This is a genomic window from Pseudoalteromonas denitrificans DSM 6059 (genome assembly GCF_900112265.1).
GTDB lineage: Bacteria > Pseudomonadota > Gammaproteobacteria > Enterobacterales > Alteromonadaceae > Pseudoalteromonas > Pseudoalteromonas denitrificans.
This window is the reverse complement of the sequence record NZ_FOLO01000004.1, coordinates 1-57,671: the sequence shown is the minus strand read 5'-3', so window position 1 is coordinate 57,671 and position 57,671 is coordinate 1. Positions and strand designations below refer to the sequence as shown.

52 protein-coding genes (1 of these 52 running past the window's edge) are annotated in these 57,671 nt (G+C 35.3%); 28 read left to right on the top strand and 24 right to left on the bottom strand.

Going from position 1 to position 57,671, the window contains the following annotated elements; all coding sequences use genetic code 11:
• Together BM088_RS03935 and BM088_RS03930 are read left to right on the top strand one after the other, a co-directional pair.
• A protein-coding gene (locus BM088_RS03935) for a TonB-dependent receptor plug domain-containing protein (protein WP_177207944.1) crosses the window boundary here: on the top strand, nt 1–347 show its 3' portion. Its footprint begins 1,858 nt before the window's first position; the window shows 347 of its 2,205 coding nt (coding positions 1,859–2,205); its start codon lies beyond the left edge, outside the window; it ends in the stop codon at nt 345–347.
• Nucleotides 348–592: 245 nt separating this feature from the next.
• Complete coding sequence (locus BM088_RS03930; RefSeq protein ID WP_091980172.1) at nt 593–1,603, top strand: NAD-dependent epimerase/dehydratase family protein; 1,011 nt, start codon at nt 593–595, stop codon at nt 1,601–1,603.
• Between the two features lie 331 nt (nt 1,604–1,934).
• On the opposite strand, the gene BM088_RS03925 is transcribed toward BM088_RS03930, so the two are convergent.
• Both BM088_RS03925 and BM088_RS03920 read right to left on the bottom strand, forming a co-directional pair.
• Entirely contained in the window at nt 1,935–4,814 is a 2,880-nt protein-coding gene (locus tag BM088_RS03925; RefSeq protein WP_091980170.1) for a TolB family protein, read from the bottom strand.
• 159 nt (nt 4,815–4,973) lie between these two features.
• On the bottom strand, nt 4,974–6,065 hold the full coding sequence (locus tag BM088_RS03920; RefSeq protein ID WP_091980168.1) for a branched-chain amino acid aminotransferase: 1,092 nt from the start codon (nt 6,063–6,065) through the stop codon (nt 4,974–4,976).
• Nucleotides 6,066–6,489: 424 nt separating this feature from the next.
• Here BM088_RS03920 and pigA point away from each other — a divergent pair, with 424 nt between their 5' ends.
• From pigA to BM088_RS03845, 15 genes are all read left to right on the top strand, one after another.
• Complete coding sequence (gene pigA / locus BM088_RS03915) at nt 6,490–7,644, top strand: prodigiosin MBC biosynthesis dehydrogenase PigA (protein ID WP_091980166.1); 1,155 nt, start codon at nt 6,490–6,492, stop codon at nt 7,642–7,644.
• 2 nt (nt 7,645–7,646) lie between these two features.
• The gene (pigB, locus tag BM088_RS03910; protein WP_091980164.1) at nt 7,647–9,644 is read left to right on the top strand and encodes a prodigiosin MAP biosynthesis oxidoreductase PigB; all 1,998 of its coding nucleotides are present in this window, start codon (nt 7,647–7,649) and stop codon (nt 9,642–9,644) included.
• Between the two features lie 29 nt (nt 9,645–9,673).
• Entirely contained in the window at nt 9,674–12,334 is a 2,661-nt protein-coding gene (gene pigC / locus BM088_RS03905; protein WP_091980162.1) for a prodigiosin ligase PigC, read from the top strand.
• Nucleotides 12,335–12,357: 23 nt separating this feature from the next.
• Nucleotides 12,358–14,847: a prodigiosin MAP biosynthesis protein PigD gene (gene pigD / locus BM088_RS03900; RefSeq protein WP_091980160.1), complete on the top strand. Its 2,490-nt coding sequence runs from the start codon at nt 12,358–12,360 to the stop codon at nt 14,845–14,847.
• Nucleotides 14,848–14,850: 3 nt separating this feature from the next.
• Nucleotides 14,851–17,388, top strand: a complete 2,538-nt coding sequence (gene pigE, locus BM088_RS03895) for a prodigiosin MAP biosynthesis aminotransferase PigE (RefSeq protein ID WP_091980158.1) — start codon at nt 14,851–14,853, stop codon at nt 17,386–17,388.
• Between the two features lie 38 nt (nt 17,389–17,426).
• Nucleotides 17,427–18,446 carry a methyltransferase gene (locus BM088_RS03890; RefSeq protein ID WP_091980156.1) on the top strand — a complete coding sequence of 340 codons (1,020 nt, stop codon included), beginning with the start codon at nt 17,427–17,429 and terminating at the stop codon, nt 18,444–18,446.
• A 12-nt stretch (nt 18,447–18,458) separates the two neighbouring features.
• Nucleotides 18,459–18,707, top strand: a complete 249-nt coding sequence (locus BM088_RS03885) for a hypothetical protein (protein WP_091980154.1) — start codon at nt 18,459–18,461, stop codon at nt 18,705–18,707.
• The gene (locus BM088_RS03880; RefSeq protein WP_091980152.1) at nt 18,704–20,632 is read left to right on the top strand and encodes an aminotransferase class I/II-fold pyridoxal phosphate-dependent enzyme; all 1,929 of its coding nucleotides are present in this window, start codon (nt 18,704–18,706) and stop codon (nt 20,630–20,632) included. The genes BM088_RS03885 and BM088_RS03880 overlap by 4 nt, the downstream gene beginning before the upstream one ends.
• A gap of 70 nt (nt 20,633–20,702) precedes the next feature.
• Complete coding sequence (locus BM088_RS03875) at nt 20,703–22,202, top strand: AMP-binding protein (RefSeq protein WP_091980150.1); 1,500 nt, start codon at nt 20,703–20,705, stop codon at nt 22,200–22,202.
• Nucleotides 22,199–24,541, top strand: coding sequence for a polyketide synthase (locus BM088_RS03870; RefSeq protein WP_091980148.1), 2,343 nt, complete (start codon nt 22,199–22,201; stop codon nt 24,539–24,541). The genes BM088_RS03875 and BM088_RS03870 overlap by 4 nt, the downstream gene beginning before the upstream one ends.
• A gap of 1 nt (nt 24,542) precedes the next feature.
• Nucleotides 24,543–24,860 carry a RedY gene (locus BM088_RS03865; protein ID WP_091980146.1) on the top strand — a complete coding sequence of 106 codons (318 nt, stop codon included), beginning with the start codon at nt 24,543–24,545 and terminating at the stop codon, nt 24,858–24,860.
• Entirely contained in the window at nt 24,841–25,563 is a 723-nt protein-coding gene (locus BM088_RS03860; protein WP_091980144.1) for a 4'-phosphopantetheinyl transferase family protein, read from the top strand. The genes BM088_RS03865 and BM088_RS03860 overlap by 20 nt, the downstream gene beginning before the upstream one ends.
• Before the next feature lie 14 nt (nt 25,564–25,577).
• Entirely contained in the window at nt 25,578–26,630 is a 1,053-nt protein-coding gene (locus BM088_RS03855) for a hypothetical protein (protein WP_091980142.1), read from the top strand.
• A gap of 25 nt (nt 26,631–26,655) precedes the next feature.
• Nucleotides 26,656–27,930 (top strand): sterol desaturase family protein, encoded by a 1,275-nt coding sequence (locus BM088_RS03850; RefSeq protein ID WP_091980140.1) that lies wholly within the window; start codon nt 26,656–26,658, stop codon nt 27,928–27,930.
• Nucleotides 27,931–27,963: 33 nt separating this feature from the next.
• Nucleotides 27,964–28,689 (top strand): DUF1295 domain-containing protein, encoded by a 726-nt coding sequence (locus BM088_RS03845; RefSeq protein ID WP_091980138.1) that lies wholly within the window; start codon nt 27,964–27,966, stop codon nt 28,687–28,689.
• Between the two features lie 61 nt (nt 28,690–28,750).
• Here BM088_RS03845 and BM088_RS03840 read toward each other — a convergent pair whose 3' ends face one another.
• Nucleotides 28,751–30,223: an FAD-binding protein gene (locus tag BM088_RS03840; protein ID WP_091980136.1), complete on the bottom strand. Its 1,473-nt coding sequence runs from the start codon at nt 30,221–30,223 to the stop codon at nt 28,751–28,753.
• A 136-nt stretch (nt 30,224–30,359) separates the two neighbouring features.
• On the opposite strand from BM088_RS03840, the gene BM088_RS03835 reads away from it, so the two are divergent.
• Entirely contained in the window at nt 30,360–31,952 is a 1,593-nt protein-coding gene (locus BM088_RS03835) for an ABC-F family ATPase (RefSeq protein ID WP_091980134.1), read from the top strand.
• A 233-nt stretch (nt 31,953–32,185) separates the two neighbouring features.
• Here BM088_RS03835 and purE read toward each other — a convergent pair whose 3' ends face one another.
• Nucleotides 32,186–32,695 (bottom strand): 5-(carboxyamino)imidazole ribonucleotide mutase, encoded by a 510-nt coding sequence (gene purE, locus BM088_RS03830; protein ID WP_091980133.1) that lies wholly within the window; start codon nt 32,693–32,695, stop codon nt 32,186–32,188.
• Between the two features lie 241 nt (nt 32,696–32,936).
• On the opposite strand from purE, the gene BM088_RS03825 reads away from it, so the two are divergent.
• The 6 genes from BM088_RS03825 to BM088_RS03800 all read left to right on the top strand — a co-directional run bounded on the left by BM088_RS03825 (nt 32,937) and on the right by BM088_RS03800 (nt 40,258).
• Nucleotides 32,937–33,875: a YeiH family protein gene (locus BM088_RS03825; RefSeq protein WP_091980130.1), complete on the top strand. Its 939-nt coding sequence runs from the start codon at nt 32,937–32,939 to the stop codon at nt 33,873–33,875.
• A gap of 206 nt (nt 33,876–34,081) precedes the next feature.
• Entirely contained in the window at nt 34,082–35,218 is a 1,137-nt protein-coding gene (gene proB, locus BM088_RS03820; RefSeq protein ID WP_091980128.1) for a glutamate 5-kinase, read from the top strand.
• Nucleotides 35,212–36,453 (top strand): glutamate-5-semialdehyde dehydrogenase, encoded by a 1,242-nt coding sequence (locus tag BM088_RS03815; protein WP_091980125.1) that lies wholly within the window; start codon nt 35,212–35,214, stop codon nt 36,451–36,453. The genes proB and BM088_RS03815 overlap by 7 nt, the downstream gene beginning before the upstream one ends.
• 82 nt (nt 36,454–36,535) lie before the next feature.
• Nucleotides 36,536–38,368: a protein kinase domain-containing protein gene (locus BM088_RS03810; RefSeq protein WP_091980123.1), complete on the top strand. Its 1,833-nt coding sequence runs from the start codon at nt 36,536–36,538 to the stop codon at nt 38,366–38,368.
• Nucleotides 38,369–38,667: 299 nt separating this feature from the next.
• Nucleotides 38,668–38,838 (top strand): ribosome modulation factor, encoded by a 171-nt coding sequence (gene rmf / locus BM088_RS03805; protein ID WP_091980121.1) that lies wholly within the window; start codon nt 38,668–38,670, stop codon nt 38,836–38,838.
• Nucleotides 38,839–39,682: 844 nt separating this feature from the next.
• On the top strand, nt 39,683–40,258 hold the full coding sequence (locus tag BM088_RS03800) for a YdeI/OmpD-associated family protein (RefSeq protein WP_091980119.1): 576 nt from the start codon (nt 39,683–39,685) through the stop codon (nt 40,256–40,258).
• A gap of 221 nt (nt 40,259–40,479) precedes the next feature.
• Here the strand turns inward: BM088_RS03800 and fabA are convergent, their stop codons facing one another.
• Nucleotides 40,480–40,995: a bifunctional 3-hydroxydecanoyl-ACP dehydratase/trans-2-decenoyl-ACP isomerase gene (gene fabA, locus BM088_RS03795; RefSeq protein ID WP_091980117.1), complete on the bottom strand. Its 516-nt coding sequence runs from the start codon at nt 40,993–40,995 to the stop codon at nt 40,480–40,482.
• Nucleotides 40,996–41,257: 262 nt separating this feature from the next.
• Between fabA and BM088_RS03790 the strand changes: the two genes are divergently transcribed.
• The 3 genes from BM088_RS03790 to BM088_RS03780 all read left to right on the top strand — a co-directional run bounded on the left by BM088_RS03790 (nt 41,258) and on the right by BM088_RS03780 (nt 43,419).
• Nucleotides 41,258–42,115: a 6-carboxytetrahydropterin synthase gene (locus BM088_RS03790; RefSeq protein WP_091980115.1), complete on the top strand. Its 858-nt coding sequence runs from the start codon at nt 41,258–41,260 to the stop codon at nt 42,113–42,115.
• Nucleotides 42,108–42,929 (top strand): M23 family metallopeptidase, encoded by an 822-nt coding sequence (locus BM088_RS03785; RefSeq protein WP_091980113.1) that lies wholly within the window; start codon nt 42,108–42,110, stop codon nt 42,927–42,929. The genes BM088_RS03790 and BM088_RS03785 overlap by 8 nt, the downstream gene beginning before the upstream one ends.
• A 64-nt stretch (nt 42,930–42,993) precedes the next feature.
• Entirely contained in the window at nt 42,994–43,419 is a 426-nt protein-coding gene (locus BM088_RS03780) for an Mpo1 family 2-hydroxy fatty acid dioxygenase (protein WP_091980111.1), read from the top strand.
• Between the two features lie 24 nt (nt 43,420–43,443).
• On the opposite strand, the gene BM088_RS03775 is transcribed toward BM088_RS03780, so the two are convergent.
• From BM088_RS03775 to BM088_RS03715, 13 genes are all read right to left on the bottom strand, one after another.
• Nucleotides 43,444–45,411, bottom strand: coding sequence for a transglutaminase TgpA family protein (locus BM088_RS03775; protein WP_091980110.1), 1,968 nt, complete (start codon nt 45,409–45,411; stop codon nt 43,444–43,446).
• A gap of 5 nt (nt 45,412–45,416) precedes the next feature.
• Nucleotides 45,417–46,382, bottom strand: coding sequence for a DUF58 domain-containing protein (locus BM088_RS03770; RefSeq protein ID WP_091980108.1), 966 nt, complete (start codon nt 46,380–46,382; stop codon nt 45,417–45,419).
• On the bottom strand, nt 46,383–47,288 hold the full coding sequence (locus tag BM088_RS03765) for an AAA family ATPase (RefSeq protein WP_091980106.1): 906 nt from the start codon (nt 47,286–47,288) through the stop codon (nt 46,383–46,385).
• Nucleotides 47,289–47,829: 541 nt separating this feature from the next.
• Nucleotides 47,830–48,954, bottom strand: coding sequence for a phage head morphogenesis protein (locus tag BM088_RS03760; protein ID WP_091980104.1), 1,125 nt, complete (start codon nt 48,952–48,954; stop codon nt 47,830–47,832).
• A gap of 6 nt (nt 48,955–48,960) precedes the next feature.
• Nucleotides 48,961–49,503, bottom strand: a complete 543-nt coding sequence (locus BM088_RS03755) for a hypothetical protein (protein ID WP_091980102.1) — start codon at nt 49,501–49,503, stop codon at nt 48,961–48,963.
• Nucleotides 49,503–49,925, bottom strand: coding sequence for a hypothetical protein (locus tag BM088_RS03750; RefSeq protein WP_091980100.1), 423 nt, complete (start codon nt 49,923–49,925; stop codon nt 49,503–49,505). The genes BM088_RS03755 and BM088_RS03750 overlap by 1 nt, the downstream gene beginning before the upstream one ends.
• A gap of 9 nt (nt 49,926–49,934) precedes the next feature.
• Nucleotides 49,935–50,558, bottom strand: coding sequence for a DUF3164 family protein (locus BM088_RS03745; RefSeq protein WP_245763749.1), 624 nt, complete (start codon nt 50,556–50,558; stop codon nt 49,935–49,937).
• Nucleotides 50,551–52,122, bottom strand: a complete 1,572-nt coding sequence (locus BM088_RS03740; protein WP_091980098.1) for a phage portal protein family protein — start codon at nt 52,120–52,122, stop codon at nt 50,551–50,553. Before BM088_RS03740 ends, BM088_RS03745 begins: the two co-directional genes overlap by 8 nt.
• Nucleotides 52,115–53,854, bottom strand: a complete 1,740-nt coding sequence (locus BM088_RS03735; RefSeq protein ID WP_091980095.1) for a hypothetical protein — start codon at nt 53,852–53,854, stop codon at nt 52,115–52,117. Before BM088_RS03735 ends, BM088_RS03740 begins: the two co-directional genes overlap by 8 nt.
• Nucleotides 53,854–54,357: a DUF1804 family protein gene (locus BM088_RS03730; protein ID WP_091980093.1), complete on the bottom strand. Its 504-nt coding sequence runs from the start codon at nt 54,355–54,357 to the stop codon at nt 53,854–53,856. The genes BM088_RS03735 and BM088_RS03730 overlap by 1 nt, the downstream gene beginning before the upstream one ends.
• A gap of 1 nt (nt 54,358) precedes the next feature.
• Complete coding sequence (locus BM088_RS03725) at nt 54,359–54,661, bottom strand: hypothetical protein (protein WP_091980091.1); 303 nt, start codon at nt 54,659–54,661, stop codon at nt 54,359–54,361.
• Entirely contained in the window at nt 54,661–55,095 is a 435-nt protein-coding gene (locus BM088_RS03720; protein WP_091980089.1) for a glycoside hydrolase family protein, read from the bottom strand. The genes BM088_RS03725 and BM088_RS03720 overlap by 1 nt, the downstream gene beginning before the upstream one ends.
• Entirely contained in the window at nt 55,061–55,333 is a 273-nt protein-coding gene (locus BM088_RS03715) for a hypothetical protein (protein ID WP_091980087.1), read from the bottom strand. The genes BM088_RS03720 and BM088_RS03715 overlap by 35 nt, the downstream gene beginning before the upstream one ends.
• A gap of 203 nt (nt 55,334–55,536) precedes the next feature.
• Between BM088_RS03715 and BM088_RS03710 the strand changes: the two genes are divergently transcribed.
• Nucleotides 55,537–55,737: a hypothetical protein gene (locus BM088_RS03710; RefSeq protein WP_091980085.1), complete on the top strand. Its 201-nt coding sequence runs from the start codon at nt 55,537–55,539 to the stop codon at nt 55,735–55,737.
• A 55-nt stretch (nt 55,738–55,792) separates the two neighbouring features.
• Here BM088_RS03710 and BM088_RS03705 read toward each other — a convergent pair whose 3' ends face one another.
• The 6 genes from BM088_RS03705 to BM088_RS03680 form a co-directional block, all read right to left on the bottom strand.
• Nucleotides 55,793–55,972 (bottom strand): hypothetical protein, encoded by a 180-nt coding sequence (locus BM088_RS03705; RefSeq protein WP_091980083.1) that lies wholly within the window; start codon nt 55,970–55,972, stop codon nt 55,793–55,795.
• 1 nt (nt 55,973) lies between these two features.
• The gene (locus BM088_RS03700; protein WP_091980081.1) at nt 55,974–56,390 is read right to left on the bottom strand and encodes a hypothetical protein; all 417 of its coding nucleotides are present in this window, start codon (nt 56,388–56,390) and stop codon (nt 55,974–55,976) included.
• Nucleotides 56,383–56,589 (bottom strand): hypothetical protein, encoded by a 207-nt coding sequence (locus tag BM088_RS03695; protein WP_091980079.1) that lies wholly within the window; start codon nt 56,587–56,589, stop codon nt 56,383–56,385. Before BM088_RS03695 ends, BM088_RS03700 begins: the two co-directional genes overlap by 8 nt.
• On the bottom strand, nt 56,582–57,019 hold the full coding sequence (locus tag BM088_RS03690; RefSeq protein ID WP_091980078.1) for a phage protein GemA/Gp16 family protein: 438 nt from the start codon (nt 57,017–57,019) through the stop codon (nt 56,582–56,584). The genes BM088_RS03695 and BM088_RS03690 overlap by 8 nt, the downstream gene beginning before the upstream one ends.
• Nucleotides 57,016–57,294 carry a hypothetical protein gene (locus BM088_RS03685; protein ID WP_091980076.1) on the bottom strand — a complete coding sequence of 93 codons (279 nt, stop codon included), beginning with the start codon at nt 57,292–57,294 and terminating at the stop codon, nt 57,016–57,018. The genes BM088_RS03690 and BM088_RS03685 overlap by 4 nt, the downstream gene beginning before the upstream one ends.
• A 59-nt stretch (nt 57,295–57,353) precedes the next feature.
• A partial coding sequence (locus BM088_RS03680) for a transposase (RefSeq protein ID WP_143085031.1) occupies nt 57,354–57,671 on the bottom strand: 318 nt, incomplete at its 5' end.

Genomic DNA, 57,671 nt, shown 5'->3' with positions numbered 1-57,671 from the left:
TCAACATGCTCATTGATATGCCTTTTTATGATAATTGGCATTTAAATATTAAAGGAAATTATTTACATAGTGCAACTTTGTACTCAAGAAACCCTTTAAATATTCAAAATATAAAAGTGGCCTCCTGCATGATTTTTGATGCTTCTCTTAGTTATAAAATTTCAAGCTGGAATTTTACTTTTAAAGCATTAAATATATTTGACCGTAAGGTATTTTCACCTGGCGTTGGAAAGGCTGACTCTGGTAATGATTTCTCTAAACGTAGTCTAGGCTTTATAAACTCATTAACTGTAGAACCTGGTCGCTCAGTTTGGTTATCTGTTCGTTATCAGTTTGATCTGAAATAAACATTCTCTTCATGGAATATGATTCATAACTGTGAGGGGGTTATCTAATTTTTATAATGCATAACTCAGCTATTTTCACAGTCTTAATAACCAAAGTCAGTCTTCATAAGTTATCCCTGTAATAGCATGTAATATTTTTATTTTTTAATGCCGTTATAATTTACCTATTAATAGAAATTGTTTTCAAAGATTTTTGATCAAATAAATGTATATAAAACAATTATTACTCATTATGGTTATACATTATGAAAAAAATATTGCTTATTGGTGGTACTGGTATTGTAGGTAATGCAATGATAGAAGCCGCTTTAGAGAAAAAATTTCATATTACAGTCATTTCAAATAATGAAAATGCGCTGCTTCCTACTGGCGTTTTACACATCTTCGCAGACAAATACAGTTCAGATTATGATTTGAAACTAAAGGCATTACCTAAGTCTGATTTTGTTTACGATATTATTGAATATGGATTAGATGATGCAAAAAAAACGCATGAAATTTTCAAAGACAAAACACCTCATATTATAGTACTCAGTACCACGCTTATATATGATAGAGAAAATGTCTTCAATGAAGCGATTTCTGAATCTAACCCAAGCATCCCCTCTAAAATGTATGGTGGTTATGTTGACTCAAAATTATTAGTTGAAGATTTTTGGTTAAACCAAACAGATGTGAACGTTACCTTATTAAGGGCCTATCATATTTTAGGAGTTGGCTCATTACTAGGTTGCCTTCCTCTTCACAACCGAGATCCTTTGATAGTAGAGAGAATTGAAAGTGGAGAAACATTACACCTATTTAATGAGGGTAATATCCCTTTGAACTTTATTCATCCCAAAGACTTAGCCAGTGCCGTACTTGGAGTAGCCAATAATCATTTGTGTTTTAATAAAGCCTATAACGCTGTAAACCCTCAAGTGTATTTTATTAAAGATTATTATCATCAACTTGCTGCATTATTGTGTAAAAAGGTGAATATTAAGGGTCTTGATTATGAAGAAGTATACGGGCGAGGTTGGGAGATGACGTTGCTGCCTCATTGCTATGATATTAGCGCTTTGCAGCGAGATTCTGGTTTTAATCCAACAATTGGTTTAGATATTGGGCTTCGTGATGCGCTAACGGGGTATCCGTTTTCGGTGACTGCGACAGATCTGATCCCCGTATTTAAGGCTATGAATAAAGGTGATGATCCTAAAAAGATCTCTTGGTTATCTACTATGCCTGATTTATTTCATGAACAAGCTCTATGATAGGAGTGGTACATTATAGTTAAAACCTCAGGTAATGTTTAGATGCATTCTCCAAGTATGACCCACTTTATATGAAAAACTATGACCTTAAATCTAGTTTTTTATTCACTATTACGCGTAATTCAAAACCTAACAAATAAATGAAAAATACTACGCAAGCGCTTTGGTTTAACATTACAGCAAAAATTAAAGTGAATTATGAAATACCAATACGCTTTTGATGAAGAGTTTATAAAGTTAGCGTTATAAATCTTTTTATTTCAAACAAGATAAATAACGCTCACTATTTTATATCACCTTTTTTAAGGCAAATTACAATTAAGCGTGTGGCTTACCACTTGTGCCATAACCCTAACCACGCTTGTAAGTCAGAAGGACCATTTTCAGGGTTTACTTGTGCTAACCCCATATCAATAGATAAGTTAGTGATACCTGTAAAACCAAAGTCATTTGTAAAATTCCCTTTAATACCGTATACATTTATTTCATCTTGTTCGCCCATTTTATGCCTTGAATAGAAAATACGACCAAATTCAAATGGTGAGAATATTTCATATTTTTTGTATTCATTGGCTGTTGCGTTATAAAAAGCAAGTTCAGGAGCAAAAACTTTATTTTGATGTGCTTTAGGCTGAATTAAAGTTGAACCATACCCACCTAAGCTTAATAAATCACCTGCGTTATTTGAGCGATTGATAGACTCAAATTCAGCGCCTAGACCTATTTTGTTAATATGTGCACTCATAGAGAGTAAAGCGTTATGTCCAGTATAATCTTGACTATCTTGTTCGCCATCTAATAAATAGACTTTAGATTTTTGTTTTATACCCCAAACTTGTTTGTCCCAAGACCAGGTTTGGTCAAAACCTAAAACAACATAGTTATTGTTGTCTTTTATGTTATTGATTTCTGCTTGCTCAAATTTGTATTGCGCAGTACCTGAAAGGTGGAATGTTTTATATTGAATAGGGTAAGTTGCTTCAAGTAATAAACCTGATTCTGAAATTATTGTATTATCCGTAAAAGCCGCTTCTTTTTGTTTGTCTATTTTTAAATCAAATTGATATCCATGGGCTAATAATTTAACAGGCCAACCTTGCCAACGGATGTTACCACTGGCACCTGAAAGCACATTTTTACTTAAGTCATGGCTAATATTCAACTGCCAATCAAAACGACTTAATATATCTCCGCTTTTATACCCTAATTCAAATAAATTATTTGAGGCTGAATAAATGCTTTGGCCCAGTGTGATAGTGCCTTGCTGAGGTCCGGTCCCATAACTTTTATTTTCACCTATGCTTTCATCTACCAACATAGATGCTTTGGCGAGTTTATGTTCTGATCTATCAATATCCATTATATTTATAAAGCCAGACTGGGTTGTTTTACTAATTAATTGTTTATTTTTATTGTTTAGCTTTAAGCTAAATACATCAGGACCTTTTGAATTGATTGATAAATGCAATAGAGAATCATCATTTTGCATAATGGGCCAGGAAATAGGGTGTTTACCTGAAGTAACTGCAAATAAGGCATCCGACTCAAAATGGTACTGATATAATTTTAACTCACCCTTTACACCTGCTACAAAATATAAGGATTTATCATCATTTGACCATTCAGGGTATGAAACAAATTGATACCCTTGAGGTAAAGGAATTATGTGCTCTGAATTAGAATCAAAAGTTTTGATTTTAATTTGCCACTTTTCATTTAGAGCACTTTGTACGTAAGCAAGTTTTGTTGAGTCAGAGTTTAATCTTGGAAAATCATAGATATTTTTTGTTGTTGCTTTATTTATATCTGATACTTTTTTGCCATCAAAGGTATACTTTACGATGCCTGAATAACCATATCTTGATTGTTCAGCAATAATATAGTTCTGATTAATATCGAAACGTCTTAAGTTTTCACCAAAGGTGAGCTGTTTCGTTTTTCCTGTTTTGATATTCCAACTAAATAAATCTTGGTGTTTTTGATTATGCCTATCAGTTGTTGACGCACCATAAATTATTGTTTCATCATCTAACCAACGTGGATCACGTAACCCCTGATGATCTATCTGATTCAATGTGAATTTCACCTCGCGTTTAAATACTTTAGGGGATTTACTGGTAATATCTAACGGGTCATTTTCTAATATTTCTTCATTTTTTTTGTTGAATTTTTTAATTGCTTTTGCGTTTTCTTGTGTACTGTAAACATTCAGTATAATTTTTCTATCTTCATCATCAATAATCGTTTCAACGATAGCCAAATGATGGTTATCTGGACTGATACTGGGGGAATTTACACGACCTTTTAAGTCTAACCATAACTTGGAGTCAGACTTTTCAAATTTACGTTCTTTAGACATCGCTTTATACGTATATTCAGCGACAAATCTTTGATATAAATGCGCTGCGGTATCTTGAAATACACCTTCAAAAGATTGATCAAATGTACGTTGTTTTACGCCACTCCAACGAGTCCAAACGGCATCTAAAGTATTTTCACCATAATTATCTTCTAACCATTTTAAATATCTAACACCAATAAGATAGGCCATCGATCCTGACATAAACCGATTGTCGGCTTTACTAAGTTGTTGATAAGTAGGCAATGCACCTTCTGTGGCAAATTGTTGAATAATAGATTCAACACCATCATGATATAAACGTCCACGACCTGTTAGTTTAGATTCTTGCAAAGTGGCATAGCCTTCAGCCACCCAGCGATCACCATTAATTAAGGATGCGTCATACACATCCCAAACTTTTGCTAATTGATTACGCCAACTACTACGGCTCTTTTGCGCTAAATGCACTAAATGAACATACTCGTGAAGCACTAATAACTGCTGCCAGCTACTTGAGTTTGCAATAATGCTATCTGACTGTGGTGGGGTCGCGTATAAAGCCATATAAGGTTTGCTGCTCAGCGGCATTGCAAACCCATTTGATGCATTAAGAGGGTCAATTATATATGCATCTACTTTTTCATCTAAAACACGACTTTGTTGTTTTTTAATGAGCTTACGGACTATTTCCATTTCTCTGGCACTTGAGAGGGCCCAATCTTTATACTCAGGGGTATAATGTACTCTAAAATTTTCTGTTTCAAAGGTTTGCCAGTTCAGTGCTGAATCGACCAATGCTGCATTTGCATTGCTTGTTAATAAAGAAGCGGCACATACTGAAAGGGCACTTACTATTTTATTTAATTTCACTTTTAAATCCCTGTTTTAAACAATTGGGAGCATGTTAAAAACATTATAGGAATTTTTTTAACAATAGTGATAAACGGTTAATAAAAGAGATAAATGGTGATAAGTAAACGGAAATTTTATGTGTGGTAGCAATTAAATGATTACTACCACAATAGGGTATTATTGTTTTATGCGTTCTACTTTATTAACCCAGCCAGCTGGACCTTGTTGTCGGCCCATTTGAATATCAGTTAATAAGGTATACATGGCTAAAGTATATTTCCCAACATTACCATCACCTACAGTGATCACGCTGTTATCTTCAAAAATATATGAACCAACAGGAGATACAACTGCTGCGGTACCAAAACCGCCAGCTTCAATAATATCACCGGATTTAACACCTTCAACAAAGTCTGAAATCTTGATCGACTCTTGTCTTACTTCACACCCTAATTGCTGGCCTAATTCTAAAATTGACCTAGAAGTAATTGATTTTAAAATTGTATCTGTGAATTTAGGAATGATCACTGTGCCATCTTTAAGTACATGGTAATGGTTCATTGCACCGGCTTCTTCGATATATTCATTTTTTGAATCAAGATATAAAACTTGAGATGCACCATAAGTTTGTGCAGTTTCAGCTGCTTTTAATGACGCACTATAATTACCTGATGCTTTTGCAGACCCAGTTCCACCCGATACAGCTCTGTGGTATTGCTTGCTTACCAATAAACGTATTGCTTTATTATTACCATCTTTGTAATAAGCACCACTGGGACTCATTAAAATACAAAAAGTATAATTCTTTGAACTTCGTACCGAAATGTGATCTTCCGTTGCAAAAACAAAAGGGCGTATATATAAACATGCGCCATCTTGCTCAGGGAACCATAATCTGTCCACATCAAGTAAGGCATGAATGGCTTCTACTTGCATTTGTTCGTCAATTGCAGGCATACATACAACTGCTGCAGAGTGATTTAATCGAGCCGCATTCATGTTTAATCTAAAAGTATGTATCTCACCATCTGTGTGTTTAAAGGCTTTTGCACCTTCAAAAATCGATTGTCCGTAATGCAATGCCATTGCGCCTGGCGGCATCGTTAATGGACCATAAGGGACAATTCTAGGTTCAATCCATTCACCATCCTTGTAATCCATTAAAAACATATGCTCTGTTCTTAAATGTCCAAACCCTATGTCATCTGTAGGCCTAAATTGTTCGCTTCGTCTTTGGTCTGCTGCTTTTAATTGGTAAGATATTTCCATTTTTATTACTACTATCTGCACGGTTATAAAATCTCTATTGCATGCATAATGAAGATCTTGTTAAGTAAATGCAAATACTTCCCCTGATTATTTACAAGTAAGAATAAATAAACTTACATAGTTGTAAAAAGAGAATTAATTAACTAATTACCCGCCTCATTTTCAAATGTTAAGTCTTCATTTTTTTTAAATAAAATGGTCATAAATGCTTGTTAATCTGTGTTTTGTTATACGAGTGCTTTTAAATAAATACAAAATTCACCTGTTAATTTGGTTAATTTAATTTAAATTTATATTCCCTTTTCAGGGACTGGGTGCTAGCATTTGTCCTGCTTTTGGAAACTTGGAGAAAGCAAGGGTTTTTTAATCGAAAAAAGTTAAATAGAAATTTTTTCAGAATAAATTTAATTTGAGCGAGTTATTTATGGATTTTGCATTATCTGATAGTCAACAAGAATTCATTGACTCTACAGTAAAGTTTGCACGAGAAGTATTAGATAAAGATGCTTCAAAGCGTATATCATCTCATCATTTTGATCGGAAAGTTTGGCAGCAAGCTGCAGATTTTGGGATCGCGGGTTTACCTGTCTCAGAATCTTTGGGCGGTATGGGATTATCAGCTTTAGATTGCATGTTAGCAATCGAGGCATTAGGTAAAGGCACAAATGATCTGGGACTGATCTTTTCTTTATCAGCACATGTCTTTGCCAGTGTTGTGCCTGTCTGGCGATTCGGTTCAGAATCAATACATCAAAAGTATTTAGAACCGCTAATTAATGGTCAATATATTGCCGCAAACGCAGTATCAGAGCCTAATGCTGGTTCTGATATCTATAATATGAAAACGACTGCCGAGGCAGTCGAAAATGGTTACATACTAAATGGACAAAAATGTTTTGTAACCAATGCGCCTGTTGCCGACCTTTTTATAGCTTACGCAAAAACTGATCCAAAACTCGGTTTTTTTGGTGTAAGTGCATTTATAGTCCATAAAGATACAGCAGGCCTAAGTGTAGGAAAGAATAGAGAAAAAGATAGCTTATGCACAAGTACATGGTCTGAAGTGTATTTTGATGATGTCTTTGTTCCTAAAGAAGATAGGTTAGGTCAAGTTGGCGCTGGTGGAGCTATTTTTCATGACTCTATGGTGTGGGAAAAAGGATGTTTATTTGCTGCATATGTCGGTGCTATGGATCGTGTATATGAACAATGTTTAGAGCATGTTAAACAACGTATTCAGTTTGCTGGCCCTATCGGAGAAAACCAATCGGTTTCTAATCGCATTATAGATATGAAATTACGCCTGGATAGTGCACGTTTGATGTTATACCGCGCAGGCTGGCTATATGATCAAGGTAAAGATAGTGAATCAGAAATAGCGTTAAGCAAAATAATGATCTCGGAAGCTGCGGTACAAACCGGACTTGATGCGATTCAACTGTTTGGAGCTTCAGCAATTGAAAATGAAATGGGCATATCTCGGTTATTGTTGGATGCTCTGCCATCTCGAATTTTTTCTGGTTCAAATGATATTCAACGAGAAATTATCGCGCGTAAACTCGGTCTAAGGAAAACATAATAATGAAAATACAACGTTTTTTTGGCATTTTATATATATTGGCAGGGATAGCGAAAGCGTTTCCACAATTAGAAGATGTGCCTGCTATTTTACAAAGTGCGGCAACGGCAAATACAGGAACTGGGGTAGAAAACTTGAGCCTTTGGCTTGCGCAATATGGGCAAACAGTCAATATAGTGATAGGGCTTGTTCTTGCGATCTCCGGCATACTTTTATTGATCAATCATAGATTAGTTAAATGGGTGATCTATGGACAAATGGCGATGATGTGTATATTTGTCACAATTTTATTTCGTTCCCAGCCGCAAGTCATTGTCTTAGATTCTGTCTTTTTCCTTGCAGCCATTTATATGTTGCGTTATCACAATCAAGTCCATATTAGTCAATCACCTTTTTTTCAAAGTTCAAAGTTTGAAAACAGAAGAAATCAACAATTAGGGAGTCATACTCAATTTAAAGATTATTATGATGTCGTTGTTGTTGGTGCTGGCGCATCAGGTTTAACAGCTGCATATGAACTGCAAGATAAAAAAGTATTATGTCTTGAAAAATCAGAGTTTTTTGGTGGAAACGCACGATTTGAAACCCAAAATGACGTGAAATACCCAACCGCTGGCGTCTGCTTTCAATTACCATATGAAGGCACTCACATTGCAAACTTACTAAATAAGCTTGGTTTAACAGATAAATGGAAAATATCAGACCAAGATACGATTGTATTTTTTGATACTAAGTTACTGATGTCATGTATTGGTGAAGTACTGATAGCAAATTTGAAACAACCAATGCAATTGTTAAATCCTGCAGTATGGAAACTCACATTTACATTAACAATTAATTGGATCACTGCAAAACGCTATGTCGTTGCGCCTAAAAAATTAGGGGATCCAATATTTGCCGACTTATATACATTTTTAGACCAATTCGGTCGTGATACAGGAAAGTTTCCCCAGATGCCTTGGAACGCTGAGTGTGGCTGGTCACGTCAAGAAATGGAATTATTAGATAGTGTGTCACTTTATGATTTTTTATTTGAACCCGGCAAAATAGAACATATTCCTAACAGACTTAAACCATCAAAGAAATTTGGCCGTTTAGTACAAAGTGCGATTGAAACAACATTACGTGTTGAATGTTTGGAAGTTAAAGATGTATCCGCTTATGTCGGCTTACACTTTTTAATCGGATATTTAAGAGGGTCACTTGTCACTTTGCCTGGCGGCAACGGCTATATCACAAACAAAATAGTAACAGAACTTCAACAGAACCCACATGTCACACTGGCTAACCAATGTGAAGTGCAAAATATAGAGTCATTAGATGAAATAGCCCATATCAGCTTTTCACAAAATGGTCGCAAGCACATTATTCAAGCAGGCAATGTTATTTGGGCTGCACCAAAACATGTAATTGGAAATATCATCCCAGATTTACCACAAATACAGCGTGATACAATAAGTCAAATTGCACACCATGATTATTGTGTTGCGAATGTCACATTATCCAAACCTGCTTTATTAAAACATTTTGGTGGATATGTTATTGAGCCAAATAAACCACAAAGTGAATATGAATGGTGTAAAACTGGGGTATGCATTGTTCCACAATGGATGGATGTTAATAAAGAACATGACACTGGTATTTTAACACTTCTAAAACCTATCGCACCTATAGATGCACAAAATAAAGTTACTTCTGAGCAGTTTGAAGCTATTCAAAATAAAACTTATGCAGAAATAAGTGAATTGTTACTGACCATCAACATAGATAAAAGTCATGTTGAAAATATTAAATTATGGTTTTGGGATAAGAGTCTTGTTGTATCAACAAAAGGACAGCTTAAAAATGATATTTTTGTAAATGCATCAAAAAGTCACAAACTCATTTCTTTTGCTAATCAAGACAGTATCGGTATAGGCAATATTGAAAGTGCTATTAGTGCAGGGAAAGCCGTTGCTGACCAAATTCGCATACAGCTTGATAGAAAAAAAGCTTCATAAAATAAAGTCTCAAATAAGTGGTTTTAAAAATGACAAGTAAAAGTTTAGTGATAGAAGTAACAGGTTGTGATGAAAACGGTGTTAATGAATTAGGAGGTAAAGCATATTCATTGAATCAAATGCTAAAAGCAGGATCACCGGTTCCACGTGCCTTTTGTATTACAGTGCCAGCATATGATTTATTTGTTGATCAAATAGACCTTATAAATGCTCAGGCTAAAGATCATAAGGCCATTAAACAAAAAATACAAAATACACATATTCCTGATTCGATAAAAACATGCATAGAAGAAGCTTACCTTTCTCTAGGAGAGAATAAGTCAGTTGCAATTCGCTCATCTGCAATAGGAGAAGACTCTAAAAGTCAATCGTTTGCGGGCCAATACCAAACATATTTGCATGTGTCTGGTTTAGAAAATGTACTCGATAAAGTAAAAGCTTGCTGGGGTTCATTATGGGATGAAGGTGCTAAAGCCTATAGCAATACAACAGATGTTAATCAAGATGAAAAGCAAGGCATCGCTGTCATTATTCAAGAGATGGTAGATGCTGACTGTGCCGGTGTGCTCTTTACACAAGACCCTGTTAATGCAAAAAACAATACGATGATCATAGATGCATGTTGGGGGTTAGGTGAAGGGGTTGTATCAGGTCAGGTTTTGACCGATACCTTCGAAATCAATAAAAGTGATTTATCAATCAAAAGCTCAGTTATTAGACGAAAAAACAAATACAGTGGCACAGATGAAATCGGTGAAATAAAACTGCTTGATACAGCCGAAACTAAAAAAGAACAGGCTTGTTTGTCAAGTGCACAACTTATGGCTTTATCACTTAAAGCTAAAGAACTTGTTGAACATTATGGTACTCAATTAGATATTGAGTGGGCATTTAAAGATAATGCGCTTTGGCTATTACAGGCGAGACCAATTACTACATTCTCTATGCCCCAACAAAAACTTGTTTATGCGAACCCATGGGATAAAGATGAAAAATGTCAAAAGAATGCGATGTTTTCTCGTATGGATACAGGAGAAATAGTTACTGGGTTAATGACTCCGTTAGGTCTGTCATTTTGTGAATTTTATCAAAAACATATTCATGGTCCAGCAATTAAAACTATGGGTTTATTAGATGAAGGTCACCCTGATAATTATATGGGTTACATACAAGGTCATGTATATCTCAATATCTCTGCATCAGCAAGCCTATTACGCCAATGTCCACCAACACGTGATGAAATGAAGTTTACAAAACGTTATGCGACAAGCGATTTAGACTTCACCGACTACAAAAATCCTTATGGTTCCGGTGTCACTGGATTTAGTTATTTTAAAAGTGCGATGTATTGGCTTAAAGGCCAAGTGGTAAATACATTTACTGCAGAAAAGTTAGTTAAAAAAATGATTGCTTTACGCGAGTGTGAAACAAAACGCTTTGAAGAGATAAACCTCAGCACTTTATCTTTGGCTGAATTGAACACTGAACTTAAACGTATTGATGGCTATTTTTTAGACTCCTGCGCTGTATATATGCCATTCTTTTTGCAATCTTTTGCATTATACGATGCACTAACTGAAACATGTGAACAGTACTTAAGTGAAAAAGGGGCCGGTTTACAAAATAGAATAAAAGCCTCGATGAATAATCTTAGAACAATTGAAGTGACCAGAGGCATAGTTACTTTAGTGACTAAAGTAAAACAACAACCCTTATTACTTGATTTATTTAATCAATACGATGCTAAAACTTTATTAGAAAAACTCCCTATTAATGATGTGAGTAAAGATTTTTGGAATACAGACTTCAAAGGTTTTTTATCTGACTTTGGTTCGAGGGGAAGACAAGAATTTGAGTTAAGTATTCCTCGTTGGAGCGATGATCCAACTTATTTACTGCAAGTCATGAAAATGTATTTGGAAAATGATGTTGATTTAGAACAAAGGTTAACTTCTATTAGTAATCTTCGTGAAAATGATACTGAAGATTTATTAAAAAACTTACCTTTTTCTGCAAAATTTAAAATTCGTTTTTTAACAAAAATTTATGGCGTGATGGCTGAAAGAAGAGAAGCCACAAGACCGACTTTTATAGCTCAAACCTGGTTTTATAGAAGGATTATTGTTGAAGTTTTACAAAGATTGTCTACAAAAAATATTGTAAATGTTGAACATCTGCCATTTATAGATTTTAACGAGTTTAGAGAGTATGTCTCGGGTAAAAAATCTGCTGAAGAGGCATTCAACTCACAATTATTAGAGAAAAACAGACATCAGCATTTGCTAAATTTACATGCCCAAGAACCTCCTATGGCAATTATTGGGGGCTATGAACCTCAAATGAAAGTTGACAACACAAGTGATAATGAAGACTTGTTAAATGGACTTGCTGCGAGTCCTGGCCAGGTCATTGCTAAGGCGCGTGTCATTACAGATTTACAACAACAAGCTGCTGAGTTTAAAAAAGGTGAGATTTTAGTAACAAAATATACAGATGCTTCATGGACCCCACTCTTTATTTTAGCTGCTGGCGTTGTCACTGATATTGGATCTGCATTATCCCATAGTTCAATTGTTGCAAGAGAATTTGGTATTCCTGCAATCGTAAACCTTAAATCTGCAACAGCACAAATCGAAACTGGTGATTTGCTTATCATCGATGGTGATAAAGGCACAGTGCAAATTAAATAATGAAATGATAAAAGGAGTTCATTATGAAAATAACAGTTGGAATAGTTGTTGTTACTAAAAACCCAGACTTTTTTGAAACAGGCCTGAGTGTACTGAGTGATATAAAAGAATATGTTTTTAATCAGGTGAATGTTGATGCTGATATAAACATCGAAGTAAAAAATGCAGTATCTGATCAGTTATATTTAGAAACTAAATTAAAAGCGATAAATTATTTACAAAGTAAAAATAAAACGATAGATATTTCTGTTTTTCAGTCAGAAAGTTTAGAAGGTGCAGCTAAAAAAATCATTCAATCGCAAACTTTAGAGGATGAGGGGGAATGTCATGTTGGCATGGTTTATTATGATCAAGCTTCTATGGGGCACCAAGATGACTCTATTGAAAAGGTAGATTACGATCTATTAACTTTTTATAGAAGCTTGAAAAGTGCTGAAATCCCCGCTTTTTATTCATCTTTTTCAGCAGCTGTTTTTCTTAAAGGTCATCATAAGAGCATTCGTTACTTACCACAGCAATTCATTGAGCAAGTGCGCTCTGAAGACTTAAGTACTTTTCAAACGCAACTTTTGTGTTTGTGGATGGACTTCTTCGAGATGAATTATGCAAATCGCAGAATAAAGCCTTTGGGTGAGGTATTTCATAATAATACTTTAGGAGAGCAATTAATTCGCTTCTTCAATCATGTTTCTCCAAATAAATGGAATATGAGCTATTACACAGGTTCAGTTATTTCAAATTTAATAGGCTACATAGATCGTGAAGCACCAAAAAATGGAGGCTTGGTACTTAGAGGCCCTTGTGAACATGCATTAGCATGTGGTGCAATGGCAAATTGGCAGTTATATAAAACGCCGTTTTTGCTTGTTGTTACAAGTGGTATGGTTGATGAGTTTAAAGGCACTTTAGCCAACCTAAAAGAAGCTGCAGCTAAAGGCTTTATTGTTGTTGCTGAAAATAAACCAAGTCATTGGTATTCTTTTCAAGGAACAATCACGCCAAGTGAAGATACCCGTGCAGTATTAGATGCAAAAAGAATCAATTATGTATATATGGAAGATACAGACCAAATAAATAATGATTTAAATAATGCATTTGAGCTTTATCATAAAGATGAAGGACCAGTAGTATTATTAGTGACACCAAATGTTTTAGATGCATCCAAGCCTGTCAATGAATTAGCCGAAAAAATTGTTTATGAAAAAATGGAAGATCACAGCAAATCAGTTTCTGATGAAGCTGAGCTTGCTAAACAATTAAATGCTGCACTTGAATTAGTAAATAATGGCCCTGAAAAAATAGTATGGCAACTTGGCCCTTTAGATGATGATGAATCTTTGCTTGTGCAAAGTATTGCTCATGAAGCGGGTATAGCATTAGTGGACTCTCTGCCTTATCCTGGTTCTGTTTCTAAATATATTAATGGCAAAAGGAATATTAATTATTTAGGCACTTTATCTATTTATGGGTTCAGTCCTCGCGTTTATAACTATTTATATACACATGATAAGTTAAACCCACCTGAAGAACAGTGTTTGTTTTTCGTAAAAAGTCGTGTTTCTCAAATATGTTCACCTTTTACTGAAGGCCGATTAAATAACAAATTAAATATTGTTCAAGTGACGCATAATCCTATTCATATTGCACCTTTTAGCGATATTGGTTTGCAAATGGATAGCAAAACATTTTTAAAGTTTATTAAAGAAAACCTTAAGGTATCTCCTGAATTAAAAAAGCGCCGCATGAGCTTAATTAACGGGTATTTTGATAGTCAATCAGATGTCATTAGTAAATTACCCAGTACACCCATGTCTCCTAATTATTTTTTCTCTGAGTTTAATCAGGTAATAGAAAAACTGATCATAAAGCAAAATTTTGATTATACGGGGATCTATGATGTAGGGCGTTGTGGTATATCGGCTATTCGAAATGTTGCAACAACACGACGCGGATTTTCTGGCTGGTATGGCCGAGCGCTTATGGGTGACGCATTACTATCATCAATTTTCCTAGCCCATACCTGCCCAACAAATATTATTGCTTTTATTGGGGATGGCGCTAAAGGCATGGTGCCGGATATTTATCCCTCTTTTATTGAAAATTTATTAACTCATCCTGAAAACTTAAATAAAAACATCACAATCATGTTTTTTTGTAATGGTGGTTTATCCGTAATAAATACGTATCAAGAACGTATTTTGATGAATAGAACGTCAAAACAAATGCGATTGATAAATTTACATCAAGATGAGTGGCAAGACACAGTAAATAACTTTGATGTTGTATCTAAAACCATTACAAAATTTGATGCAACAGAAATGGAAGCCGCTTTAACAGCACCAAGAAGACTGAATTTATTTTCTGTTGTTGTTAATCACAATAATGAAGGTGACGGTATCACTTTAGCCACAGCGAAAGGTTGGCAACGTGATCCTGTTTTGACTGAAGAGATCAAAGAACAGTTCCCATGGAATGTTACTGAACCAACCGAACAACCTATAACGGAATCTTAAATTATGAAATTTGGATTTATCGCACATCCAACATCTGTTTTGCTTAAGCGTTATGTAAAAATGCTTGATTTATTTGAACGTACTTCTTCTGATTTTATTGATGGCTATGATCGGGATTTATGGAGTAAAAAAAATACAGTGCCATTTATGAATTTTGAAAAAATAGTTTCTGCTACAGGGGCTGAGTGTGAAGGTGTCGTTAAATACATGCCTTTAACCGCAGAAGAAATGCTTAGTAGTTCAAAAGAAACGTTAGCACGTATTAAGCAAGGTGTAGATGATTTAACTGAGCAAGGCACTGAAATTGTAGGGCTAGGTGGATTTACTTCAATAGTAGGAAAGCGTGGTTTAGAAGTTGCGCAATATGCCAATATCCCCGTCACCAGTGGGAATTCTTTGACGACATTTTCTGCATATAAAGCATTAGAACAAATTTTAGAGTGGCTAGAAGTCGCTCCGCAAAATGAAACAATTTGTATCTTAGGTTATCCAGGATCAATTAGTTTAGCTTTGAGCCATTTATTGTTAAGGCGCGGATTCAAGTTATGCTTGATTCATAGAACTGAAACGACGCCTGCGGAACAATTACTGGCACATTTACCGAGTAAATATCATGGGCAAGTGACTCTTAGTGCAGATATTGAATCCTGTTATCAAAAATATAAAATCTTTGCTGGGGCAACGTCAGCAGGTGGTATTGTTGATCCTGATTTATTGCAATCAGGCTCAATATTTATAGATGTTGCGCTTCCTCGTGATATTTCAGGTGATTATAGACCAAAAAGGCAAGATATTTTGGTCATAGATGGCGGCACCGTCACAGCATCTAGTGATGTAAAATTGGGTGGTGAATCGCTGAATTTTGCAATTAAACAACAAATTAATGGCTGTCTAGCTGAAACTATGGTGCTTGCACTGGAAAACCGCAATGAAACGTTTTCAATTGGCCGCCAACTTGACCCAGATAAAGTAATTGAAATTGGTGAGCTGGCTCAAAAGCATGGCTTTTATAGCTATCCATTTTCATCCTATGGGGAAAGAGTCGAAAAAGACCATATTTTAAGTTTTAAACGGTATTTTGATCAAGATAAACGACAAGAAAACTCTCAACTTGAGTTTATTGATAGTGTTATCTCACAAAGCGTATCAGCTGAAGATACTTTTAATCGCCATCGAGATTATATAAATCCATTAATGGTCGATTTCTTAAAAATGCAACGCTGTGACAGAGTCTTTGTTAAAGGGGAAGGTACAACACTATTTGATGAAAAAAATGAACCATTTTTAGATATGGTTGCAGGTTTTGGCTGTTTAAATTTAGGTCATAGTCCAAAAGAAGTCATAGATTCAGTGACACAATATTTAAATGAACAAAAAACAAATTTTGTTCAATATGTGTCCATAGCACAAGAAACTGCAAAATTAGCCGAAGTTTTAAGCCATATTTCTCCAGGTAAATTACAACGTACATTTTTTAGTAACTCTGGTACTGAAGCGGTTGAAGCTGCAATCAAAATTGCAAAATCTGCTACTGGTAATGCCAAAATTGCTTACCTTAAAAATAGCTATCATGGGAAAACATTAGGTGCCTTATCTATTACTGGGCGTGAAAAACATAGAAAAGATTTTGAGCCCTTATTAGAACATTGCATCGAAGTGCCCTTTGGAGATATTGCTGCATTACGCCTTGTACTAACAGAACAAGATATTGGCGCATTCATTCTTGAGCCTATTCAAGGGGAAGGCGGTGTGATTGTGCCTCCTGATGGTTATTTAACGCAAGTGCAATCTCTTTGTCATCAGACTGATACGCTTTTAATGGTAGATGAAATACAAACGGGTCTTGGTCGAACAGGGCGTTTATTTGCGTGTGAATGGGAAAATATTCAACCCGATGTCTTAATGCTTTCAAAATCACTCAGTGGTGGATTAATGCCAATAGGAGCAACTTTATGTACAACCCAAGTTTGGGAAAAAGCATACGGTAGTTCTGATAAATTTTTGTTACACACGTCAACGTTTGGCGGTGGGAATTTAGCCTCTGTTGCAGCATTGTCCTCTTTACGCAGTTTAATATCTCAAGATTTAACAGCTAAAGCTTTAGAAATGGGTAATTACTTCAAACAAGAACTGCAAAGAGTCACCAAAGATTATGATTTTATTGGTGAGATCCGGGGTAAAGGTTTGATGTTGGGAATTGCATTTTCAAATAGTTTTGAAAATGCAGTTGAAGCATGTGTCAGAGAGTTTGGTACTCGATTACCGGGCGATTGGTTCACGATATACAAGTTTTTACCGGATGAAGTAAAACAACACTTAATCTCAGCAATGACAAGAATGGAAAGTAGTTTATCTGAAATGTTTTGTATGAAATTTGTCACAAAATTAGGGCAAGATCATAATATTTTAACTTTTGTAACGGCGAATAGTTCAACTGTGATCCGTGTTCAACCACCACTTGTGATCAGCAAAGCAGAAGTAGATAGATTTGTTTGTGCTTTTGCTCAAGTGTGTGAAGAAATGTCAACTTTTAATAACTAATAACTAATAACTAATAACTAATAAATATGAGGTGCAGTATGAGTAAAACAATGGAACAAACAGTTGATCACATGATGGGTTTTTTTAAAACCAAAACAATTACAGCAGCATTAGATTTAAAGATTTTTGATTATTTTAATGATCAAGCTCAAACAGTTGAATCATTAGCAACAAAATCATTATTGCCGCCAGCGGCATTAGAGCGACTTTTAATTGCTTTAGTGGCAATGGAGTATTTAAAAAAGGATGGTGAAAACTATATTTTACCACAAGAGCATAAAGACTTTTTAGTCAGCGATAAACCGCAATGGCTAGGATGGTTAGGCAGACATATTGATACTTTTTTATATCCATTATGGTCGAATTTATCGTCTGGCATTCAGCAAGACAGTCATCAAAGAGTCGCCGCTTTTGGTGATAATAGAAGCTGGTTTGACATGTTATATCACAACTTAGACGATGTGGCTGATTTTCAAGAGTTCTTAGGGAAGTTTGCACAGCCCTTTATTGATGGGTTCACATCAGAATATGATTTTTCAAAGCATAAACGATTCTTAGATATCGGGAGCGGGATTGGTACTCTACCCATCGCTGTTGCTGATAAGTTTACTGATATAGAGTTGGCGATATGTGAATTACCACAAGCAAAAAGCTTCTTGTTAGATAAATTAGGTGAACAAGGTTACGGTAATCGTATAGATGTCATTGAAGGCAATGTAATCACCGGTGAGCTGCCAGATATTGAATATGATTTAGTACATTTGGGTTGGATGCTTCATGATTATTCCCATGAAACTCAAATGGTTATTTTAAATAACATTTTTCAAGCTATGCCTGTAGGGGGACGATTCATTGCATCAGAAACGCCACTTAACGATGACAATACAGGCCCTGAATTCACTTCTTTATTATCACTTAATATGCTGGTTTCAACTGATGGTGGAATAGAAAGCGACATAAAAACCTATATTAAGCGTTTTGAAGATGCAGGGTTTTCGAATGTCAGAATTTTAGATATTCCAGGACCAAGAACGCTATTTGTAGGTGAAAAAATTTAAGGGAAGTAAATTATGTTTATAGATAATCTAAGAAAATATATTGTTGATAGTTATTTAGACGGGCAAAGCGACATGCTTTCGAACGATACGCAATTATTAGCATTAAATATTGTTGATTCAGCATCTATTTTTGATTTGGTTGATTTTATAAAAGAACAAACAGGCGTAATTGTTTCAATGATGGAAATAAACCCGATTAATTTTTCATCTATCAATGAGGTCAACGCTTTAGTGTGTCGTTTACAGGAGAAAGGAGCATGAGTGAAACAGAACAAGTAATCAACGACTTAGATTTATTATCCGTTATTTTCAATCATGTTGCACAGTTAACACAATATGACATAAAAGAGCTTGATGGCTCAAGTCATTTAGAATACGACTTAGGTGTCGACTCTATTACTTTAGCCGAAGTTTTAACTTACGTTTATGAACAAATAGGTATTTCAACTTCAGGTACTGATGCATCAATTAATGGTGATGGTGTGGAGACTATCAATGATATTTATTTTAGAGTTGAGAAACTGATTAAGAAGCAAGGTATTAACTTTTCATCTCAAAAAGAAAGTGTAGATGAATCGCCATCAAGAACTGCGATCCTTAATTATATACGTCAAATCATTTCTTCTCACAGTGGTTATTCAGTTTCTGAATTGTCTTTATCAGCAGACTTAGAAACAGAACTAGGTATAGATAGTGCAGCAAAACTTTTTGCTCTTAAGGACATTTGCAATAATTTTTTACTGGATACAGTCGAAAATGACCATACCCTTGATTCGATCGAACAAATTTTAAACTACATTTGTGAAAGCTTAGGGGATAAACTTAATGATGAGAAGTGGGTTTTAACACATGCCATTTCTGAGCTTACAAACTCAAGTGAAGTGGAAGAAGAATCGACTATTTCACAAAGCGAAGATGAGTTTGATTCTCGTACCATGATGGACTTTTCATCTATTCAAAATGATGACCTTTTTCATAAGACGCGTGAATTTTCAAAATTTTATAAGAAAAAAGAGCAAGAAGGGCATTATTGGTACGGTATGCCGCTAGAGTCAACCTGTACTAATAAAGCCATCATTTATGATGAAGTGGCCGGTAAAAGCCGTGAATTTCTCATGTTTGGCTCTAATAGCTACTTAGGTTTGTCAGCGCATCCACAAGTGATCAGCGCAATTCAAGATGCTGCAGGGCGCTATGGTGCAACAAACACTGGTTGTCGTATTATTGCTGGTAGTAATGTATTGCACTTGGAGTTAGAGCGAAAGTTAGCAAAGCTCAAAGGTAGAGAGTCATGTATTGTGTATCCTTCAGGTTATTCAGCTAACTTAGGTGCCATTTCAGCATTAGTGGGTCGAAATGATCTGGTCTTTACAGATAATATTAACCATATGAGTATTCAGGATGGCTGTAAATTATCTGGCGCATCAAGAAAACTATACGCTCATTCTCTTTCAAGTTTAGAAAAATCTTTGGCTAAGTATGCTGATCAACCTGGTGGAAAACTCATTGTGACTGATGGTGTATTTAGTATGCATGGTGACATTGTTGACTTGCCTAGACTCGTTAAATTAGCAGACCAATATGGCGCTCGAGTTTTAGTGGATGATGCGCATTCAACGGGTGTGCTCGGTGCTACAGGTTCAGGTACAACCGAGCACTTTAATATGAAAGGTCAGGTCGACCTTGAAATGGGAACTTTAAGTAAATCTCTCAGTGGCTTAGGGGGGTTTATTTGTGCTGATGAAGAGGTCGTTGAATATTTACGTTTCTACTCGAACTCTTATGTTTTTGCTGCAACCATTCCAGCTCCTGTCGCAGCGGGTGTTATTGCGTCAATTGATGTCATGATTAATGAACCGCAAAGATTAAAGCAACTGTGGCATAACATACGTTATATCCGTTCTAAATTGCTTAACCTTGGTTTTGATCTAGAAAACTCTGATAGTGCCATTATTCCAATTGTTGTTGGTAATGATCGCATTACCTTAGACTTTGGTCGAGCGGTTCGTGCGAGAGGCTTATTCTGTCAAACGGTTGTTTTTCCTGGTGTTGCTGTTGGGGATGCACGTTTAAGAATGAGTATTACCAGTGAACATACACAGGAAAACCTAGATAAAGCGTGTGAAATTCTTACTGATGCTGCTTTAGAAGTTGGTGTTAAGTTCGCACAATCGTCGTTAATTTAATTTATGCAGTGCTTTGGGAAATTTTTAGTTATTTCCCAAAGCACTTTTGTATTAATAAGGATATAGATTAATGACAGAATTTAATTCCATTATGTCTGGATTTGAGCGAAGTTGTAAGCAATTTCCTGAAAATATTGCAGTGCATTGTCTTGATGAATCTGTGAGTTATGAAACGCTAGAACAAACCGTTTTGCAATGGTCAAATGCTTTTTTAAATGAGGATCTTAAGGGTAAACGTATCCTGATCCATCTGGATAAAGGCATTGAATATGTAAAAAGTATTTATGCCTGTTTAGCTGCTGGCGCTATTTATGTACCTGTGGATGCATCTCAACCTATAGAACGTATTTTATCTATTATTTCACAAGCTCAGCCAGACTTGATTATTACAGATGAAAGCAAATGCAAAATGTTAAATGACGTTTTAGTTTCAAGATTTGTTTTAAGCCAAGAAAGTTGTTATTTCTTAAATAAAGATCAAAAACAGGTTTTTCTTGATGAGCGTCTGGACAAGAAAGCTATATTTCACAAAGCAAAACCGGATGAAGTTGCGGCAATCTTATTTACATCAGGATCGACGGGGGTGCCTAAAGGTGTTCAAATTAGTCATAAAAACCTTGCTTATTTCATTAATTGGGCGGTGGATTCATTAAATCTAACGCAAAAAGACGTCTTAAGTAATCATGCTTCATTTTCATTTGATTTAAGTACTTTTGATCTTTTTGCTGCATCCCAGGTGGGTGCCGCAACATGGGTAATAACGACCCAACAGCAAAAATTTGTGGCTGAGCTGGTAAATGGCATCAAAAAATACAATGTGAGTATCTGGTATAGCGTGCCATCAGTTTTATCTATGATGGTTGCAACAAATGCGCTAGATAAAAATACTACATCAAGACTTCGACATGTCATATTTGCGGGTGAGGTTTATCCTATTGGTGCATTGCGAACGCTTAACACTTGCCTTGCTGATACGTGTTCCTTACATAATTGGTATGGACCAACAGAAACCAATGTCTGTTTATACCATAAGATCACAAATGAAGATTTAACTAAAGATCACCCTGTACCTATAGGTAAACCACTTGCTGGTTCCGATGCTGTTATTGATTGTGATACTGGTGAACTTATTATTTATGGTCCGTCAGTTACACCTGGATATTCTAATGTTATAGATGGGCGAAATGCTAAATTGCATGAACAGTTTGGTCACGCCACAGGTGATTTAGTACGTTTTGAAAATGGTGTCTATTACTATCAAGATAGAATAGATGACATGGTTAAAATTAACGGGCATAGAATTGAGTTGGGTGAGATAAACGCATGTTTATCCACTATGCCTGAGATATATGAAGTTGTAGTACAGTGTATTACAACAGATTTTCAACAGAAGTTGATAGCATATATAGTACCGAATACCGAAGCTAAGATTAATACTTTAGCTGTAAAACAGTTTGCTAGCGAAAAGCTACCTCGATACATGGTACCCAATAATGTGAAATGCCTTTCACAGCTCCCAAGAAATGCCAATGGAAAAGTCGATTATAAAATTTTAAGGAGTTTAGCATGAGTGATATTTGTATTATCGCTATAGGAACCTGCTTGCCCTATGCTGAAAAATACGCTCAATTTAAAACTTTGCCTGAGCATATTGCGCCAGAATTTAGTCCGTTCAGATTCTCAAATTGCCAAACCGACTTTTTGGGGCATCAATTTAGAGAAATTGAAATAGACTTTAAAAAATTTGGCATTCCGCCACTTTTTAGAAAAGCAATTGCAAGTGAAACATATTTGGCTTTGAAATCAGCAGAAGATGCGATGTCCTCAATAGATCAAAACTCATGGGAAAGAGACAAAGTAGATGTTTATTGCGGTACAAGCTTAGGCTTTGATGTGACCTATGATAATGCAACTAAAGTTTCTGCGGTTAAATCATGTGCCCAGTTAGTTGATAGTGCTCCACAAGCGCCTGCATTTGTTGATAGTTACAAAGATGAGATCAAAAAGAAGTTCGGTTGTACGTCACATGATCGTGTTGGTGAAATGGCCAGTAGTGTACCTGCTCGTATTGCGCATTTTTTAAAAGTCAGAGGTAAATGCCAGACAATTGAGGCATTAGATTTAACCGGTTTGCATTTATTACAACTAGCACAAGATGTACTTTGCCAACCAGATACGGATGTTGCAATATTAACAACTGTTCAAAGGTTTAATGATGAACTCATTTGTCAGCTCGTCAATCAAAAATATGATGTAAACAAAGATGAAGTAAACCTTTGTGAGGGGGCAATTACTTTAGTTGTAAAACGTTATGAAGATGCATGTCGAGATAAAGACCCGATCCTTGCAGTATTATCAGATATTACATTAGAACCAACAAAAAAAATAATTGCGCCAGAAAAGAGACCTTCACTGAATGCAAAAAAAATACTCTGTCAGGGGCAGTTAGGCTTTGGTTTATCAAATCATGTATTTTTAACATTAGTGAATCAAATTGCAAAACAAGAACTTGATGTTTGCATCACAGATCAGTGCATACATAATCAAAACTGGTCTTTGCAGTGTGATCGTAAAGGGTCACATCAAAAAATAAATATTAAAGAAAACCAAGATATTGCGATTATCAGTTATTCCCCTTTTGCAGGAAGCTGTTCAGATAAAGTAAATTTTTGGCATAAATTATCCCATGGTGAAGACGATATTTGTACCTTACCAAATTCAAGATTAAATCATTATGCTTTTGTAAGAACGGGTGCAGCACAAAAGCTAAGTACTTATGCCACTCAAGGAAGTTATTTACGAGACTTAGATAAGTTAGATGATTTAATGCCCATTCCCATTATGCCAATTCGTCTGCGTCAAATGGATAATATCCAAAAAATGTCAGTGATTTGTGCATCTAAGGTATTAGAAAATATAAAACCGGGCGCTAAGAATGGGGTTATTTTGGCAAGTAACTTATGTTTATCGCAAGAAAGAAACTTAATTAGCCAATCACGTTTTAGCCATATTAAAGCAATTAACACAGATATTCCTGAGCCTAAAAAAGCAGTATTAACTAACCATACATTAAATGGGTTAACAGCCAGCGGTAGTGCTGAGTTAATCTCTAAAACATTTGGATTAAATGCTCAATGTTATGCTGTTGAAGCTGCCTGTGCATCGTCTTTAGCTGCGATACATAATGGGGTGAGGGCACTGCAATCTAATCGACTTGATACAGTATTAGTGGGTGGTTTTGAATTACCGACCAACGAAAGAGATATGGTTTTATGTAGTGCTCAAATGATGTTATCGAAAAATAAAATATCTCCTTTTAGTCAAGATGCGGATGGATTTTCTCCAGGAGATGGCGGTGCACTGTTTGTATTAAAGCGTTTAAAAGATGCTGAAAAAGAAAATGATAAAGTATTTGGTGTTATTAGATCTGTATCAGGTTCGTGCGATGCTAAATCTATGACAGCACCTGATAAAGATGGTCAAGCACTTGCTATGAATAAAGCTTTATCTCTTTGTGAAGTGAATAGTGAAGACATCCAAGTTGTTGAAGCGCATGGTACAGGCACAACAGTAGGTGATGTCATTGAAATTGAATCAATCAAGCAAATTTATCAAACAACAGCACGTCAAAGGCCTTTGCAAATTGGTTCAGTAAAGTTCAATTTTGGTCATTGCTTTGCCGGTTCAGGATCATTAGGTTTAAGCAAACTGTTGTTAAGTCTTGAACATAAACAAATTCCTCCTACACCACTGCGTGGTGAAATAAATAATAAACTCTTAATTGAGGCAATTCCTGCACAGATCACACAAGCTAATACACCTTGGCTTGAACACAATCAGTTTGCTGCACTTAATTCATTTGGTACCGGTGGTCTTAATTACCACCTCATTTTACAAAAGGAAAATTAATATGAAAATTATGATCCACAAAATCAAATTAAAAGAAATCAAATCGCTGTCAGATTTTAGAGACTGGGTTTTAACAACAGATTATTTAGCATGTCACGACTTACCGAGTGTGCTGCAATTTGATGTTATTGAAGTATCTACTGATAAAAATGCGGATTTTCATTTTATTGAAGTGATCCGTTTAAGCTCTCTTGCTGAGTTTGAAAAAGATATGAATTCACCATTATTTAACTCACTTGAAAGTCGCTTTAATGAAATGGCACAAGTTGTCGAAGAAAATGAAGGTGATTTAATTGGAAATGGGTACTCAAGTTTTTAATTTATTAACAGGAAAGTCGCTAGAATTTGAGGGCATATCTTATTGTTTGAATGAACAATGTAATATGCCAATTATTCTAATTGATTTAGAGCAATACAGATCTCAATTAACGACGATGCTTTGGTCAAATTTATTGTCTTTGACAGAAATAAACGACTTAACACATACAACAGATGGCGTTGTTCAGATTTCAATTGAACGGTTAACGGGCAGATTAGCGGCCAAACTGGCTTTGGCTGTGTTAACGGGAAAGTCGATTAAACAAAGTGAAATTTTAATCACGAAATCAATTGAAAACTTTGGGCAACCATATTCAGCATGTGGCAGGTATATTTCTATAAGTCATAGCGGTAGATATGTTATCGCTGCGGCTTCTGACTTTGCGATTGGTGTTGATATCCAAAAAAAAAGGACTTTCTCTAATACCGCTTTAAATATGGCATTTAACGCAAAAGAAGTTTCAAATAAAAGTATAGGTTCGCAGACGTTAATTTGGACAATTAAAGAGTCTTTTTTGAAAGCGCTAGGTTTAGGGATTTTTCCTTACATAAAATATGTTGAGTTAAAAAAAGATGCGCAAAATTATCTTATTGAAACATCTTCAACTTATATAAATAACGCAATAGCACTACTGGGCGATAATACTCAAATTATGACCGGCACATTATCGCAGTATTGCTACTCCATAACCAAAATAGAATAAAGGATAACAGTGCTTTGAATAAAAATGAAAAATTTAATCATGATTTAAAAATGGCACTTGATATAGCGCGCCATGCGCCTTCATCACATAACTGCCAACCATGGTGCGTTAATGTAACCGATTCTGTACCAAATATTGATAGCATAAAAACAACTCAAAATAGCCGTTTTGTAACTGTGTCATTTGATGAGTCTCGTATGCTAACAAGCTTGCCCTCTTTAACAGGTGAGATGTATACCAGCTGCGGAATATTTACTGAATTATTAACTCAAGCACTTGTATTCAAAGGTTATCAGTGTGAAGAGCATTGGATTGATAATGAAGGCATCATATTAATATTACACCTATTGCCTACTGAAACAGTAAGCAATCATGCTTTTGAGCAACTTCAGGCAACAACACTGATGCGTTTTACAAATAGAGGTCCTTATGAGCAAACTAAGGTAGATACTAGGGAATATGAATCTCTTATAGAAAACCTAAATACAAAAGCTATACATAGCCAATTAATAAATAACCCAACCTTAATATCAAGTATTGCAAACTTAATTGAAGACTATGCAGGTTTAGATTTTTCAAACAAAAAAGTATGGCAAGAAACTTATAGTTTTATCAGGTTTAATGACAATGAAACTGCTGAAGACGGCTTTTATATGCGAAATTTATTTGGTCCTGTTTCGTGGGCTTTTAAACAAGCATTCAAATTTATATCCCATCCAAAAAATCATATGTTATCAAAAATAGTTGGCTTACCTAACTATATGGCTAAAGGCCTAGCTGAACTGGTTGATTCAACACCTCAGTTGATTGTTTTTACGGCAAAAAACAAGTCCAATTCATCATATTGGCATTTAGGTAAAGACCTATCGAAAGTTTGGCAAAAAGCACAAATACAAGGTTTGTCATTTCATCCGTTAAGCGTATTACTGCAAAATGAAACTCCTAGAAAAAAACTAAAAAATATATTAGGAAATAAAGAGGAAACGCTATTTATAGCTCGGCTTGGTACCGCACAGTCTCCCGCAACAAGAGCGCCGAGAAGACAAGTGGCATCAATTTTAAATTAAAACTTACAGACAACAGGGTAATCAAATGGATTTAAACTTTACAGAAGAAATAATGTATACACTGCCTTTTTATTTAGGGCCATTATTTCTATTAGCAAGTATTAACTTTTTTCGAAAACAAAAAAACTACAGACTAAATGACACATTAACTAATGCATCAATCGCTCTAGGAAATTTAGGATTATCCTTTATTTTTCTTTTAGCTGTTGTTGCTGTGTATTCACTTGTATATAGCGAATATAAATTTTTTGATCTTGACCAGTCAGATCCTTTAACTTATGTGTTAGCTTTTTTATTATATGATTTTTTATATTACTGGAATCATAGATTTCATCACATGATTGGTTTATTTTGGGCGGACCATCTTGTTCATCATACAGCAGAAAACTTCAATTTTGGCGTTTCTATTCGGATCAGTTATTTTACAGAGCTAACTATGTGGATGACATTTATTCCAATGGCTTTCCTAGGTATTTCCTTAGAAGTTTTTTTAATTGCCAGTTATGCACAAATTGTTTGGGCTTTTTGCATACATACTAAGTGGTTTAAAAGTACGCCTATCGCTGACAAGTTGTTAAATACACCATCTTTGCACAGGGTACATCATGCTAGAAATACCAAATATATAGATAAAAACTTTGGGGGTATTTTTATTATTTGGGATAGATTATTTGGTACCTATCAAACTGAACTTAATGATAACCCCGTTACTTTTGGTGTGAGAGAATCTTTTCCAAGCTTTAGCCCCTTAATCATAAATTCTTATTATTTAAAAACAATTGCCAAGAAAATCAGACTATCAAGTTCTCTTTTCGAAGTGGTATGTTCAATTTTTGGACCACCTGTTTGGCTACCTAAAAAGGCAAATAAATCTACTTTTTATTCTAAAACGTGCAAAATTGATTCTAAAAACTTTAAAGCTAAAGATCCTTATTTATCAACAAAAACAAAATGGACCTGCTTTAACCGATTTATATGTATCATTGTCGTTTTTTGTTACTTAATGATGAATTTTGGTGCCTTACCTGTATTACCATTAATTATATTATCTGTTTTGTTTTTTTGGTTATGTCATTACAACGGTATTGTATTTGACGGCTTTAAAATAGGTTGGACAACAGAAATTATTACGCAAATTCTATTCATATCATTTTTATCCTGGGCAATTACATCTAAGCAACCAGAATACTTAATATTAAGTACTGGCATTTTGGCCTGTTTATCGCTCGTAAATTATCTTATTTATAGTAATAAGAAATCTCAATATGAAGAAAATAACCTAGATATACAGCAGCAGTAATCACATTAAATTTTATATATATAAGGAATTAAAATGGAAAAAGTGAAATCAAATACGGGTGGCGTCAATCGAGAATATGGGCGTTCTGTACCTCAAAAATGGGCTTTTGTACTACTACATTTAGGCATAGTAGTATTTTGTGCTTGGCTTACATTTTTTGATGGTTGGTCAGTAATTGGTAATTTATTTGGTTTTAACTGGGCTTTTGCTGATCAAGATAGAGCTAATGTTTTATTTGCCTGTGTTGTACTTTATTGGATAAGACATACAATTACTGTGTTTTACTTACTGGCTCGTAGAGTTGACTGGGGAGAGGTGTTTGGTTTGATCAGTTTCATGGCCTTGTTTGAAATCGGCTTACTGCTAGTAGGAGGTGGAGCATTTAGAGACTATACAATCGATCTAGGCTGGCTTGATATTGTTGCACTAAGCTTGTTAGCTTTTGGATCATACCTAAATAGTTACTCTGAAATTCAGCGAAAATGGTGGAAAAGAGATAGTAGCAATAAAGGTCAGTGTTATACCGAGGGATTATTTCACTATTCCATGCATATAAATTACTTTGGTGATTTTGTTTTATTTACTGGCTGGTGTTTATTTACTTATAATTTCTGGACTTTATTACTGCCTTTATCCATGGCTTATTCTTTTATTTATTTCCATATTCCAGCTTTAGATCTTCATTTAGCTGAGCGTTATGGTGAAAAATTTAAAGATTATTCAATCGCAACAAAACGTTTTATTCCTTTTGTTTATTAACCAATAATTAAAATGAACTTTCATAATTTAAACTTACGATGAAAGTTCATTTTAATTTACTTTATCGGTTGAAAATCCCTCTCATTGGACCTAATACATGCTTAGGATCAAACCAACTTTTAAGTATTTTCATTAAAAACCATTTATTGTGATAATGTTTTTTCCAGTCTGTTCTATCCATTGGAATCGCACCCACAGGGTATTGATAACCACCAATATCTCGCGCATTTTCATAAACAGTTCTATTTGATGCTGTAAGTTCTTCAATTCGTTCCGGTGTTGGCGGAATTGCAGTTCGCATTAATGAAAAGTAAACAAAGTTTTCTTCATCTGGCAAACTTAAGAACATGCTTTTAAATGCACTTCTTTTTTGCATTGACATTAAAATGGGCCCAGCAACATCATTTGGGTTGGTATTTGCTAATGTTTCTTCAATAAATATTTTTGCTTTAGATGCAGGTATAAATAGTGGACACCAAGGATGAGGTAGTGACCAAAGACCCGCTGCTTTTAATTGTTCAATGACAGGAGTCAAACGATTTAAAAATGTAAAATAGGGCATGTCTTGTGCTGTATCACCACCTGAATTAAAATTAAGGCCATTAAGTAGCTCAGAATCAATAGGTGGAGCATCTGATTCAAAATATTTTGCCAGTTGTAATATATAGCGCCAACCACCTTCAGGAGAGGGTTCAGCCCCCCCTTGAACACCATCTAATACTGACTCATCTAACAAACGTTTACTGTCATTTAAAAAAGATTCTAAATCGTTATAAATAAGTTGATATGCTCTGACTTGAGTGGGTGCTGTTTCAAGCTTCATACTCGATTCAACGATAATACCAAATTGTCCCAATCCAGCTTTCATAGAATGGAATAACAATGGATTTTGATGCAAAGAACACGCTACTAAGCATCCATCTCCAGTAATCACTTTAAGCTGAACAATGTTATCAGCCATACATCCATGCTTATAAGATTGCGCACCAAAACCACCCACTGCAATTGAGCCTCCTATACTAAGCTCTAGAAAATCGGTCACGATAGGTAACCCTAAATTTTGTGGTACAGTTTGTTCTAATACATCAATCCAACGCGCACCTGCTTGTGCAGATACTTGAGCGTCATTTATTTCAAAAACTTCAGATAATGAAGCCATATCAATAACAACACCAGCTTGCGTTTGAGTTTCACCATTGGTTGAAAACCCTTGACCTTTGACTGCTATTTTCAAATCATAATTATTGGCAAATTTGACCATTTTTATAATATCTTGGTAAGTCGCCGGTTTTAAAATTGCCTGAGAGATATATTGGTGGATATGTCCAAAATCATCGGCTTCTTGGGTGAGTTGTGTTATATCAGTGATGAGTTCGCCTTCAAAATCTGGAAAATCTTCTGCAAAAGTATTAGATGAATAATTTTCTAAATCTTGTGTTGTTGCCCAGCTTTTGTTTTGTAGATTAAACCCTACGGCGATGCCCCCAATAGCTACTTTTTTTAAAAAGTGTCTGCGAGATAGTTTTTGAGTCATGTTTAAACCTTAAGTGTGCGAGAAATTAAAATAAACAATATCGTACCCAAATAACAAACACAATAAATATAACAAACCCTCTTTCTATTTTCTGATATAATCCCGCGCAATTAATGAATTGAGAAAAATATTACTTATGATCACAGCGAATAACATCACCATGCAATTTGGCGCTAAGCCGTTATTTGAAAATATATCTGTTAAATTTGGCGATGGAAATCGTTATGGTTTAATTGGTGCAAATGGCTGTGGTAAATCTACATTCATGAAAATTTTAAGTGGTGAACTAGAATCTTCTTCAGGTAATGTAGGCACAGATCCTAACGAACGTGTTGCAAAACTTAATCAAGATCAATTTGCATATGAAGAATATAGTGTTATTGATACCGTGATCATGGGTCACAAAGAACTTTGGGAAATTAAACAAGAACGTGATCGTATCTATTCTTTACCAGAAATGAGTGAAGAAGATGGCATGAAAGTCGCTGATCTTGAGTCTGAATTTGCTGAAATGGACGGGTATTCTGCTGAATCTAAAGCTGCAGAGTTATTATCTGGCGTAGGTATTCCTGAAGATATGCATTACGGATTAATGTCTGAAATTGCCCCCGGTCGTAAATTACGTGTACTACTGACACAAGTATTATTCTCAGATCCTGATGTGATGTTACTGGATGAGCCAACAAATAACTTAGACATTCACTCTATTAGTTGGTTAGAAGAAGTATTAAAACAACGTAACTGCACCATGATAATTATTTCTCATGACCGTCACTTTTTAAATTCAGTCTGTACGCATATGGCTGATATCGATTATGGTGAATTACGTTTATTTCCAGGTAATTATGATGAGTACATGTTTGCAGCCAACCAAGCTCGTGAACAGTTATTATCTGAAAATGCGAAGAAGAAAACACAAATTGCAGATTTACAGTCTTTTGTTGCGCGATTCTCTGCAAATGCATCTAAAGCAAAGCAAGCAACTTCTCGTGCAAAACAGTTGGATAAAATTGAATTAGCTGAAGTCAAAGCATCTAGTCGTCAAAATCCATTCTTACGTTTTGAGCAAGAAAAACCCTTATTTAGAAATGCATTAGAGCTTGAAAATTTAGCACAAGGATATGACCAAGAACTATTCTCAGGTTTAGAAGGCTTAGTTGAGGTGGGTGAGCGTATTGCTATCATAGGCCAAAATGGTGCTGGTAAAACAACACTATTAAATACATTAGCGAGTAGGAAAGCCCCGACATCAGGTTCTTTTAAATGGTCTGAAAATGCGAATATTGGCTATTACGCTCAAGATCATGCAGAAGACTTTGAAAAAGATCAAAATCTATTTCAATGGATGGAACAATGGCAGCAAGAAGGGGATGATGAGCAAGTTGTTCGTGGTTATTTAGGTCGCCTTTTATTTTCACAAAATGATATTTCTAAATCTGTAAATGTGATATCTGGTGGTGAACAAGGGCGTATGTTATTTGGTAAATTAATGATGCACAAACATAATGTATTATTAATGGATGAACCAACTAATCACATGGATATGGAGTCAATTGAGTCATTGAATACCGCACTTGAGAAATATGAAGGCACTTTGTTTTTTGTAAGTCACGACAGAATATTTGTATCATCTCTTGCAACACGTATTTGGGAAATTAAAGACGGTAAAATTATCGACTTTAGAGGTACATATGAAGAGTATTTAGTGTCTCAAGGTCTTGAAGGTTAATGTTACTTCTCAAAAGTGACACGCTTAGTGTGAACAACTAATATAGTTTCACACATCAAAATGTTTATAAACAAGGCCGAAATATTTGGCCTTTTTTATGCTCGCATTGTTTAAAAAACTGATGATTGGTAATCGAGTTTAAGTATTGGGCTAATTTATAATTAGTTACATTGATTATCCATTAAAAAAGCCATACATAGGTATGGCTTTTTTTGGCTAAATTAAATTAGCAATTAAGCATTTTTTAATTTTTCTTGTAATGCTTTATCTTTTGCAATTACTGCTTCAGCATTTGCTTGGCGATCAGCTTTAACTGCTGCAGCCATTTCATCATCAGCAACAGCTAACATTTGAGCTGCTAAGTAAGCTGCATTTTTTGCGCCTGCTTTACCAATTGCAACAGTTGCTACAGGAACACCTGCTGGCATCATTACCGTTGATAATAATGCATCATGACCTTGTAATGGACCAGCGTCCACAGGAACACCAATTACAGGGCGAGTAGTAATACCTGCAACAGCACCTGCTAAATGAGCCGCAAGACCAGCTGCACAAATAAATACTTTACAGCCACGTGCTTCAGCATCTGTTACATAAGAGTGAGTTGCTGCAGGTGTACGGTGCGCAGAAGTTACTTTAACTTCAACTGTAATGTTGAAAGATTTAAGAACGTCAATTGTATTTTGCATTACAGGTAAATCTGAATCAGATCCCATTAATATTGCAACGAATGGCTTTGTCATTTTGTAATTCCAATAGAGTTAAACATTTAAGGTCTAATAAGATAGAACGAAGAGCACCTTATTAGTAGGCGCGATTATAGCTTTTATATTTAAAAATCGCACTGACTTTATCTTTAATAAGACGAAATTATCCATGATTTAAATATAAGTAAGAGACTATTTAAGATAAAATTAGTTTGGCAGTAAATATCTATTAACTTCATTTTAAGTTAATTTTAATTAGCTTAAAAAAAGGCCTAGTATGACACTTTCGGTTTACCATCATTATAAAAAAGTGCTTTATATTTTATTATTTTTGCTAACGGCATTACCTTTTATTGGGGCTACATCAGCTTTAATCTTAGGTACAATATTTAGTTTTATATTTAATAATCCTTTTGAAAAAGGCTCTGCAACATTAAGTAAATGGTTATTAAAAGCGGCTGTGATAGGTTTAGGGTTTTCTGTAGATATAAATCAGGTCATTGAAATAGGTAAAAACTCATTATTATTAACTGCTCTGAGTATTTCTTTAATTTTGTTAATAGGACAAGCATTTGGTAAATGGCTAAAAATAAAAAATAATATTAGTATTTTAATTTCTTTTGGTACTGCAATATGTGGCGGTAGTGCAATCGCTGCTATGGCACCAGTTATTAAAGCAAAAGATGATGAGATTGCAATATCACTTGCTGTGGTATTTTTCTTAAATGCGTTGTCTTTATTGATATTTCCATATATTGGTAAATTTTTTAATTTAACCGACTATCAATTTGGTATGTGGGCTGCACTTGCTATTCATGATACAAGTAGCGTTGTAGCTGCTTCAACTATGTTTGGTGGTGCAGCAGTCACAATTGCAACAACAGTCAAATTAACACGTGCTATGTGGATCATTCCTTATACTGTATTAGCGGGTAGTTTTAGTAAATCTGAAGAAAAAGCAACGATACCACTTTTTATCATTGGATTTATTTTAGCTGCAATGATCAATACTTATTTTCCGCAATGGGATAACGTTTGGTCAAATATTAATGGCGCTTCAAAACAAATTTTAGTTATGTGCTTATTTTTAATAGGCTCAGGTTTGAGTAAGAATATCATTAAGCAGGTGGGTATTAAACCATTACTAATGGCTGTTATTTTATGGGTGGCTGTCAGTATTATCATTTTATTATTAATTATGAAAAACCTAATATAAATTTGTATCTTATGTGAACTATAAAATCAATGATAAGTCATATATGTTGAACAGTCTTTATAATGATTGTTTCAAAACTAGCGCAGAGTATTAGGCCAGCTAATTTAGTTGGCCATTTTTTGTGTTTTAAGTGAAAATTGTTCATATTATTTACCTCCAACACAGTGCTATAGTAACTCTTCAAATCATTAACGCAATTTTAAAAAATGAAAAAAAACAAAACGATAGTCGTTAAACTAGGAACTAGTGTACTCACAGGTAATGGCTATCACCTAGATACACGTCATATGGTTGAATTGGTCAGACAATGTGCTTTGATGATGGAACAAGGGCATAAAATCATTTTGGTATCCAGTGGTGCAATTGCTGCCGGTCGCTCTCAACTTATAAATCATAACGAAAATGATAACTACGATAAAGATGTACTGGCAGCTGTAGGTCAAAGTAACTTAATTCAAACATGGCAGACCCTTTTCAATTTATATAATATCCCCGTAGGGCAAATGTTGTTAACACGTGCCGACTTAGAAGATAGAGAAAGGTATTTACGCGCGAAACATACATTAAATTCATTACTTAAGCACAATATTCTACCCATCGTAAATGAAAATGATGCTGTCTGTATTGAAGAAATTAAAGTTGGAGATAACGATAACTTATCTGCATTGACTGCTATTTTAGCCCAAGCAAAAGAACTTTACCTTTTAACTGATCAACCTGGTTTATTTTCAAGTGACCCCAGAAAAAACAAAGATGCACAGCTTATAAGTACAGTCAGTAAAATTGACAATGAATTAAAATCAATTGCAGGTGGCAGTGGTAGTGATGTGGGCACGGGAGGCATGGCAACTAAGTTAGAAGCTGCTGAAATAGCAACACGTTCAGGCATTGAAGTCATAATTGCAAAAGGTCGTCAGCCAAATGTTATTATTGATTTAGCAAATGACAAACCTGTCGGTACGCGTTTTACCGTAATGGATGATATCGTAGAGGGCAGAAAGCAATGGCTATTAGCAGGTCCTGCAAGTAATGGTTGTTTAGTTGTTGATGATGGCGCCCAAAAAGCCATATTTACAACCGGATCTAGTTTACTTGCCAAAGGTATATTAGATATAAAAGGTCAATTTAATGCTTCAGAACTTGTAGAGATCAAAAACGTTAATAATGTGACCATTGCACGCGGAATTAGTTGTTATAGTTCAAATGACTTATTAAAAATTAAAGGCTTACATTCAGAAAATATAGAACAAAAGTTAGGTTACTTAAATGGTTCTGCAGTCATACACCGAGATGATTTAGTAATACTTGATGTAAATAATATAAAACAGGATTTAAAATGTTAAAGCACATTGCCGAATCGGCGCAACTTGCAAGTTTTGAGCTAATGCAAGCCTCTACAATTGAAAAAAATAATGCTTTGAAAGCAATAAAGAATCATATTTTATCTAACAAAGAAATTATTCTATCTGCCAATAGTTTAGATATGAACGCAGGTAAAACCAACGGTTTAACAGAGTCTTTGCTTGATAGACTTTTATTAACCTCTCAAAGACTTGACTTAATATGTGAAGACTTAGAAACAGTAATTAAGTTAGATGACCCTGTTGGTTCTGAATTTGATGGTAAACAATTAGAAAATGGATTATTTCTAAAAAAACGTACAGTACCTTTAGGTGTGATAGGAGTAATTTATGAAGCACGACCAAACGTGACTATAGATATTGCAAGTTTAACATTAAAAACAGGCAATGCGTGTATTTTACGCGGTGGTAAAGAAACGCTCAATTCAAATATCACATTAGTAAAAATTATAAAACAAGCCTTGAAATCGGTCGGCTTTAATGAAAATTGTGTTCAATTAATTGAAGACCCAGACCGTAATTTAGTTTTGGAACTACTTAAAATGGATAAGTATATTGATATGATTATCCCAAGAGGTGGTCAGAAACTTCAAAATATTTGCATTGAAAATAGCACGATCCCGGTGATCACGGGTGGTATAGGCATATGTCATTTATTTGTAGATAATAATGCGAATATTGATAAAGCATTAGATGTAATTGAGAATGCGAAAGTTCAACGCCCAAGCGTTTGTAATGCATTAGATACATTACTTATACATAAAAAGATTGCAAAAGACTTCATTCCAAAATTAGTCGCACGTTTAACTCAAAATGATGTATTTATTAAGGGCTGTCATCAAAGCATTGATGTAGATAATCGCATCGCACCTATTGATATTGATGGATATGATACTGAATGGTTAAGCTTAACCTTAGGTATTAAAGTGGTTGAAGACGTTAATGAGGCTATTTTACATATAAGAGCGCATTCAACATCACATTCAGATGGCATATTAACGCAAAATATCTCCAATGCTGACTTGTTTGTAATGGCAGTGAATTCAGCTGCTGTATATGTAAACGCAAGTACACGTTTTAGTGATGGTTCACAATTTGGTTTAGGAGCAGAAGTTGCAGTATCCACACAAAAACTACATGCTCGAGGCCCTATGGGGTTAGAGGCATTAACAACTTACAAATGGATTGGTCAAGGTGATAATCTCATTAGAAACTAATCTATCTTGATGTACAAAGTTAATATTGTTATAAAGACAGTAACTACTGTCTTTTTTATTTTTCTATATTAAAAATCTTCCCATGCCTGAAAAGAAAAAAATCCATAACTTTTATATTAATGAAGAACAATCTATTTACCTTTTATCTCATACCGATGCAAAAAAGCATAAGCAATGGTTAAAGATCTGTATGAAACAATTAGAATTACTTGGATATAAAAATGTAGAGGAAGTAGGTTCAGGTGCTTACGGCTTTGTTTTCTCAGGTACCGACATACATGTGAAACCACATGCGCAATGGGTTTTTAAATTCTCTAGGATCACCCTTGCACAAAGTGTAAGAGATAGACTTGAAGATGAAGCTTATATGTTATCTCAAGTTGATAATCCTTTAGTTCCTAAATTTTTTGCATTCGAACGAATAAAAAAACAAGGTATATTAATGATGGAACGTGCTCCGGGAATAAACTTGGAACAAGTCTCATTAAAATATGGCAAAATGTCAGCAAGATTTATAACTGACTTAGCCTTAAAACTTAGAAATGTATTACAAGATTTAAGAGAAAATAAACAAGGAATATCGTTAACCCCCATAGTCCACGGTGATGTTAAACCTTCTAACTTAGTTTGGTTTGAGAAATCAAATAAACTTTCATTAGTTGACTGGGGTTCATCTGTTTTTGCTCAAGAAGATGGGTATGGGAATGCCGTTGCGACTAATATCATGGACTTAATGTCATCTGATACACAAAGCTCTAATGCCAGAATGGGGGATGTTTACTTTATAGGTGATGAACAAATGGAAGGGGCTAAATCTTCTCCTCGATTTGATGAACAAGGAGTGGCATCTACTTTATATGCATTAGCATCTGCACAATCATGTCGTTTTGGAGCACAAGTCATACCCACAACGAGCTTAGGTTTGCCTATTGAGCTTGCAAAAGTCATTGATGGTATGTTGTCAAAAGATAAAAACATTCGTGATGAGGCCGGCGATTATTTTATGAATAATATGCCTAAAATGGCTAAAGCATATCTTCCTAAATTAGATTGTCAGGATATCAAATCGGCAATACCATTTTGGCATAATGAATTGATAGAATTACCCGATACTGTAGTTTATAGTTCTCGTAAATCGTTTTTACGAGAAGCAGATAAAAGTCAGGCTCTAATTGATGTAAATGACGCACAACTAGATAGATATTATCGTGAATTTTTACTTGATATGGGAGATACCGAAAAAGCATTTTTAGCATCGATCAGTCGTTTAGCTAAATTTCCAGTTGTAGGAGGTTTAAGTTTTCACTGGAAAGAGAAACAATTATTTATAGAGTCCAGCTTAATATTAAACCAAAAAGAACTAGACCACTCATTTTCAACTGCCATAAATAATACCGTTAAACTTGCTCAAGGGATCAAACAGCAAGGCTTGTTTAAATGTTGTTTATTTGATGCTAGAAAAACAATTCAAATAGAAAGAAATGATGAAGGTAAGTTCATTTTTGATGAACTACCGCAACTTGAATACCAAGTGATGAGCAGTATACAATTAAATGAAATTAATCGTCCCCACTCATATTTTGAAGATGGTAATGATCCAGATGAGCAATTAAAATTACCGAAAGAAGTTTTGAAATGTGTATTTGCATTGAATCAAATTCATCACACTGGTTGTATTATTTTTGAATCTTTACCCGATAGACTTAAAGTGCATCACTATTATCGATTATTAGATCAAGACAAAGAACAAGAGTTTTCCAATCTGCTGCAAAAAATAATGGCAAATATAATACAAATAACTTCGGTAGGTGTTGCTGGTTTTATGAAATTGCCTTATAAAAATACCCGCGAATTCGACTTATGTGAAAAACAACCTGACTATTTTTATCCAAAAAATCCGAAGAAAATAAATTGAACTTTTTGAAACTTTCGTAGAAGCAATTACTTATAAAGAGCGCAAAAAAAAGATTAAAATTTTGGTAAAAAGATCATTGATCTTGGTTAATATTTATGTTTTTCTAGAGGTCGGGCACAATAGCAATTTGGTGTTTTTGATTATTAATAAAAACCAATATAACTTAAATATCAATTGGTTATAGTTTATTTGTGTTTTAATTTTATGAGAAAGTTGAATTTAACGTATTTATTAACTATTTGTTAAACAGTGGTGTGTAAACATTACTACATATCGATAATAAGGTGAGGACGTTACCTATGAAGAGACAGAAAAGAGATCGTCTTGAGAGAGCACATACTCAAGGCTTTAAAGCGGGTTTAGCTGGACGGTCAAAAGAAATGTGTCCATATCAAAGTTTAGACCCAAGATCTCAGTGGCTCGGGGGTTGGCGAGAAGCCATAGAAAACCGTAACATGTTTAAAGTTTAATTTTATAACAATATTTAAACTAAGAGAATTGGAGAAAATGTCCCGAAAGGGACATTTTTGGTTGTACTAAAAACAAATCGCAAGGCTAGAAGTTGATATCACAGATATATTTAAACGTGATGGCACATATATCTGGTAACTTTTTAAATTATTATTATATTTATTGACTATTTATTTTTTACCACCACTTTAACAGGTATAAAACATGACCCATGTATCATGTTTACTTCAGTGACATGGCTATTAACTGCTTAACGTAAAAGTTTACAATTTATCAAGCAAAGTCTTCCCTAAAATATGTTGAATAAGGATAGAATACCCTTTACTGTGTTTCGTTTCTAAATGCTTTTAGCCAAGAATATTCTTATCATTAACTGGCTTTAGGATCCAAAGATGATTTCGAAACATTTTTTATAGTCTGAGAATTTTTATTTAAAATACGATGCATCGAATATGAACTTCATAACGATTTTGCTTTTGTCGAAATTTATTACGCTATTGAAACTCAATCAGTTACTCTAAAATGAAAAGAGGGCCTAATAAGTTGAGTCAATCCCCTGAAATCATTATTGTAAATATTTCTAATGTGTCTCAATTTAAACAATGAGTCCAAAGTGCCTTTCTTAATATACTTAGAAATTCTTGGCGTTAACCCAAATGATGATTGGTGTAATGGTCAATTTGGGAGTGATGTCACTCCAGATGGAAACCTGGTATTGAACTGAACCTTGATAAAAATTAAAAGCGAAACTGCTAACTGTTTGCTCAGTTTCACTACATTACTCAATTTTGCAAACTAAAAATAGCACTTAGTGTGGCGATAAACCAAAGAGAACCTAATTCGATGCCTGAACCTGATCCATTAAAAATCATGACATTTGTAACACCTAAAGATCTTGGCCAGTGGCTCAAGGTAAATCACGTCTGTGAAAGTGAACTTTGGGTGAAGATATACAAGAAAAATACGAGGATTGAAAGTGTGACTTGGAATGATGTCGTGATCGAGGCTCTCTGTTGGGGATGGATCGACGGAATTAAGAAGTCAATCGATGACCAAGCCTATCTCCAGCGAATTACTCCTAGAAAAACGCGAAGTAACTGGTCTAAAAGAAACACTGAGCATGCGGAACGTTTGATAAATGAGAACCGGATGATGGAAGCTGGGCTAGTACATATCCGTGCAGCAAAAGCAGACGGCCGTTGGGAAAGCGCATATGTGGTAAGCGAAATGGAAGTGCCCGCTGATTTTCTATCTAAGGTGGAGAGCAAGCCGCATGTTAAAGAGTTTTTTGACACTTTGAATAAAACCAGTCGTTATGTTATTGCGTACGGGTTGATAAGTGCGAAGAAACCTGAAACCAGATTACGACGGTTTGAAAAATTTATGAACATGCTTGTTAACAAAGAAAAACCTAAATAGTGGAATTTAAGATAAAAGTCATTTGCTGGGGAAAATTAGATTTTCGTTTATTCACTTATCAAAATAGTAAACACCTATTTGGGGCCGAATAAATTATTTCAAATAGTGAGGTTCTGTTTTTAATTGTGCATTAAAGTGGGGATGTTGACCCTTTTCAAATTTATGACTAGATAAATTATATAAAGAAGCCTCAGTGACTTCTTTATTTTACTTTTTAAAAACTAAAAATTAGAAGTATCTTGGAATAAACCTACTTTTAAATCTTTAGCTTCATAAATCACACGGCCATCAACTGAGACTGTGCCATCAGCTAGACCCATAAATAATTTACGTTTAATAACACGCTTCATATCTAAGCGGTATGTAACTTTTTTATTATTTGGTAGGATTTGACCTGTAAACTTCACTTCACCTACACCTAAAGCTCGACCAGAACCTGGTCCACCCGACCAACCTAAAAAGAAGCCAACAAGTTGCCACATAGCATCAAGTCCTAAACAACCAGGCATTACAGGGTCACCTTTAAAATGACAATCAAAGAACCAAAGAGATGGGTCTATATCGAGCTCAGCAATGATCACACCTTTTCCATGCTCACCGCCATCATCATTAATTTCAACAATGCGATCCATCATAAGCATATTATCACTTGGCAGGCGACAGTTGCCTTCACCAAATAAGTCACCATTACCACATAGGATCAACTCTTCTTTTGTATAACTATTTTTTTGTTCCATGGTCTCTTTCTTTTCAATTGATACTAAAATTGCCGCTACTTTAGCGAACACTTGTAAGCTTAACAACTCCGAACAGTTGAAATAAGCTATTTTTACGTAAAAAAATGATTAATCGAACGATAATATACGTTAAAAGTCATAAAGTTTAAGATTAATTACGAATAAAAAGTCAAATGTGTATATTAAACTTTTTTGGGTATATAATGAGAGCCTGTAATTCTCCTAAATAATTTTCATTTAAACTCTTAATTGTTGGAACCCTATGATCCTTTTTGTTAATGACCTAACCGTAATTGATTTTTCTTATTTATGTGAAAAAAGAGGTGCCGTAGGAGAAAGTTGGATTGTTGATCTCACATTACATGGTAGCTTAAATGAAGAGTCTATGATCCTTGATTTTGGTTTAGTTAAAAAACAAATTAAAAAAATAATTGATGAAAAATTAGATCATAAACTTGCATTACCAATCAATTCAAATATATCCGTTAAATCTTCAAATACTCAAACAAATATTAATTTTAGTTTTGCAGATGAAAAAGAGATAAATATTAGCGCACCCCATGAAGCTTTTTGTTCGATTAACGCAACGAATATCACAGAGCAAACAGTAATAGATTATTTAACCGCTCAAATTATGCCTCTATTACCTAAAAATATTGAAAAGATTGAATTAACATTAAGAGCTGAAGATACAAACGGATTTTATTATCACTATAGCCATGGTCTAAAAAAACATGATGGTAATTGTCAAAGAATTGTTCATGGGCATAGGTCGACTATCGGAATTTTTGAAAATGACATGAAAAGTGTACGTTTACAAAAAGAGTGGGCACTCAGGTGGGAAGATATTTATTTAGGCAGTGCTGAAGATATTATTGTTGCATCATTACTCAAGTTTGTTTCTCCCGTAGAAAATGCCTGGCATTTTGCTTATGAAGCACCACAAGGATACTTTGAACTTAGTATAAGCAAGTCACAATGTGAAATATTACCTGTAGATACAACTGTTGAGTGCATCGCACAATATATTGCCGATGAATTAAAATCTAACGCTAAGAGTAATACATATAAAGTCATTGCGTACGAAGGTGTAGGGAAAGGAGCTATCGCTTATGCATAAAGTTGTTTCAGTTATATATTTACTATTATCTGCATGGTCTGTAAATGCCCTTGAGTTAAAAGGTCATTTAATTCAAGGAGGTATGGTAACGGGTAAGTTACCAGATGCAAAATTAGTTAAATTAGATGATGCCAAAATCAAGTTGAGCAAGCAAGGAGAATTTGTTTTTGGCTTTGGTCGTGACGCAAAGTTAAATTATTTACTGACATGGGTTGATAAGTCAGGTAAGTCTTTTAACAAAAGTTTTTTGATCACTAAACGTGATTATAAAATTGATAAAATTACAGGTGTCGCTAAAAAGTATGTTTCACCGCCTAAGTCCGTTTTAAACAGAATAAAATCAGAAGCTAAAGCGGTTCGTAAAGCAAGGAGTATTTTATCAAACCGAATTGACTTTTTACAACCTGTCTATCGTCCAGCTAAAGGGCGTATATCAGGTGTTTATGGGAGCCAAAGGTATTTTAATGGCACACCTAAAAGACCACATTTTGGATTAGACATCGCCAACAAAAAAGGGACACAGGTTTATTCTCCTTTACCAGGTAAAGTTGTCTTTGCAGATCCTGATCTTTATTATTCAGGCGGTACGTTAATAATAGATCATGGCCATGGCATTACCTCGACTTATATTCACTTAAGTCAAGTAACAGCAAAATTAGGCCAAGAAATAAAAACAGGGGATAAAATTGCTAAAATTGGCGCTACGGGGCGTGTTACAGGGCCACATCTAGACTGGCGCTTAAACTGGAAACAAGTTCGATTAGATCCTGCCCTTGTGATGCAGTCGTTATCAGCAAGTAAATTCTCAAATTAAAGACTAGAAATTGCGCCTTAATTGTTCTAGTGTAAATACACTAGAACAATAAAAAGACAATATTATGAAAACGCTTACCCAATGGTTTGATTTATATGGCCAAAGCCACCAAAACAAAACAAATATAATAATTCATAAAATAGCAGTTCCTATTATTTATCTAAGCGTCATTGGATTTATATATTCAATCCCAGGGTTAATTGGTGATGTAATTTTAAGTCTTAGTATCGCAGTTGCTATGATGTTTTATTTTAAACTGAATAAACGTTTAGGTTTATATATGTGCATATATACACTTCTTTCTTTCCTAATTATTAAAAATACCATGCCTTATACCCTAGAAGTTTCAATCACAATGTTTATTATTGCTTGGGTCTTTCAATTTGTAGGCCATAAAATAGAAGGTAAAAAACCTTCCTTTTTTGATGACCTGAGTTTTTTATTAATTGGACCTGCTTGGGTTTTTAAAGATTTATTTAAATTGAAATAAATCTTTAAAAATTGTTTATTCAATTTATTTAGTGATCATCTTAATTAAATGTTTTGCTTGTTTTTGTTGTTTAACTGAGCATTCCGATTGTTTATATCTTACTTGAATATACAATGCTAACAGTTGCTCTAAAAACGGGGCCTTATTATTAAAATGCGCTATTAAATATTTAAAGTATGTTTGTGGGGTCATGCCTGTTTTTAATGGCGCATTATTTTTTTCACCCCAGCACTGCACTTGATGATATTCTTTTTCTAAGGGTTTTAAAAACTTAGGGCGTTTTTGCCAAAGAACAAAACAATAAAACCCAAACAAAAATAAAGAAATACTTCCAAGTATTGCAAGCGTTAATTTTAAAGTAATATTTTTCCCAAAAACTTCTTCTAATAACCCTTTTTGTGCTTGAGAGTCAAAACCTAGCACCCAATTTGTCCACATATAATCAATATTATTAATATTGAGTCTGATCCAATTTAGCATGGGAAATTGTTGTAAGCTTAATAATCCAAAATCAAGGTTTCTCATAAATTCTTCACTATTTTGCTGACTTTGAGATAAAGAACCATTGAGTCTATCAGGAGAAACAACTGATGTTGCATCAAAACGCGTCCAACCTTTGTCTTTAAGCCATACTTCAGTCCATGCATGTGCATCATATTGATAAACACTTAAATATTGATTATTTGGTGATATTTCTCCTCCTAAATAACCAGAAACAACTCTGGCTGGGATCCCTGCGCTTCTAAAAATAAAGGCCGATAAACTCGCATAATGGCCACAAAAACCTCTTTTTGAATTAATTAAAAATTGATCTAATTTATTCTCTCCAACTAGGCTCGGTGGCTCTAAAGTGTAAGTAAATTGATTGGTAATATAATAATTAAGCAAATTGTTGTAAAAAGATTTATCATCACTTGATTTATATTTAAGCATTTTTGCTATTTCAACGGCCTGTGGATTACTATTTTGTGGCAGTTTTAAATTGATGTTTCGTTCATATTTATTCAATTTAAGATTGTTTTTAAATGCATTGCTTGAGGCTGTATATTTAAAGGTTTGTGACAAATTTTTACTACGGGAAAGTACTCCGGCATATTTATTATTAACAAACTCGGTATTACTTTGCGCATAATCTAAACCATACAACCAATGTAAAGATGACTTTTGAGCTATCACTTCATATTGTACAGCGTCAATTTTTTTTATAATCTGTTTTTCTTCTGTCGCTCGTGCATAATTTGTAATTCTCCAAGCTTGGCTTGTAAATTCTTCGTGTACCATAGAACGCCAATAATAAGGCAGAGCAGGGGCTTCATCAGTAAAATTAACTCGAAATACCAGTTCACTAGACTTAGCTAGCTTGGAAATAGAAAATGGATCTATATTTTCATTTAAGCCTGTTTTCGCAATATTTGGCCCGGGTAAACTCCAAAATGAAGGCAACCTTGGAAGTAATAAAAATAAAATGAAAGCCAAAGGTAGACTTAATATCAATGTCTTAGCAGATAATTTAACCGCTGTTGTAAGTAGAACTTCAGGTCGAATTAAAAGATGTAAAGTGGCAAAACTGCCAATAAAAAAACAAAAAGCTAAAATACTGGTATATAAAGATTGCTGATATAAATAAACACTTGAAATCAAGAAAAGCTGTATTAAACATACAGCTTTAAAATGTAACAACTCATTGGATACGAGCTGCTTTAATGCTGTTGATAACAAAAGCATAGCTACAAATAAATTAACGGTATCGTGAATGCCAATTTCTAAAAATAAGGCCGTTGCGGTTAAAACTGCTAAAATATTTCCAGCTAAAACAGATGGTTTTTTTACTTGCTCCAACGCAATTGCAAGGCTCCATAGTGCCAATAATAGGATGACTGCAATAAAAGACATTGAAATAAATTCTGAAAATAATACAGTCACAATTAATAAAGTAATTGACTGTAGTAACTCTACTTTTTTTAAATTAATTTTAGGTAAATCTAACTTCATGAAATTTAAGCCTCACTGAGCGCCCGTAAGCAGTTTTTTAGGTGAGAAAGCCCCTGAGATGCAGGAATACTTTTGTTTGGTAATACAAGACCATAATGTAACTCATCATGGAAAGCTTGATTTACTAAATAGCTTAAGTGGCTTAATTTAGTTTCAAAATCACCTGGAATATCTTCCAAATTGAATATATAGTCTCCAGAGTTATATTCAGAAAATTCTTTTACTAATAATTCACCCGTTTTTGCATAATGTTTCCAAGATACACGAGATAATGATTCCCCAATTTCGTGCTCTCTCATAGCAAAGAACTCATCATTGCCATGCTTAAAGTCTTTTAGTTGTTCTTCCCCTTCACCAAAAAAAGTCATGTTATGAGATAATATAGGTAATGGAGTAGGGTATATGTAGACATGTTTAGGAAAAATAGCATAACTCCAAACTGTCATTAAGCCATAGGGATAACGAGAAACCATTTTAATTCTATCTATTGAATGTTTACCACGTTTTAAACCTTCAATTTGTAACTCTACAAGCTTTTTATCCGATGATATGGTGTCCACAAGGGTTATGTTATTGCCTGATTCAGCCACAAAGCTATACGTTTTATTTTGGTTCATGACTGAAAATGTCAATAAATACCCCGTTTTTTCAATACCGTCTTCAACGCCAATGAAAGATATTTGGGTATTAATTAAATTGAAATAGCTTTGTAAAATACCAATGGTAAAGATAGAAATTAAAAGGTAAGCAGTTAACAGAATGAGATTATTTTGATAATTACTGCCGAGTAAAAAAATTAAAAAAGTAAAGCATAAAAAAATCAAACCAAATTTAGATGGTAAAACATAAATGTTATGATGCTTTAATGTTAAATCAATTGACTGATGTTTTCTTTTCAATAATAACTTGTTAAGAAAAGCATTTAGCTTATGCTTTAAATTTTTGACTGAATCTAAGGTTAATTTAATCATTTATACAGGCACTTTTACTTCTTTAAGTAACTCTTGTGCTAATTCACCTTGATGAATACCTGAATTAATATTTAGTCTATGTTCAACAACACTTGGAAATATCATTTGAACATCATCTGGTGTTACAAAATCTCTACCATCAATAAATGCCCAAGCTTGTGCAGCGCGAGTTAGTGCAATGCTTGCTCTAGGAGAAAGTGGCATGGGATAACGACCAGCTAGTCTACTATGATTAACTAAAGCTAAAACATAGTCTATAACAGGATCACTTAACTTTATTGTTTTTACATGCTCTTGTAATTTACTAAATTCATTTTCTGTTAAGCGTGTACCTAAACTATTTATATTGTTATCCATGCCTAATATAATTTTTCTTTCAGCTTCCATACCTGGATAGCCTAAGGTAATACGCATTAAAAAACGATCTAGCTGGGATTCAGGTAAAGGATATGTACCAGCTTGATGAATAGGGTTTTGTGTTGCAATCACAAAAAATGGCTGTGGCAATAAATAACTATGTCCGTCGATACTGACTTGTTTTTCTTCCATAGCTTCAAGTAATGCGCTTTGGGTTTTTGGTCCAGCTCGATTTATTTCATCAGCTAAAACGACTTGACTAAACAAAGGACCTTTATGAAAACTAAAAGCCTGCGTTTTTGTATCAAAAATAGATGTTCCCAGAATATCTGACGGTAATAAATCACTTGTAAATTGAATTCTTTGATATGACAAACCTAAAGAAACAGCTAAAGCATGTGAAAGAGATGTTTTTCCCATACCTGGTAAATCTTCAATTAATAAATGACCTTGAGCCAATAAACATGAAATGGATAATTTTATTTGTTTTTCTTTACCAAAAATAATAGATGAAACATCAGCTAAAACAGAATTAATTATAGAATTCATAAATATGCATATTAAAATTATTGTAATTAGATAGTAAGCTAAGAAATTAATGAGCTCAAGAATTCAAATGTAATATTTTAAGTATGTCCGATACTGACTAGTACTGGACATATATACAGTACACCATAAAAACAGCAATAGTGTCTAAAAGTAATTTAATTACCCCAAATCTACATATATTTAAATAGCCCATAAATGATATTATGTTAAATACGGTTTGAGTGTGATTGTGTTAATGTAAGGGGGTGTAAGGGGGTGTTCATTTCTAGAATTAAACAAAGGATAGGATTTTAGATTTTAAACCTCTGGACGCCCTACTTTTACTGACTTCTTCGTGTTTAAACGCCATCTTTAAAAAATCACTTCGGACATTGGAATTTAGAATAATTTGTTCATTCTGACCCATTTTACACTCATTTTCGTTCATTCGACGTTTAAAATTAGATTAAAACCGATCATTTTAAAATCTTTAAACGATGTTTAAACACCGTTTAAAGCCTGTTTAAATCTGGTTTAAACATCTTACTGTCAATTATGGTCCTTAGAATTTAGAATAAAATACATTGGATATTGTGATTGTGTTAAAAGGCTCTGATATTTTAACTTTAATATCTGTATCCATAATTTCTAACATGCCATTGCGATATTTATATAAGTTAGCATCATGCAATGTATTCATCAACTGGGTTAAAACTTCAAGCCGAACACCAGATTTTAATAATGAGGCAATTTCAGCTGAGCTTATTGTGATCAAACTATTTAATATGGGTTTAGCTTTATTTAATAACTTCGTAATTTCTTCACTGGCAATATAGCCCAGTGTAAAAACCTTTTGATCATCTTTAAATTTATCTAATGCGACTTTGGCTGCAATTTCATTTACTACATTTATATAGTGAGGTTTAGATTTCAAGATGCTTTTATTAAATTCTGGTATTGCGATGTCTCTTATATTAGCTGGCATTTCAATAAGTGATTTTCCAAGTACAATGTCTGGACCCAACCAAGCTTTACCAGGATTATAATCCCAACCTAAATCAATTCCTGTTAAGCCTCCCGTTTTTTCATCAACTGTAACCACATCAATCAATTTATCCTGATCGGTTATTTTTACATTTAATCGTTTAATGTCACGGCTATTTAATGAGACGACTTTACATCTGCAACCCCAGCCATTGGGTGGATAATGTGAAAACCAGAATTCATGATCAATGTGCAATACAATTTTATGCCATGAACCATGTTCAGGTCTTACGCGCAAATCTCCCGCAGTTAAATACATTAAATATGGCCGTCTTTGTTTTAATCTTTCTTGTTGTTGCCATCTACCAGCGGCCCGTGCCGTATTTTTGTTATTCTGATAAATAACGTGGGTTCGCCAGCCGCGTTTACCTTTATATGACCAACCATGATCCTTTACGATTTCATCAAAACGCTTTCTAAACTGCGTGATGGTTTCACCACTGGTTATGGCTTTGTCTATTGCTTGATTAAAATCATTGAGTAATTGAGTTTTGTTAGCACCCGCAACTGTAAAGGCTTTTGAATGGATCATGCCTTGTAAATCACGCCAGGTGTCTGTGGGTATTTGTACTTTTTGGCGAAAATAAAAAATGGCTTCCTGAAACTGTATCAGGTCGCCATATTGTAGGTTTGTGTTAGGCATAAATTGTTAAACCTTGCTTAAAACGTCTTGTAAGTCGAGACTTTCAGTACGTTTTTCATTGCCTGAGCTACTACCAAAAAAGAAATTAATAATAGTCGCAATTACAGTGCCAAGGATAAAACCTAAGATAGTATCCGCAAATCTGACAGAATCTTGAGGTATGGAGACAAAGGTAATACAAACAATATATACAACAGAAAATATAGACCAAAAAGCAGCAAAATAATAAATAAATCTTTTAGAAAATTTATCATTTTGCGCCAAAGCCTGAATTTGCATGGCTCTGGCATCCTGGGTATTTTCAAAAGCGAGTTTATTTAACTCTTTTTCAGACGTTATCAGTGCCTGTGTTAATTGCTTTTGAAATTGTTCAGACTTTTGAATTTCTTGTAGGGCATATTCAGGTGATTTTGCACCTGTAATTATTTGCGCCATATCAACGACAGAGCTTGCAACTTCTTCGCCATTATCACCCCCAAGCCAGCGCCCTACTTGCTTATCAAACCCTGTTAATTTAGCCAATGCTAACGCAATTGAAATCGGTTCCATTATTCAGTTTCCTTTTTTGGGATAAGTTCTAAACCTTCGATTTTCTTGAACTGGCGAACTAATATGCTGGCTTTTGAAAAGTATGGTAAGTGATACGTTATTTTATCGTGTAAATTGGTAAATTCTTTTTTAGCAAGGCGTTTACCCCAAGCCTTTTCAATTTCTTTAATGCGTTTAGGGCTATAAATTGCTTTTGTTTTCTTTTTCCAAACCTGCTCAATACACGCTGGGCGTACTTTTTCGCCGAGATACCAGTCACCTTTAATGTCTCCATTGATGAACACCCCTAATTCAAATTTATTCTCTGATGCTCTGACTTTTGAAATATTGATTTCATCATCACCCAGCTTAAAATTTACAGTCGGCAGAAAGCCTTTCAATTCGGTTTCTATTGCTGCCCATTGCGCTTTCGTAATTGACATAATTAACCCCTAAAGTTTGGCAATATCGAGTGAAATTGGCTGCTCTTTACCGTTTTCATCTGTCTCATAAAAGCGAATAAAACGACATGAATCCACCACATCAACTGACTCTGCGATTAAATCCATGGCTTTTTGCCATTTACCAGAGTTATCCGTGATTTCATATTTGCGTAGGCTTAAAATCCGCTGCGGGTTTATCGTGCCTTCTTTGTCGGTATTAAAGACATTATTAACAATGATTTGAATATTCTGATTTCCATCTTGTGTCCAGGTCTCTAAGCATTCATCAATTAATTGTTTAGCGATTATCAGCTGTGGGCCAAGTTCAATTCGTTCTTGATTTTGTAGTGTGACTTTGAGCTTGTGGTCAAATGAGCGAAGTGTAATATTGCCTTTTTTACCGCCCAGTTTAACGTCATGCTCTTGGGCTAATAATTCTATGAACTCATCGGCTTCAGACATTTGGTTTTCTTTAAATTGTGCCAGTTCAAGTTGCATTTTTTTAGCTTGTGCTATGGCTTTATATACAAATTCATCCCGTATTAAGTCGGTTTGTTTTATATTAGCCAGTGCCACTAAATTACCTTTACCATCCTTTTTAAAGCCTTGGGGTATAGCATTTATGTCAGTCATTGTTTATCTCCACATCGTCGATTGTTACTGTTTTATTTTCGTCATCCATACCTTGTAAAAACTCAAGTTCAAAAGCTGATTTTGTGATATCAACTAAGGCACCTTGGGTTATTTCAGGGAATGCTTCGGTTATTTTGATTTTTAAATCTGTTAATGAATCTGCGTTTTTGGCGTACTGCCAAATTTTATCTATCTCAACTTCAGTTGCTCGGTCGAATTCATCAAATTGTGCTTGTGAGCCTTGATTACTCTGGTTACTTTGATTATTTGGATTTGATTCATACTTTGAAAAGTCCGATTTTGCAGGGGTTGCAATGCCTTTTTCCTCCTCTTTAATTTCAAGAATTTCCTCGCCGTCTTTAGGGGCAGGCACGCCCAATTCTTGATATGCCCAATCAACGCTAATTGGCACAATACGGGCTGTTTCTTTTACCCGATTTACCGTCTCTAAATTGATTTCTTTTTTATCTTTGTAGATGTATTTAGGCGCAACGCCACTATCAAAATTGACATCATGAATGGCTGATAAAATCTGGTTTCTGGCAGATGCCACAAGCGCCCTATCAGCACGCTGATTTTCACCTGCGCGTTTTGCATGGGTTTCACTGGCAGCCCTGGCACCGCCATTTTTTTGCTCGGTTGCGAGTGTTTGACTAGTGAGTATTTTACTGATTTCACTATTACATAAGTTAATCAGTTGCAGTGGTACAGGCTCACCACTTAACTTACTTTCTAAGATTTCAACACGGGTATCATCAGGTATGGCAGCCACACCATCTTGTACTAAATTCGTGAGTCCCTCTAACAATGCTTCAATGTCTTTATCTTGTGCACCAACGGGATATTTTCCTATGGGAAATGGAATACCAAAGCGTTCAGTTAATTGTACAAAAAACTTAAACCCGCCATGTTTAAAGGTCCACGGCCAAAAACAACTGCTTAATAATGCAATGCCATACGGATTTTTCGCGGTGGGCATATGCCTGACACACGTCCATCGGGTGGGGTCTGTTTCCTCGCCTCTAGGTGCTTCCTTGGTTTTCACTAATAAGTTGTGTTCACCATCAAAAGCAAAACGACTGCCCTGCCAACTTTGTACTTTTGTTGGTAACCAATAACCGTCTTTTTTTTCATACGCCCCCAAATGCAGCACACTAAAACCGTTTAAAATCGCACTGTAATTGTGCCAATCTAAGTCCGCCCATTCGGTATTGGTGTCAGGTTTTTTAGCCATAAAAGCTTTGGCGATTTCATAGCTTTTCATACTCGCTGCATCATCACCGCCTGGCACCAATTCGGCATTAAATGCGAACATGCCAGAGCGTAGGGTTCTAAGCTCTGCGATGACATGGCCATCCCGTGAAATCTCTTCATAAACCTCAGCCGTTTTACCTGCTTTTCTGAGGATTGGGTCAGGATTTGGCAGCTCTTTGATATGGCCCCACATGTTGGGGTCGGTTTGGTTTTGATTAAATAAACGTAATAACTTACCAAACGTTTTACTGTTTAGTTTGGGCTTTTTAGCTGTTTTACTTGTCACTTTATTCGTCGTTTTATTAGACATGGTAGCCTCTGATATTCTTTGTTACTTTTCGACTGCCAATACGCGGCATGCCCCCGGCACCCGTGCTTGCTACCATCCATAAAATAGTCAGTGCAGAGCTCAAATCATAATGATGATGGGTTTGTTTATCAGGCCAGTTTTCAAGCTCGTCCATGACTAGGCGGCATTTTGTATGAAAGGCAATTTGTGCAGGGGTATTTGTCACAAAGGGTTCAAGTGCACCAATGCGTTCTTCCTGGCTAATTGTTGCGGTGACGCCGCGAAGTGGTAATGCAATGTGTTGCTCTAAACCGCGCTTAATAAAGTCACTGCGCATATATTCAAAAGCGGTGTTATTTTCAAAGCCCCATAGCACACAGCCGTATTCTTTTTGACAGCGAATTAAATCATTCAATAAACGACTGGCACCACGGACTTTTCGGCTCTCATATTCAAGATGGAGTTTGCCTAAGTCACGGCTATACAGCCCCACTAAAAGCGCAGACGGGTCGGCTTTTTCAGACTTACCCATTGATGGGTCGCAAGCACCATACGCCACCCAATCATTTAGCCTATCTACCCAAAATTCGAACTGGTAAAATATGGCTTCTTCATCTGATTTGGCAATGCCTTGCATCTCGCGATTAAACTCACGTTTATTGGCAGCCCACATACACATCAAATCATATAAAGTACGCACACTGGGCCAGCTGGTTTTTGAGCCTTTGCTCATCACGCGTTTGTGTTTTAACCAGAATTTATAGGAAGGTTTATCTTCTTTTGATATTGCTTTCCCCTTCGCAGCAAAGCGCTTTTCAAAGGTTTTATCATCCAGCAACATCAACTCACGACATTCATTCCACAGGTCCATATTCTCTGGAAACTGCATAATGGCTTTGAACTTATGCACGATATGACCAGGGGCAGTTTCAGCGCGTGAAATCGGGTCATCATTGTTAAGTACGGTATTAACACCTAAGAATTTTACAGTGCCGTCAGGTGGGCCAAGGTATTGCACTGCCGCTTCAATAAAGCGCCATCTTGATTCTCGCTCTGTTGCCGATTTGGCTTCTTTATCTGTGATAATGTCATCACACATTAAGAGCTTTGGCCGACTGGCACCGCTGAATGCGCCCCGCACTGCTTGTTCAGAGCCTTTACTTTCAAATCGCACGCCTTGGATTGTGGCAAATTCGCCAATTTTCCAAAGGGGTGAAGGTTGGCATACTTCAGGAAAGTCTAACGCCAGGTTGTTATTGTTGAGTAATTCAGTTTTTACCACTTCCAAGGTTTTGGTTGGCATCTTGGTTTCAGCACCAAACAAAATCATATAATCGATAAATACAGGAGGCGCTTCTAGGCCCAGTTCTTTACGTACATCCTCATCTTGTAACAGGGCTTGAATGGCCACATAGATAGGTGCAAGTTTGACCGCTAATGTTGATTTACCTTCACCACGCGGTGCAACAAACCAGTTTTTCCAACCGTTCTTAATCTTTAAAGCTTCAGGAAACCACTTCATAAAATAGTCTTGAAATTCAGATGTTTTTTGCCCTTCATCCAGCCACATGTGATGTGGAAAATAGGTATAAACAAAGTATTCAAAATCCCCTGCAAGCACCCTTTTTCGACGCGCTTTTATCGCCTTTGGGCTTGGGTCAATATCACGTTCTTTGGCTTCGATATCACGGCGAAGTGACCCTGCAAGTTTCTCAATTTCAGTTAAAAAATCTTTAGAATTCATATCCGCCATTAGTCATCAAACTCACTATCGATACGCGCTGAAAATGACGTTAATATGTCAACAAAAGCGGGTGCAAGTTTAGGGTGCTGTGTAGATATAAATTTGGTTAAAAGCTTAAGTACTTCAAAAGCAAAAGTGCGTTTTTGTAGTTTTTTATTACCACCTGAGTGTTTCATGACTTTAGCCATCATGTCGGTGAGGCTAGACAGTATCTTAGTCCTTTGTTCAAGGCTCATACCTTCATTTTCTTGCTTGAGCATGGTGAAGGTTTCATTGACCTGGACGGTGAATTCTTCAATAAAGTCACTGGTAAATTCACCCATTGGGCCTTCACTTCTACGTGTAGCGGTACGTGCTAATTCCCAGTCATCACCATTGTCTTTTGCCTCCATTTTCCAGCGCCGTGCAGTGCCTTCAGAGACAGAGTTTTTGATTGCAGCAACAGACATGGCTAACAGCTCAGTTACATAGCTGTGTCTCACAGCGTTTTTGATGTCCAAACCGTGGGCCATATTAAATACCGCCCGTTTTTAATAATTCAGCCAATAGCAAAACCAGTAAACCACCTGCTCCACCGCTTGCCGCTAATTTAATACGGGTATTGGTGACTTTGGTTTCTACTTTTTCAAGGCGGGCATCCGTTTTGGTTTCAACGTCTTTAACGCGCATTTCTACTTTATCAATGCGGCTATTAACGGTTTCTAGAGATTTGTGAATGTCTGTTTTAATATCAACGATAGATTTTAAAATGGCTTCTTGGGTTGATTCAATTGAACCTAGGCTTTTGAATAATTGGTTTTCTTGTTCAGTATTCATTAGTTACACTCCTTGGTACTGACTCCTTGCCATAACCCTGTTTCCATCTGAAGAGAAAGCTGGGTTGCTCTATCCCCAACTTGAGAGGCCCACTTACTATTGAGCATTTCAGCAGCCGCTAAATCGTATTGCCCAAATTCAACTGCATGAAGGGTATTTTTAAACTTAAGCAAGCCTGTAATGCCAAGGTTAAAGGCCATATTAATCAGCACTGCTAAGCGCGGTTCATTACACTGTGAAGTATCAATTGAGTTAGTGACAAGCTCAGTAAATAAAGCAATATCATTTTCAAGCATAAAGTCAGCTTCTTGGGCGGTAATACCGCGTCGCGCCAAGTTTCTACCCACCCCTATGGTCAATTCACCAGATGTACATAGATAAGGCATCAGCTCAACACCTTCATGGTTTGTCAGTTGTTGCTTTAGTTTTTCCATTAGCCTTCCTGTTTTTGCGCTTTAAGCGCAGTTTTAGCGAGATAAAACAGGCAGGCAGTGTTTTTTTAGCAGGCTTAACAATATTGCGTTTGTCATAAATGGTGCGAACTTGTTTACGTAAAATAGCCAAGTAAGGACCAGGACACTTTGCTGCTAACGCAATTTTTTCATCTCGCGTTTTGGCATTGGCAATTTGTTCAGCCAGTAAATATAAAGGTGCATGCGCTGTATCAGTCATGCATTTATTAAACTAAATGTGGGAATTATCAGACACTGTAAAATGTTTTTCAGTCAGTTGAATTGGTGGGGTTTTAGTTTGATTTGGTTTTAGGCAATCAACAGGATAAAACAAAAATATATCGTATTACAAGCAGGAAATTATTTTTTATTTATTTCAATGTGCGCTATATTTAAAAATGGTGCACTAACGGAGTTAAGGCAATGGATCATTTTAAGGAAAGCGCTTATTGGGAAGCGGTACATAAGTTAACCCGTTTATCTGTGAGCGCCCAGTCAATCGGTTCTTTTGAGCATGAAATAGATATAGTCATTGAAAAATATGACAATCAAATTTCGGATTATGGTAAAAATAGTCTGCATGAAATTAAACAAAGACTTATAAATGGATATCATAGAAATTGAAATATAATAGTTGCCAACACAGTTTTAAGTGTTGACAGTAAATGACCAAAAACCTTCAATAGTTAGGTTCCGGTAAGGACACCGACCTACTATCATTACCTTGATGTGGCACTTTCATGCGTTCTGTCGTTGCGCTTTCTTCAGGCAAAAATAAGACCGCAACCGTAAGTACTAAATTAATGATGCAAATAATAAAAATAAATGCGCTAAAGCCATCGAATTTTAACTTTCTCATATCAAATTAATCCTATTTGTTGTTGCTGTGATGATGTCTCTGCCAAGTGCTCATTATAGATATTTGCTATTTGCTGTCGTGTAATACCAAAACGCCTGGTTAAACCCAGTTTAGTTGCACGGTTCTCATCAAGGGCCGCGCATATTTCTTTGTTACGAATTTGAATGAGTACTTTAGCAAGCATTGGCACTTGGTACGGGCCTTGGCCGTATTGCTGTGACCATTCTTTGACTAAGCTCAAACTAAACAATTTCACCACTTCATGGGCTTCATTTGGAAACTCGGGTATATACATTACTTGGCCCTGCTCCTTGGTTAATACGCTAATGGCTTTTTCAACGCCCAAATGCTGTACGATGGGCCGCAGGCCATAAGGTAAAGCGCGCAAGTCTAACTCACCTGCTACTTCATCAGTCATGGGTAAATTCCTCACACATAAATTCAATATCGTCTTTTTGTGATAAGCGTTTATTTTCCAAGTATTCTTCTATTTGACGCATACACCGACCTGTTTTTCTATCATCATCTGTCATACGGGCTTTTTGATGATGCTCAGTAAATTGTGCTTTGTCTGAGTTAATCACAAATTGATATTTGTCCGTTGTAATATCATGCATGAGTCGTTACCTCGCTACCGTTTTCAGTGTTATTTTGTGGGTGTTTTTCAGCACGTTTTAACCAGGCTTTTAATACCTCAATAATGTTGTGCCACTGTGCTGCGCTTTGCGCTAATGTTTTACCTTTTAGGTACTTTTCACAAAAGGTATCGCAGGCTTGTTTTGAGTTTGTATTCACAAGGCCCGCAGTATGTAATTGACCCCACAAGCTATAAATCATTTTTAGCTGCGGCGGTAATTGTTGTTTACCTTGTTTCTTTGGTGCCATATTTTGATAACGGAGAATCAAAATATGCATTTCAGGGTCATCAAGTCTGGCACATGAATCTGTACGGCCCATGCTCACATCTTTGACATTTTGTTTATGTGCGTCCTGGTCAATGTTCGCCAAGTTTTGTAGCGTTTTAATACGCTTAATTAAGTGGTTCATGAGATGGCCTCCATTTCAAAGCTTAGTTCTAGAGGGCGCGCTATGCTGATAATTTTAAAACCCCAATTTTGAGCGTCACCCGTAAAGGCTAAGGGTAATTTAGGGTTGGCAATATTGAAACGCCTGGATAAATTATCGATGCTTTGGTCTAAGTGAATTTGATGTAAAAAATACAATCTATTACTTAACATCATTGCAAAAGCAGCCTTGACGTTACCTTCACATTTATCGAGTAATTCACCCGCTTTATCGAAACTTGCTAACCATGTCAGCATGTGTGATTGCCAAATTGATGAATTAATTAACCTGAGATCTGGTTAAGCATCGCCATTTATTAGTCTGGCATCATACCAAATACATCTGCTGATAGTTTTATACACGGCTTCTGTTTCTTTAAGCAATAAGCCACTATTCCAGATATCAAGTTGAGCATGAAACTTGTTTCACTGCGATGGCGGCTATGTTCTATTTGAGATATATTCTTCAACTGGTCATTGATAGTTTCAATGATGTATCTCTTTGATAACATGGCTCTATCGAAGGCTGACATGGCTTTCGACTTCATGTTTTTTCGAACTGTTGTAATCAAATCTACATCGAGTTCCTTTAGTTTTTCATTTAACTCTTTGCCGATATAACCTTTATCGGCATA

Coding starts and splice junctions, on each gene's coding strand:
- BM088_RS03930 (WP_091980172.1), top strand. CDS start 593: ATGAAAAAAATATTGCTTATTGGTGGTACTGGTATTGTAGGTAATGCA.
- BM088_RS03920 (WP_091980168.1), bottom strand. CDS start 6,065: ATGGAAATATCTTACCAATTAAAAGCAGCAGACCAAAGACGAAGCGAA.
- pigA (WP_091980166.1), top strand. CDS start 6,490: ATGGATTTTGCATTATCTGATAGTCAACAAGAATTCATTGACTCTACA.
- pigB (WP_091980164.1), top strand. CDS start 7,647: ATGAAAATACAACGTTTTTTTGGCATTTTATATATATTGGCAGGGATA.
- pigC (WP_091980162.1), top strand. CDS start 9,674: ATGACAAGTAAAAGTTTAGTGATAGAAGTAACAGGTTGTGATGAAAAC.
- pigD (WP_091980160.1), top strand. CDS start 12,358: ATGAAAATAACAGTTGGAATAGTTGTTGTTACTAAAAACCCAGACTTT.
- pigE (WP_091980158.1), top strand. CDS start 14,851: ATGAAATTTGGATTTATCGCACATCCAACATCTGTTTTGCTTAAGCGT.
- BM088_RS03890 (WP_091980156.1), top strand. CDS start 17,427: ATGAGTAAAACAATGGAACAAACAGTTGATCACATGATGGGTTTTTTT.
- BM088_RS03885 (WP_091980154.1), top strand. CDS start 18,459: ATGTTTATAGATAATCTAAGAAAATATATTGTTGATAGTTATTTAGAC.
- BM088_RS03880 (WP_091980152.1), top strand. CDS start 18,704: ATGAGTGAAACAGAACAAGTAATCAACGACTTAGATTTATTATCCGTT.
- BM088_RS03875 (WP_091980150.1), top strand. CDS start 20,703: ATGACAGAATTTAATTCCATTATGTCTGGATTTGAGCGAAGTTGTAAG.
- BM088_RS03870 (WP_091980148.1), top strand. CDS start 22,199: ATGAGTGATATTTGTATTATCGCTATAGGAACCTGCTTGCCCTATGCT.
- BM088_RS03865 (WP_091980146.1), top strand. CDS start 24,543: ATGAAAATTATGATCCACAAAATCAAATTAAAAGAAATCAAATCGCTG.
- BM088_RS03860 (WP_091980144.1), top strand. CDS start 24,841: ATGGGTACTCAAGTTTTTAATTTATTAACAGGAAAGTCGCTAGAATTT.
- BM088_RS03850 (WP_091980140.1), top strand. CDS start 26,656: ATGGATTTAAACTTTACAGAAGAAATAATGTATACACTGCCTTTTTAT.
- BM088_RS03845 (WP_091980138.1), top strand. CDS start 27,964: ATGGAAAAAGTGAAATCAAATACGGGTGGCGTCAATCGAGAATATGGG.
- BM088_RS03840 (WP_091980136.1), bottom strand. CDS start 30,223: ATGACTCAAAAACTATCTCGCAGACACTTTTTAAAAAAAGTAGCTATT.
- BM088_RS03835 (WP_091980134.1), top strand. CDS start 30,360: ATGATCACAGCGAATAACATCACCATGCAATTTGGCGCTAAGCCGTTA.
- purE (WP_091980133.1), bottom strand. CDS start 32,695: ATGACAAAGCCATTCGTTGCAATATTAATGGGATCTGATTCAGATTTA.
- BM088_RS03825 (WP_091980130.1), top strand. CDS start 32,937: ATGACACTTTCGGTTTACCATCATTATAAAAAAGTGCTTTATATTTTA.
- proB (WP_091980128.1), top strand. CDS start 34,082: ATGAAAAAAAACAAAACGATAGTCGTTAAACTAGGAACTAGTGTACTC.
- BM088_RS03815 (WP_091980125.1), top strand. CDS start 35,212: ATGTTAAAGCACATTGCCGAATCGGCGCAACTTGCAAGTTTTGAGCTA.
- BM088_RS03810 (WP_091980123.1), top strand. CDS start 36,536: ATGCCTGAAAAGAAAAAAATCCATAACTTTTATATTAATGAAGAACAA.
- rmf (WP_091980121.1), top strand. CDS start 38,668: ATGAAGAGACAGAAAAGAGATCGTCTTGAGAGAGCACATACTCAAGGC.
- BM088_RS03800 (WP_091980119.1), top strand. CDS start 39,683: ATGCCTGAACCTGATCCATTAAAAATCATGACATTTGTAACACCTAAA.
- fabA (WP_091980117.1), bottom strand. CDS start 40,995: ATGGAACAAAAAAATAGTTATACAAAAGAAGAGTTGATCCTATGTGGT.
- BM088_RS03790 (WP_091980115.1), top strand. CDS start 41,258: ATGATCCTTTTTGTTAATGACCTAACCGTAATTGATTTTTCTTATTTA.
- BM088_RS03785 (WP_091980113.1), top strand. CDS start 42,108: ATGCATAAAGTTGTTTCAGTTATATATTTACTATTATCTGCATGGTCT.
- BM088_RS03780 (WP_091980111.1), top strand. CDS start 42,994: ATGAAAACGCTTACCCAATGGTTTGATTTATATGGCCAAAGCCACCAA.
- BM088_RS03775 (WP_091980110.1), bottom strand. CDS start 45,411: ATGAAGTTAGATTTACCTAAAATTAATTTAAAAAAAGTAGAGTTACTA.
- BM088_RS03770 (WP_091980108.1), bottom strand. CDS start 46,382: ATGATTAAATTAACCTTAGATTCAGTCAAAAATTTAAAGCATAAGCTA.
- BM088_RS03765 (WP_091980106.1), bottom strand. CDS start 47,288: ATGAATTCTATAATTAATTCTGTTTTAGCTGATGTTTCATCTATTATT.
- BM088_RS03760 (WP_091980104.1), bottom strand. CDS start 48,954: ATGCCTAACACAAACCTACAATATGGCGACCTGATACAGTTTCAGGAA.
- BM088_RS03755 (WP_091980102.1), bottom strand. CDS start 49,503: ATGGAACCGATTTCAATTGCGTTAGCATTGGCTAAATTAACAGGGTTT.
- BM088_RS03750 (WP_091980100.1), bottom strand. CDS start 49,925: ATGTCAATTACGAAAGCGCAATGGGCAGCAATAGAAACCGAATTGAAA.
- BM088_RS03745 (WP_245763749.1), bottom strand. CDS start 50,558: ATGACTGACATAAATGCTATACCCCAAGGCTTTAAAAAGGATGGTAAA.
- BM088_RS03740 (WP_091980098.1), bottom strand. CDS start 52,122: ATGTCTAATAAAACGACGAATAAAGTGACAAGTAAAACAGCTAAAAAG.
- BM088_RS03735 (WP_091980095.1), bottom strand. CDS start 53,854: ATGGCGGATATGAATTCTAAAGATTTTTTAACTGAAATTGAGAAACTT.
- BM088_RS03730 (WP_091980093.1), bottom strand. CDS start 54,357: ATGGCCCACGGTTTGGACATCAAAAACGCTGTGAGACACAGCTATGTA.
- BM088_RS03725 (WP_091980091.1), bottom strand. CDS start 54,661: ATGAATACTGAACAAGAAAACCAATTATTCAAAAGCCTAGGTTCAATT.
- BM088_RS03720 (WP_091980089.1), bottom strand. CDS start 55,095: ATGGAAAAACTAAAGCAACAACTGACAAACCATGAAGGTGTTGAGCTG.
- BM088_RS03715 (WP_091980087.1), bottom strand. CDS start 55,333: ATGACTGATACAGCGCATGCACCTTTATATTTACTGGCTGAACAAATT.
- BM088_RS03710 (WP_091980085.1), top strand. CDS start 55,537: ATGGATCATTTTAAGGAAAGCGCTTATTGGGAAGCGGTACATAAGTTA.
- BM088_RS03705 (WP_091980083.1), bottom strand. CDS start 55,972: ATGAGAAAGTTAAAATTCGATGGCTTTAGCGCATTTATTTTTATTATT.
- BM088_RS03700 (WP_091980081.1), bottom strand. CDS start 56,390: ATGACTGATGAAGTAGCAGGTGAGTTAGACTTGCGCGCTTTACCTTAT.
- BM088_RS03695 (WP_091980079.1), bottom strand. CDS start 56,589: ATGCATGATATTACAACGGACAAATATCAATTTGTGATTAACTCAGAC.
- BM088_RS03690 (WP_091980078.1), bottom strand. CDS start 57,019: ATGAACCACTTAATTAAGCGTATTAAAACGCTACAAAACTTGGCGAAC.
- BM088_RS03685 (WP_091980076.1), bottom strand. CDS start 57,294: ATGCTGACATGGTTAGCAAGTTTCGATAAAGCGGGTGAATTACTCGAT.